The organism is Bradyrhizobium sp. CCBAU 53415 (assembly GCF_028128735.1).
Lineage (GTDB): Bacteria > Pseudomonadota > Alphaproteobacteria > Rhizobiales > Xanthobacteraceae > Bradyrhizobium.
Window position 1 is genome coordinate 112,105 of sequence record NZ_LBJF01000002.1, and the last position, 56,451, is coordinate 168,555.

52 protein-coding genes (2 of these 52 cut by a window edge) are annotated in these 56,451 nt (G+C 64.1%); 26 read left to right on the forward strand and 26 right to left on the reverse strand.

The annotated features are described in order from the left end of the window. The 3 genes in view from XH87_RS06885 to XH87_RS06895 are tightly spaced (at most 39 nt apart) and all read right to left on the reverse strand, a layout consistent with a single transcriptional unit that may run on beyond the window. A protein-coding gene (locus XH87_RS06885; protein WP_158672080.1) for an MDR family MFS transporter crosses the window boundary here: on the reverse strand, positions 1 to 100 show its beginning. The gene continues 1,457 nt to the left of window position 1, outside the view; the window shows 100 of its 1,557 coding nt (coding positions 1-100); the start codon lies at positions 98 to 100; the stop codon falls past the left edge of the window. A gap of 39 nt (positions 101 to 139) precedes the next feature. Further along, complete coding sequence (locus tag XH87_RS06890) at positions 140 to 1,309, reverse strand: HlyD family secretion protein (RefSeq protein WP_271586652.1); 1,170 nt, start codon at positions 1,307 to 1,309, stop codon at positions 140 to 142. Further along, positions 1,302 to 1,784: a MarR family winged helix-turn-helix transcriptional regulator gene (locus tag XH87_RS06895; protein WP_271586653.1), complete on the reverse strand. Its 483-nt coding sequence runs from the start codon at positions 1,782 to 1,784 to the stop codon at positions 1,302 to 1,304. Before XH87_RS06895 ends, XH87_RS06890 begins: the two co-directional genes overlap by 8 nt. Positions 1,785 to 1,941: 157 nt before the next feature. Between XH87_RS06895 and XH87_RS06900 the strand changes: the two genes are divergently transcribed. The 3 genes from XH87_RS06900 (at position 1,942) to ispG (ending at position 4,881) form a co-directional block, all read left to right on the forward strand. Beyond that, positions 1,942 to 2,436: a Fur family transcriptional regulator gene (locus tag XH87_RS06900; protein ID WP_271586654.1), complete on the forward strand. Its 495-nt coding sequence runs from the start codon at positions 1,942 to 1,944 to the stop codon at positions 2,434 to 2,436. 35 nt (positions 2,437 to 2,471) lie between these two features. Beyond that, complete coding sequence (locus tag XH87_RS06905; RefSeq protein WP_271586655.1) at positions 2,472 to 3,455, forward strand: DMT family transporter; 984 nt, start codon at positions 2,472 to 2,474, stop codon at positions 3,453 to 3,455. Between the two features lie 142 nt (positions 3,456 to 3,597). Beyond that, the gene (ispG, locus tag XH87_RS06910) at positions 3,598 to 4,881 is read left to right on the forward strand and encodes a flavodoxin-dependent (E)-4-hydroxy-3-methylbut-2-enyl-diphosphate synthase (RefSeq protein ID WP_271586656.1); all 1,284 of its coding nucleotides are present in this window, start codon (positions 3,598 to 3,600) and stop codon (positions 4,879 to 4,881) included. A gap of 6 nt (positions 4,882 to 4,887) precedes the next feature. On the opposite strand, the gene XH87_RS06915 is transcribed toward ispG, so the two are convergent. After that, positions 4,888 to 5,310 carry a type II toxin-antitoxin system VapC family toxin gene (locus XH87_RS06915; protein ID WP_035702825.1) on the reverse strand — a complete coding sequence of 141 codons (423 nt, stop codon included), beginning with the start codon at positions 5,308 to 5,310 and terminating at the stop codon, positions 4,888 to 4,890. Then, positions 5,303 to 5,692: a DUF7662 domain-containing protein gene (locus XH87_RS06920; protein WP_271586657.1), complete on the reverse strand. Its 390-nt coding sequence runs from the start codon at positions 5,690 to 5,692 to the stop codon at positions 5,303 to 5,305. Before XH87_RS06920 ends, XH87_RS06915 begins: the two co-directional genes overlap by 8 nt. Positions 5,693 to 5,825: 133 nt before the next feature. Here XH87_RS06920 and XH87_RS06925 point away from each other — a divergent pair, with 133 nt between their 5' ends. Beyond that, the gene (locus tag XH87_RS06925) at positions 5,826 to 6,722 is read left to right on the forward strand and encodes a TauD/TfdA dioxygenase family protein (RefSeq protein ID WP_271586658.1); all 897 of its coding nucleotides are present in this window, start codon (positions 5,826 to 5,828) and stop codon (positions 6,720 to 6,722) included. Positions 6,723 to 6,860: 138 nt separating this feature from the next. After that, entirely contained in the window at positions 6,861 to 7,673 is an 813-nt protein-coding gene (locus XH87_RS06930; protein WP_271586659.1) for an N-acetylmuramoyl-L-alanine amidase, read from the forward strand. Between the two features lie 23 nt (positions 7,674 to 7,696). Here the strand turns inward: XH87_RS06930 and XH87_RS06935 are convergent, their stop codons facing one another. From XH87_RS06935 to XH87_RS06945, 3 genes are all read right to left on the reverse strand, one after another. After that, positions 7,697 to 9,304, reverse strand: coding sequence for a Na+/H+ antiporter (locus XH87_RS06935; protein ID WP_271586660.1), 1,608 nt, complete (start codon positions 9,302 to 9,304; stop codon positions 7,697 to 7,699). Positions 9,305 to 9,353: 49 nt separating this feature from the next. Beyond that, a complete protein-coding gene (bla, locus tag XH87_RS06940) occupies positions 9,354 to 10,211 on the reverse strand; it encodes a class A beta-lactamase (RefSeq protein ID WP_271586661.1) in 858 nt (285 codons plus the stop codon). 187 nt (positions 10,212 to 10,398) lie between these two features. Beyond that, the gene (locus XH87_RS06945) at positions 10,399 to 10,773 is read right to left on the reverse strand and encodes a nuclear transport factor 2 family protein (RefSeq protein ID WP_035702816.1); all 375 of its coding nucleotides are present in this window, start codon (positions 10,771 to 10,773) and stop codon (positions 10,399 to 10,401) included. A 112-nt stretch (positions 10,774 to 10,885) separates the two neighbouring features. Here XH87_RS06945 and XH87_RS06950 point away from each other — a divergent pair, with 112 nt between their 5' ends. Together XH87_RS06950 and XH87_RS06955 are read left to right on the forward strand one after the other, a co-directional pair. Then, positions 10,886 to 11,314, forward strand: coding sequence for a GFA family protein (locus XH87_RS06950; RefSeq protein ID WP_271586662.1), 429 nt, complete (start codon positions 10,886 to 10,888; stop codon positions 11,312 to 11,314). 172 nt (positions 11,315 to 11,486) lie between these two features. Further along, positions 11,487 to 13,286 (forward strand): caspase family protein, encoded by a 1,800-nt coding sequence (locus XH87_RS06955; RefSeq protein WP_271586663.1) that lies wholly within the window; start codon positions 11,487 to 11,489, stop codon positions 13,284 to 13,286. 43 nt (positions 13,287 to 13,329) lie between these two features. Here the strand turns inward: XH87_RS06955 and XH87_RS06960 are convergent, their stop codons facing one another. Both XH87_RS06960 and XH87_RS06965 read right to left on the reverse strand, forming a co-directional pair. Continuing rightward, entirely contained in the window at positions 13,330 to 14,022 is a 693-nt protein-coding gene (locus tag XH87_RS06960) for a DUF1345 domain-containing protein (RefSeq protein WP_271586664.1), read from the reverse strand. 9 nt (positions 14,023 to 14,031) lie between these two features. Beyond that, entirely contained in the window at positions 14,032 to 14,955 is a 924-nt protein-coding gene (locus XH87_RS06965) for a polyprenyl synthetase family protein (protein WP_158667820.1), read from the reverse strand. A gap of 169 nt (positions 14,956 to 15,124) precedes the next feature. On the opposite strand from XH87_RS06965, the gene mtgA reads away from it, so the two are divergent. The 3 genes from mtgA (at position 15,125) to XH87_RS06980 (ending at position 16,949) form a co-directional block, all read left to right on the forward strand. Further along, a complete protein-coding gene (mtgA, locus tag XH87_RS06970; protein ID WP_035702805.1) occupies positions 15,125 to 15,799 on the forward strand; it encodes a monofunctional biosynthetic peptidoglycan transglycosylase in 675 nt (224 codons plus the stop codon). 170 nt (positions 15,800 to 15,969) lie between these two features. Then, positions 15,970 to 16,152: a 50S ribosomal protein L32 gene (rpmF, locus tag XH87_RS06975; RefSeq protein WP_007598106.1), complete on the forward strand. Its 183-nt coding sequence runs from the start codon at positions 15,970 to 15,972 to the stop codon at positions 16,150 to 16,152. 143 nt (positions 16,153 to 16,295) lie between these two features. After that, on the forward strand, positions 16,296 to 16,949 hold the full coding sequence (locus tag XH87_RS06980) for a hypothetical protein (RefSeq protein WP_271586665.1): 654 nt from the start codon (positions 16,296 to 16,298) through the stop codon (positions 16,947 to 16,949). 6 nt (positions 16,950 to 16,955) lie between these two features. Here XH87_RS06980 and XH87_RS06985 read toward each other — a convergent pair whose 3' ends face one another. Then, positions 16,956 to 17,216, reverse strand: a complete 261-nt coding sequence (locus tag XH87_RS06985; RefSeq protein ID WP_271586666.1) for a hypothetical protein — start codon at positions 17,214 to 17,216, stop codon at positions 16,956 to 16,958. A gap of 221 nt (positions 17,217 to 17,437) precedes the next feature. Here XH87_RS06985 and XH87_RS06990 point away from each other — a divergent pair, with 221 nt between their 5' ends. Continuing rightward, positions 17,438 to 19,132, forward strand: a complete 1,695-nt coding sequence (locus XH87_RS06990; protein ID WP_271586667.1) for a bifunctional diguanylate cyclase/phosphodiesterase — start codon at positions 17,438 to 17,440, stop codon at positions 19,130 to 19,132. A gap of 1 nt (position 19,133) precedes the next feature. After that, positions 19,134 to 19,343, forward strand: coding sequence for a hypothetical protein (locus tag XH87_RS06995; RefSeq protein ID WP_271586668.1), 210 nt, complete (start codon positions 19,134 to 19,136; stop codon positions 19,341 to 19,343). Positions 19,344 to 19,458: 115 nt separating this feature from the next. Here XH87_RS06995 and XH87_RS07000 read toward each other — a convergent pair whose 3' ends face one another. The 7 genes from XH87_RS07000 to XH87_RS07030 all read right to left on the reverse strand — a co-directional run bounded on the left by XH87_RS07000 (position 19,459) and on the right by XH87_RS07030 (position 29,169). Next, complete coding sequence (locus XH87_RS07000) at positions 19,459 to 20,967, reverse strand: tripartite tricarboxylate transporter permease (RefSeq protein ID WP_271586669.1); 1,509 nt, start codon at positions 20,965 to 20,967, stop codon at positions 19,459 to 19,461. Positions 20,968 to 20,971: 4 nt separating this feature from the next. Beyond that, positions 20,972 to 21,457 (reverse strand): tripartite tricarboxylate transporter TctB family protein, encoded by a 486-nt coding sequence (locus tag XH87_RS07005; RefSeq protein ID WP_271586670.1) that lies wholly within the window; start codon positions 21,455 to 21,457, stop codon positions 20,972 to 20,974. A gap of 153 nt (positions 21,458 to 21,610) precedes the next feature. Next, positions 21,611 to 22,588, reverse strand: coding sequence for a tripartite tricarboxylate transporter substrate binding protein (locus XH87_RS07010; RefSeq protein WP_271586671.1), 978 nt, complete (start codon positions 22,586 to 22,588; stop codon positions 21,611 to 21,613). A 203-nt stretch (positions 22,589 to 22,791) separates the two neighbouring features. Continuing rightward, on the reverse strand, positions 22,792 to 25,656 hold the full coding sequence (locus tag XH87_RS07015) for a PAS-domain containing protein (protein WP_271586672.1): 2,865 nt from the start codon (positions 25,654 to 25,656) through the stop codon (positions 22,792 to 22,794). A 346-nt stretch (positions 25,657 to 26,002) separates the two neighbouring features. Further along, the gene (locus XH87_RS07020) at positions 26,003 to 26,878 is read right to left on the reverse strand and encodes an acyl-CoA acyltransferase (protein WP_271586673.1); all 876 of its coding nucleotides are present in this window, start codon (positions 26,876 to 26,878) and stop codon (positions 26,003 to 26,005) included. A gap of 36 nt (positions 26,879 to 26,914) precedes the next feature. Further along, positions 26,915 to 27,895, reverse strand: a complete 981-nt coding sequence (locus tag XH87_RS07025; protein ID WP_271586674.1) for an amino acid--[acyl-carrier-protein] ligase — start codon at positions 27,893 to 27,895, stop codon at positions 26,915 to 26,917. 56 nt (positions 27,896 to 27,951) lie between these two features. Continuing rightward, positions 27,952 to 29,169: an acyl-CoA dehydrogenase family protein gene (locus XH87_RS07030; protein ID WP_271586675.1), complete on the reverse strand. Its 1,218-nt coding sequence runs from the start codon at positions 29,167 to 29,169 to the stop codon at positions 27,952 to 27,954. A gap of 358 nt (positions 29,170 to 29,527) precedes the next feature. On the opposite strand from XH87_RS07030, the gene XH87_RS07035 reads away from it, so the two are divergent. From XH87_RS07035 to mtnA, 3 genes are all read left to right on the forward strand, one after another. Further along, on the forward strand, positions 29,528 to 29,800 hold the full coding sequence (locus XH87_RS07035) for a phosphopantetheine-binding protein (RefSeq protein ID WP_271586676.1): 273 nt from the start codon (positions 29,528 to 29,530) through the stop codon (positions 29,798 to 29,800). A gap of 267 nt (positions 29,801 to 30,067) precedes the next feature. Then, positions 30,068 to 30,943, forward strand: a complete 876-nt coding sequence (locus XH87_RS07040) for an S-methyl-5'-thioadenosine phosphorylase (protein ID WP_271586677.1) — start codon at positions 30,068 to 30,070, stop codon at positions 30,941 to 30,943. An 18-nt stretch (positions 30,944 to 30,961) separates the two neighbouring features. Next, positions 30,962 to 32,068 (forward strand): S-methyl-5-thioribose-1-phosphate isomerase, encoded by a 1,107-nt coding sequence (gene mtnA, locus XH87_RS07045; RefSeq protein WP_271586678.1) that lies wholly within the window; start codon positions 30,962 to 30,964, stop codon positions 32,066 to 32,068. A gap of 117 nt (positions 32,069 to 32,185) precedes the next feature. Here mtnA and XH87_RS07050 read toward each other — a convergent pair whose 3' ends face one another. Then, positions 32,186 to 32,821 carry an HAD-IA family hydrolase gene (locus XH87_RS07050; RefSeq protein WP_271586679.1) on the reverse strand — a complete coding sequence of 212 codons (636 nt, stop codon included), beginning with the start codon at positions 32,819 to 32,821 and terminating at the stop codon, positions 32,186 to 32,188. Positions 32,822 to 32,925: 104 nt separating this feature from the next. Between XH87_RS07050 and XH87_RS07055 the strand changes: the two genes are divergently transcribed. Both XH87_RS07055 and XH87_RS07060 read left to right on the forward strand, forming a co-directional pair. Continuing rightward, positions 32,926 to 33,684, forward strand: a complete 759-nt coding sequence (locus tag XH87_RS07055) for a S1 family peptidase (RefSeq protein WP_271586680.1) — start codon at positions 32,926 to 32,928, stop codon at positions 33,682 to 33,684. Positions 33,685 to 33,808: 124 nt separating this feature from the next. After that, positions 33,809 to 35,311: a flavin-containing monooxygenase gene (locus XH87_RS07060; protein WP_271586681.1), complete on the forward strand. Its 1,503-nt coding sequence runs from the start codon at positions 33,809 to 33,811 to the stop codon at positions 35,309 to 35,311. 129 nt (positions 35,312 to 35,440) lie between these two features. Here the strand turns inward: XH87_RS07060 and XH87_RS07065 are convergent, their stop codons facing one another. Continuing rightward, a complete protein-coding gene (locus XH87_RS07065; RefSeq protein ID WP_271586682.1) occupies positions 35,441 to 36,367 on the reverse strand; it encodes a response regulator in 927 nt (308 codons plus the stop codon). Next, positions 36,351 to 39,722 (reverse strand): hybrid sensor histidine kinase/response regulator, encoded by a 3,372-nt coding sequence (locus XH87_RS07070; protein WP_271586683.1) that lies wholly within the window; start codon positions 39,720 to 39,722, stop codon positions 36,351 to 36,353. The genes XH87_RS07065 and XH87_RS07070 overlap by 17 nt, the downstream gene beginning before the upstream one ends. Before the next feature lie 168 nt (positions 39,723 to 39,890). On the opposite strand from XH87_RS07070, the gene urtA reads away from it, so the two are divergent. The 8 genes from urtA to XH87_RS07110 all read left to right on the forward strand — a co-directional run bounded on the left by urtA (position 39,891) and on the right by XH87_RS07110 (position 47,790). After that, entirely contained in the window at positions 39,891 to 41,150 is a 1,260-nt protein-coding gene (gene urtA, locus XH87_RS07075) for an urea ABC transporter substrate-binding protein (protein ID WP_271586684.1), read from the forward strand. Between the two features lie 148 nt (positions 41,151 to 41,298). Continuing rightward, entirely contained in the window at positions 41,299 to 42,225 is a 927-nt protein-coding gene (urtB, locus tag XH87_RS07080) for an urea ABC transporter permease subunit UrtB (RefSeq protein WP_035716118.1), read from the forward strand. A gap of 17 nt (positions 42,226 to 42,242) precedes the next feature. Beyond that, a complete protein-coding gene (gene urtC, locus XH87_RS07085; RefSeq protein ID WP_035716122.1) occupies positions 42,243 to 43,385 on the forward strand; it encodes an urea ABC transporter permease subunit UrtC in 1,143 nt (380 codons plus the stop codon). Between the two features lie 118 nt (positions 43,386 to 43,503). After that, on the forward strand, positions 43,504 to 44,259 hold the full coding sequence (urtD, locus tag XH87_RS07090) for an urea ABC transporter ATP-binding protein UrtD (RefSeq protein ID WP_271586685.1): 756 nt from the start codon (positions 43,504 to 43,506) through the stop codon (positions 44,257 to 44,259). An 11-nt stretch (positions 44,260 to 44,270) separates the two neighbouring features. Next, a complete protein-coding gene (gene urtE, locus XH87_RS07095) occupies positions 44,271 to 44,960 on the forward strand; it encodes an urea ABC transporter ATP-binding subunit UrtE (RefSeq protein WP_271586686.1) in 690 nt (229 codons plus the stop codon). Between the two features lie 27 nt (positions 44,961 to 44,987). Continuing rightward, positions 44,988 to 46,217, forward strand: coding sequence for a formamidase (fmdA, locus tag XH87_RS07100; RefSeq protein WP_271586687.1), 1,230 nt, complete (start codon positions 44,988 to 44,990; stop codon positions 46,215 to 46,217). Positions 46,218 to 46,309: 92 nt separating this feature from the next. Next, entirely contained in the window at positions 46,310 to 46,687 is a 378-nt protein-coding gene (locus XH87_RS07105; RefSeq protein WP_271586688.1) for an FmdB family zinc ribbon protein, read from the forward strand. Positions 46,688 to 46,749: 62 nt separating this feature from the next. Further along, positions 46,750 to 47,790 carry an aliphatic amidase gene (locus tag XH87_RS07110; protein WP_271586689.1) on the forward strand — a complete coding sequence of 347 codons (1,041 nt, stop codon included), beginning with the start codon at positions 46,750 to 46,752 and terminating at the stop codon, positions 47,788 to 47,790. Between the two features lie 64 nt (positions 47,791 to 47,854). Here XH87_RS07110 and XH87_RS07115 read toward each other — a convergent pair whose 3' ends face one another. From XH87_RS07115 to XH87_RS07130, 4 genes are all read right to left on the reverse strand, one after another. Continuing rightward, entirely contained in the window at positions 47,855 to 48,679 is an 825-nt protein-coding gene (locus tag XH87_RS07115; protein ID WP_271586690.1) for an MlaD family protein, read from the reverse strand. A gap of 183 nt (positions 48,680 to 48,862) precedes the next feature. Beyond that, positions 48,863 to 51,079, reverse strand: coding sequence for an acetate--CoA ligase family protein (locus XH87_RS07120; RefSeq protein ID WP_271586691.1), 2,217 nt, complete (start codon positions 51,077 to 51,079; stop codon positions 48,863 to 48,865). A gap of 138 nt (positions 51,080 to 51,217) precedes the next feature. Then, positions 51,218 to 51,787 (reverse strand): class GN sortase, encoded by a 570-nt coding sequence (locus XH87_RS07125; RefSeq protein ID WP_271586692.1) that lies wholly within the window; start codon positions 51,785 to 51,787, stop codon positions 51,218 to 51,220. A 172-nt stretch (positions 51,788 to 51,959) separates the two neighbouring features. Then, the gene (locus XH87_RS07130; protein ID WP_271586693.1) at positions 51,960 to 54,209 is read right to left on the reverse strand and encodes a marine proteobacterial sortase target protein; all 2,250 of its coding nucleotides are present in this window, start codon (positions 54,207 to 54,209) and stop codon (positions 51,960 to 51,962) included. A gap of 186 nt (positions 54,210 to 54,395) precedes the next feature. Here XH87_RS07130 and XH87_RS07135 point away from each other — a divergent pair, with 186 nt between their 5' ends. Further along, positions 54,396 to 55,157, forward strand: coding sequence for a helix-turn-helix transcriptional regulator (locus tag XH87_RS07135; protein WP_271586694.1), 762 nt, complete (start codon positions 54,396 to 54,398; stop codon positions 55,155 to 55,157). 80 nt (positions 55,158 to 55,237) lie between these two features. On the opposite strand, the gene XH87_RS07140 is transcribed toward XH87_RS07135, so the two are convergent. Continuing rightward, positions 55,238 to 56,451 carry the 3' portion of an ABC transporter substrate-binding protein gene (locus XH87_RS07140; protein ID WP_271586695.1) on the reverse strand. It continues 10 nt past the right edge of the window, so 1,214 of the gene's 1,224 nt are visible here — the last part of the coding sequence; the start codon falls outside the window, past its right edge; its stop codon occupies positions 55,238 to 55,240.

Consider the following 56,451-nt stretch of genomic DNA (forward strand, 5'->3'; position numbering starts at 1 on the left):
TGGTGTCCAGCGCCTGCATGATGGTCGCGGTCATGGCGCAGATCGTCACCATGTTCCGGCGCAGGCCGGGAACCATCAGGCTGGCATTGGCGTCCGACATCGGATCAGTCCCTGTCGCAGTCTCTCGCTTGGTCTCTATTTAGTCCTGGTCTTTGTCCTGCCCCGCGGTCGCCGACAGGCCGAACAGGCCGGCGAGCGAGCGCTTGTGGCCGGTGTCGATCGTGGCATAGACGCTCATGCCGGCCTTCAGCTTCCGCACGTATTTGTCGGTCTCGTCGAAATAGATCCTGATCGGCACGCGCTGGACCACCTTGACGAAATTGCCGGTGGCGTTCTGCGGCGGCAGGATCGCGAACTGCGCGCCGGTGCCGGGCGAGAGCGAGCCGATCCTGCCCTTGAAGACATGGTTCGGGAACGCGTCGACCTCGAGCGTCACCGGCTGTCCTTCCGTCACATAGGTGAGGTCGCTCTCCTTCGGATTGGCGTCGACCCAGGGATGGGCAACGTCGATGATGGAGAATACCGGCGTGCCGGCGGCGACGTAGCGGCCGAGCTGGATCTGCTCGACCTGCGTCGCCACGCCGTCCATCGGCGCGCGCAAGACGGTGTGATCGAGGTTGCGCTGGGCGTCGTCCAGCTTGGCTTTCGCCTGCGCGTAGGGCGGGAACTGCTCCAGCGGCAGCGCGGGATCGCCCAGCAACTGCGTCTTGGCGTTGGAGAGCTGCTGCTTGATGAACTGCGTCTGCGCGCTTGCGGTGACCAGTGCATTCGCTGCGTTGTCGAGATCGAGCTGCGAGCCGAAATTGTTCTTCACCAGAGCCTGCTTGCGCTCCACGTCGCGTTGCTTCAGTTCGACGCCCTGCTGGGCGAGGTTGAGCATGTCGCCGTAGATCTTGATGTTGGCGACGAGATTGTCATACGTCGTACGGGCCTGCGCGAGCTGCGCCTTGGCTTCATCCACCGCATGGCGGAACGGAACCGGGTCGATATCGAACAGCTCGTCGCCCCGTTTGACCGACTGGCCCTCTTTCACCACCACCTTCAGGATCTTGCCGGAGATGTCGGGCGTCACCAGCACCTTCTGCGCGCCGACATAGGCGTCGTCGGTGCCGACATAGCGCCCGCCATTGAGATAGAAGGTGAGGCCGCCGATGGCGGCGAGGACAGGCAGCACGATCAGGAGCAGGAAACGGCGATAGCGGCGCAGGCCCGCCACCAGGCGGCGGCGCGGATCGGTGCCGGCCTTCTTGGTGGGCTTGCCGCCGTCGCTCTTCTGCTCGGGCTGAAACTTGAGGACCTGATCAGCCATAGCGCTGCTCCCTACGCGCCTGTTCCGCGCCGCTGGTCTGGATCGCGGCCCGCACGTTTTCCTTGATGGTTTCGAGTTGGGTGAGGAGACGGTGGGCGTCTGCCGGATTGATGCCGTCGAGCGCGTTGGCGGTGATTTCGGACCTCAGCCCACTCATCCGGCCAAGCAGCTGCCGGCCGGCCTTCCTCAGGTAGAGACGCTTGACACGGCGGTCCGAGGCGTCGTTGCGCCGTTCGAGCCAGTCGTTGTCGCAGAGCTTGTCGATCAGGCGTGTCAGCGTGATCGGCTGCACCTCCAGGAGCTCGGCGAGCTCCGACTGTTTCATGCCCTCGCTGCGCTCCACCTTGGCCAGCACCGCCCATTGCGCACGGGTGATGCCGAAGCGCGATGCCTCCTTGTCGGCATAGAGGCGCAGCAGGCGGTAGAGCTCGGCGAGTGTGAACAGGAAGTTCTGGTCGACAGACCCGCGGGTCATGAGCTTGGTCTCCAATAAGCACGAGATATAATAAGCAAGCTTATGATTATTTCATGGCGGATTCCCGGGTGGCTGTCCCGCGGCGCCGGCATGGCTGGCAGCCGTTTGCAGTGTCGTGCTTTGGGTTCCCGGGCCGAAATGCTAAAAGGTCGGCCGCATGACCTTCGCGAACCCGGCATTTCCCGCGCCTGATCACGATCACCGCCGCTGCACCGCGGATGCACTGGCGCATGCCGAGGCGGTCTGCGAGCAGCGCGCGCAGAGATTCACGCCAATTCGCCGCCAGGTGCTGGGAGCGCTGCTCTCCAGCCACCGCCCGCTCGGCGCCTATGAGGTGATCGACGAACTCGCCAAGTCGATGGCGCGGCCGGCACCGATCACGGTCTATCGTGCCCTCGATTTCCTGATGGCCAACGGCCTCGTGCATCGCATCGAGAGCCGCAACGCCTATCTCGCCTGCGCCGCCCACGATCATGACGCGACCTCCGCGGTGGCGTTTCTGATCTGCGAGCGTTGCGGCCTGGTCGGGGAGATCCCGTCGGCGCCCTTCGCAAAGGACCTCAACGCCGCCGCGCGCAGCTCAGGCTTCGCCCCCAAACTGTCCGTGGTGGAGATCACGGGCGTGTGCACCCATTGTCAGAAAGCTGCATAGAGCAACAACGGCGCAAAGCCGGTATCCGGGAAGAAATGTCCTCAGCCCAAATCGTACCCTCCGCCGCACGTCCCCTCAGTGCCGGCGCCATCGCGCTGATGCTCATGCTGTGCCTGACCTGGGGGTTCAACCAGATCGCGGTGAAGCTGGTCTTGCCGGACATTCCGCCGATGCTCCAGGCCACGATCCGCTCGATGGGCGCGCTGCCGGTGCTGTTCATCATCGGCACCCTGCGTGGCGTCAATTTCTTCGAACGCGACGGCACCTGGAAGCCCGGCCTGATCGCCGGGTTGATGTTCGGCATCGAATTCGTGCTGATCTTCCAGGGACTGCGCTTCACGTCGGCTTCGCGTGCCGTGGTCTTCCTCTACACGGCGCCGTTCTTCGTGGCGCTCGGCTCCTACCAGGTGCTTGGCGAGCGTCTTGGCGGCTCGCAATGGCTCGGCCTCGCCATCAGCTTTGCCGGCGTCGCCCTCGCGATCGGCGTGCCGCAGCCCAATGTCGATTCGCATGTTCTGCTCGGCGATCTCATGATCGTCGGCGGCGCCGGGCTCTGGGCGGCGACGACGCTGGTTGCCAAGGGCACAAGGTTGCGGTTCGCCGCGCCCGAGAAGGCGCTGGGCTACCAGGTCGCCACCTCGATCCCGATTCTAGGGACGGCGGCCTGGCTGTTCGGCGAGTCCATCACGCACATGCCGGCGCCGCTGTCGCTTGGCCTGATGGCGTTCCAGGCGATCTGGGTGGTGGGAACCACGTTCACGCTTTGGTTCGCGCTGGTGAAGGCCTATTCGGCCAGCAAATTGTCGGCTTTTACCTTCATCACCCCTTTGTTTGGCGTGGTGGGTAGCTATTTCATCATGCACGACACCCTAAGCCTGGCGTTCGGGGCCGCCGCCGTCCTTGTAATTGCTGGGCTTTTCCTGGTTAACCGTCCGAGTGCGGCCGTTCAGGAGCTCCCTCTCCCGGTGCCGCAAGCTCGTAAGGGAGCTCCTGAACCGGAGGCCGCACTCGATTCATAAGTTCTTGGTATTCCTTTGAATTCGAAGTTCGCTCGGGGGCGCCGCAAGGGAGGCGAACTTCGAACTCAGAGGAATACCCTCATCGGCTGCGGCGCCGCGCGATGCATTGCTGAACGTCACCAAAACCTGATATTTGGACCCCATGAACAAGCTCGAAAACCTTCTCGATTCAGACATCGCGGGCCCGGCGCCCCGGCATCGGACCACCCAGGTCAAGGTCGGCAACGTCGCCGTCGGCGGCGGCGCGCCGATCGTCGTGCAGTCGATGACCAACACCGACACTGCCGATGTCGACAGCACCATCGCCCAGGTCGCAGCGCTCGCGCGCGCCGGCTCCGAAATGGTCCGTATCACCGTAGACCGCGAGGAGGCCGCTGCCGCCGTTCCGCACATTCGCGACGGCCTCGCCAAGCGCGGTATCACGACGCCCCTGATCGGCGACTTCCACTATATCGGCCACAAGCTGCTCGCGGCCTATCCGGCTTGCGCCGAGGCGCTCGCCAAGTACCGCATCAATCCCGGCAATGTCGGCTTCAAGGACAAGCGCGACACCCAGTTCGCCGACATCATCGAGATCGCGAACAAGAACGACAAGCCGGTCCGCATCGGCGCCAATTGGGGCTCGCTCGACCAGGAGCTTTTGACCAAGCTGATGGACGAGAACGCAGCCTCGCCCAATCCGCGCGACGTGCGCGCGGTGACGCGCGAGGCCATGGTGCAGTCCGCGCTGCTCTCGGCCGCGCGTGCCGAAGAGCTCGGCATGCCCAAGGACCGCATCATCCTCTCCGCAAAGGTCTCGGCGGTGCAGGATCTCATCGCGGTCTATCAGGATCTCGCGTCGCGCTCCGACTACGCCATCCATCTCGGCCTGACCGAAGCCGGCATGGGCTCGAAGGGGATCGTGGCGTCGTCGGCCGCGCTCGGCATCCTGCTGCAGCAGGGCATCGGCGACACTATCCGCATCTCGCTGACGCCGGAGCCCGGCGGCGACCGCACCCGTGAGGTGCAGGTCGGCCAGGAACTGCTGCAGACCATGGGCTTCCGTACCTTCGTGCCGCTGGTTGCGGCCTGCCCCGGCTGCGGCCGCACCACCTCGACCACGTTCCAGGAGCTGGCGCGCTCGATCCAGGATTTCATCCGCGACGAGATGCCGGCCTGGAAGACGAAATATCCCGGCGTGGAAGAGCTCAACGTCGCGGTGATGGGCTGCATCGTCAACGGCCCCGGCGAATCCAAGCACGCCAATATCGGCATCTCGCTGCCCGGCACCGGCGAAGCGCCGGCCGCGCCTGTCTTCGTCGACGGCAAGAAGTTCCGCACGCTGCGCGGGCCGACCATCTCCGCCGACTTCAAGGCGCTGGTGATCGACTACATCGACCAGCGCTACGGCCAGGGCGCCAAGGTGCCGGTGACCGCGGCGGAGTGATCGAGGTCAGCACGCGATGGTGCTGACCTGGCCACCTTCTCCATATTTGAGCAGCAATCGGTCGCGCGTGATCAACGTACCGCCGATGTCGCGCGTCGTCGCGAGCATGATGCGATCTGCAGGGTCGCGCGGCGGCTCGCCTGGCAAGAAGGACGACGCAATCAAGATATCGGGGGTGAGCTTGGCTAGCTGGACTCCGTCGATTGCAAGCAGCCGCTGGAACCAGCGCTCGGGTGTGGTGGAGAGGCCTATGCGATTGCGCGAAACAAGTAGACCTATCTCCCAGGCCGTGATCGGAGATACGAAGATCGGGCTGCCCGCGCGGTAAGCATTTTCGATCGCTTCCTTGGCCTCCACCGCGATAGGCTCGTCCTCGACGACCCATATCGCGGCGTTGGTGTCGAGCAGCAATGGCGCGGCTTCACTCATAAACTTTGCCCCAGTCTGGATCGGCCGGCTCCGTCAAATCCACGCCCGGTGGAATCCGCACCATTCCCTTCAGGGCACCGAATAGCGGGTGCCGGCCACTTTTCCTGGTCCTCTGGGGGAGGGCCTCGGAAGGCTTTTGCTCCGTCCGTCGAAACACGACTTTGCGCGCCCTTGTGTCGACCTGTTCCGTTCGGAATCCGGCAGCCAGCCACACCCTGGTCATGACGTTGTTCGTCGGATTGTTGCTCCACCAGGCCGGATATTGAGGCGAGTTAGGAGGCAGCTTCCCACCAATTACTCTTTCGATCTCGGCGAAGGTCATCGGCACTTCGCGGGTCTTTTGCGACCTCAGGAACTCGCCCAGCCGGTCATATTTTCCCATGGCCAGTCTCCATCGCTCCGAAAACAATACTAAAGCTTTAGAAGTGTGTCAACATACTTGAAGTAAACCCATTGCGCCTCATCGTGTGGCGCCTACGATGATCGCAAACCAAAAATACCAAGGGAGAAGCATCATGAGCTCACTCGCCGGCAAGCAGGGTCCGCGCTATCGCCACACGGCTGAGGAGGGCGCACCTTACGAGACCATCGCGGTCGAGAAGCTCACCCCCATCATCGGTGCGGAAATCTCGGGCGTCGATCTCGGCTCGCTCGTCGATGGCGACGCCCGCTCCAACCGGCAGATGGACGAGATCCACCGCGCGCTCGCCGAAAACCTCGTCATCTTTTTCCGCGACCAGCAGATCACGCCGCAGCAGCACCTCGCCTTCGGCCGCAAGTTCGGCGAGCTGCACTTCCATCCGGCCGCGCCGCACGAGGATGAAGACCCGGCGCTGATGAAGATCTACGCCGACAAGAACTCGCCGCGCGCCAATGGCGAGGGCTGGCATTCCGACGTGTCCTGCGATCTCGAGCCGCCGATGGGCTCGATCCTCTACATCAAGCAATGCCCGCCGCGCGGCGGCGACACGCTGTTCGCCAACATGTATGCGGCCTATGAGGCGCTGTCGGACCGCATGAAGGCCTATCTCGACGGGCTCACCGCGCTGCACGACGGCGAACCGATCTATCGCGGGCTTTACGCCAATTACGGCGTCGCCGACCGTCCGAGCTACCCGCATGCGGAGCACCCCGTGGTGCGCACGCATCCGGTCACGGGCAGGAAGGCGCTCTACGTCAACCGCGGCTTCACCCGCCACATCAACGGCATCCCGCGCGACGAAAGCGACGCGATGCTGGCCTATCTCTACCAGCACGCCGAGAACCCGCTGTTCCAGTGCCGCTTCCGCTGGACCGAGAACGCCATCGCCTTCTGGGACAACCGCTGTACCCAGCACCGTGCGATGTGGGACTACTGGCCACACACGCGCTCGGGCACGCGCGTGACGGTGAAGGGGGAGCGGCCGGTTTAACCCCCCCCTCGCGCTCTGCGTCGCGTCCGGGACACGAGCGCTATCTTGCGTTGACGCACTCCAATTCCCGCGCCAATCTTCCCGAAAATAAATCGCGGGCTTCGTCGTCGCCCGTGGGTCGCGGCAGCGGAGTAGCGCTTGGGGCAATCGCGCAGGATCATCGCCGGGCTGGTCGCGTCGATCCTGCTGTCGTCGCTCGCCCTTGTCGATGCCGGCGAGGCCGCTGCCGCGCGAAAGATTGCAAGACCCAGGCCGAAGCCGTCGCCGCCGGCCAAATGTGAGATGCCGAAATTTCGGATCGTCGTGGATGTCGGGCACACCCCCGATTCCTACGGCGCGTTGAGCGCGCGCAATGATCCGGAGTTTGGCTTCAATCTCGTTCTCGCAAAACTCATCACAGCGAAGCTCAGGTCCGAAGGCTTTGCGGCAACGCGCCTGCTCGTCACGGATGGCAAGGCGCGGCCGAGCCTGTTCAAGCGGGTCAGTGCCGCGAATGACGGCCGGGCCGATCTCTTCCTGTCGGTCCATCATGATTCGGTGCCGGACAGACTGCTTGAGACCTGGGAGTTCGACGGCGCAAAGAGCTATTTCAGCGACCGCTTTTCGGGTCACTCGCTGTTCGTGTCGCGGCAAAATCCACACTTCGCCACCAGCCTGATGCTGGCGCGGATGATCGGCAGGCAGTTGAAGGAGCAGGGCCTGCACTATGCAAGCCAGTACACCCTGCCGGTGATGGGCCGCTACCGGCGCCAGCTCCTCGACAAGGAGGTCGGCGTCTACCGCTATGACGGGCTCGTCGTGCTGTCACGGACGAGGAGCGCCGCCGTGCTGCTCGAAGCCGGCTCGATCATCAATCGCGACGAGGAAATGGAGATGAACTCGCCGGAGCGGCACGAGGCGATTGCGGGAGCTGTCGCAGCGGGGATAGGGGAGTTTTGCGCGAGGCGGTAGTTTGCGCTCGCAATGACGAAAGCCTACAGCGGCCCACCCCGATATTCCCGGTTCGCCAGGCTTGCCTCCTCCAGGTCCAAATCGCGCTCGATCCGCCGCCTTGTCTCGTCGGTGATCTGGCCGTCGCGCAGGAGGTTGTGAATGAATCTCCTTTCGGCGGCGATCAGGTCGCGGGTCAGCGCGGTACCGGCGGCTGAGACGTCGTGGTGGTTGGGATCGAGCGAGTCCGGGAGCTGGTTGACTCGGATATCGTGTCGTGCGCGCAGCAGCCGCATCACTTCTTCGGACACGTCCTTCTGCGCGGTCAGCGCGTCGAGCGATTCCAGTGCGGCATCGAGCGCCTGGCGGCGGGCGGCGATCTCGGCTTCGTGCTCGGCGACATGCTCATGGCGGCCGGCCTCGGCGACGCCGAGCCAGCGCACGACCGGCGGAAGCGTCAGGCCGATGCCGATCAGCGTGACGAAGATGACGCCGAAGGCGACGAACAGGATCAGGTCGCGATATGGAAAGACCTCGCCATCAGGCAGCGTGAACGGCAGCGCCAGCGCGGCCGCGAGCGATACCGCGCCGCGCACGCCGGTGAAGGCGAGCACGAACGGCCATTGCCAGGGTGGCGACGGATCGCGCGCGCGCAGCGACTTGCTGAGCATTCGCGGCAGATAGGTTGCGGGATAGAGCCAGGCGAAACGCGCGACCACGACGATCACCAAGACCACGGCGGTTGCGATCAGGATGTCGTCGAGCGGGAACGCCTTCGATTTCTCGTAGAGCGCGCGCATCTGGAATCCGGTGAGCAGGAACAGCAAGCCCTCGATCAGGTAGATGATGAGGTCCCAGAAGAAGATGCCTTGCAGGCGTGTCGCCGAGGAGATCAGCAGGGGGCCGTTCCAGCTCACATAGAGGCCGCAGGCGACGGTCGCGATCACGCCGGAGCCGCCGACATGCTCGGGCAGCCAGTAGGAGACGTAGGGCGTGATCAGCGACAAGGTCAGCTCGACCTGCGGATCCCCCGACCATTTGCGGAAGCGAAGGGAGAGCCAGCCGACGCCGATGCCGAAGGCGATCTCACTGGCGACGATGAGGAGGAATTCGCCGGCCGCGAGCGGCAGCGAGAAATGCCCGACCATGATCGCGGCAAGCGCAAAGCGATAGAGGATCAGCGCCGTGGCATCATTGGCGAGCCCCTCGCCCTCGAGGATGACCAGGAGCCGGCGCGGCATGTTGAGCCGGCGCGCGATCGCGAGCGGCGCCACCACGTCGGGCGGCGCGACGATGGCTCCCAGCAGAAAGGCGATGGTCCAGGGCAGGCCGATCATGTAGTGCGTGGCGGCCGCCACCATCGCCGCGGTGAAGATCACCGCGCCAACCGCGAGCAGCACGATCGGGCGCAGATTGTTCCTGAACTCGCGCCAGCTCATGGCGACGCTCGCGGAGTAGATCAGCGGCGGCAGCACCATCAAGAGCACCAGTTCCGGCGGCAGCTCGACCGGCGGCATGCCCGGCACGAAGGCCAGGCCGACGCCGGCCAGCATCAGCAGGATGGCAGGGGCGACGTTGAACCGGCGCGCGGCCAGCGCCACGCCTGCCAGCACGGCGAGCAGGATGAGAAAGGTCTGAAACTTCGCTTCCATAGTGGTTTGTCTTGAACCGGAAGCGCCTGCACCGTCAATGCGGTGTCGCTCACGCCAGCCGGCCGGCTACCATCTGTCCAATCTTCGCAAACAAAGCCGCGATCTGCGCCGCATTCGGCGAGCCGCCCTGAGTGTAGGCCGCGATCAGGATCGGTACATCCGGCTTCGGCCAGGCGACAGCGATATCGCCCGACGCATCCTTGCCGTTGTAGCCGGTCTTGTCGCCGATCTTCCAGCTTGGCGGCAGCCCGCCACGCAGCCGGTTCGCGCCGGTCTTGCAGTTCAGCATCCAGTCGGTGAGCCGGAGGCGCGATTGCGCGGACAAGACTTCGCCCAGCACCAGCCGCCGCAGATTGCCCGCCATCGCCGCTGGCGTCGTGGTGTCGCGGGGATCGCCGGGCGGTGAGCGGTTGAGCTCTGGCTCGTTGTGGTCGAGCTGCGAGGTGGTATCTCCGAGCGACCGCCAGAATGCGGTCAGCGCGGCGGGCCCGCCGATCCGCGCCAGCAGCAGATTGGCGCAGGTATTGTCGCTGAGTTCGACGATCGCCTTGCACATCTCGCCGACCGACATCTTGCCGGCCGCGAGATTTTGCCGGGCGACCGGTGCGTATTCGAGCAGGTCGGCTTGGCCGTAAGGGATCATGGCCGCAAGCTGCTCCTCACCGCGATCGACCCGCGCCAGCACGCAGGCCGCAAGCGAGGCCTTGAATGTCGAGCACATGACGAACCGCTCGTCGGCGCGCCAGGCGAGCTTTGCGCCGGTCGCAAGGTTCTCCGCATGGACCCCGACCCGCCCGCCGCTGTCGCGCTCATAGGCTTCGAGCTCGGCCGGCGCCTCCGCGGCAAGCGCGGGAGAAGCGGCGATCCAGCACAGGGAGGCGAGCAGGGAGCGGCGATCGAGAAGCATGGGAGACCTTTGGTGTGGGTCAGACGGGGGAGGGATGTAGCGTACGCTTTATCCGCACGGTCATTGCGAGCGGAGCGAAGCAATCCAGTCTGCCTCCGCGGCGAGATTCTGGGTTGCCTCGATTCGCTCGCGATGACGAATGGAGAATGAGTGCGACAGATTTCAGGCAGCGGAAGATCGGGAAGACTCACTCCCGCAGGTCGTACCTGTACGATTTCGATACGATCTGCCAGCCATCGGCGAGCTTCATCGCGACCAGATAGTCGGTGAAATAGCGTGGCGGCAGCTGGCATTTGACCTTGATGAAGGCGGTCTTGTCGTCGGAACGATCGATGGTGACGATGAAATCCTCGCGGGGCTTGCCTTCGGCTTTGGCGGAGGCGCGCTTGCGGACGCGGTCGAGCCAGTCGGGCACGGTCAGAACCTGGAGCTCGCCCTTCTCGACCCAGCGCAGGTCGGCGGAGGGATGGAAGATGGCGCCGAGCTTTTCGGCGTCGCCCTCATAGAGCCCGTCAAAATAGGATTGCACGACGGCTTCGACGCTCGAACGGTTCTGGCTCATGGGTCATCCCTCTGCATGATGGCTTGCCCTTGCATGATTGCTTGGGCGGAACTTAGTCGTACGCATCAAAATGCGCTATGGGTCTGTCAGCCATTTGCGCGAAGGTATCGTCATGACCGGTTCAGACAATTCGAACGCACGTATTCTCGCCGGCGAATGCTATTGCCGCGCTGTCCGCTTTGAAGTGGCGGATGCGTTCTCCTATGCGATGAACTGCCACTGCTCGAACTGCCGCCGCACCACCGGCGCCGCCTTCAAACCGTTCGCCGGCATCCCGCAGGACAAGCTCCGCATCGTCCAGGGTGGGGACCTGCGGATGATCTTCGGCGACGATACCACCCATGATGCCCATTGTGCCCGCTGCGGCTCGCTGCTCTATTCCCGGGTGCGTGAAGGACAATGGGTCCATGTCGCCATGGGGACCTTGGTCGATGCCCCCTCGATCAGGCCGAGCGCCCATATTTTCGTCGGCTCGAAGGCGCCTTGGCATGAAATTACGGACAATCTGCCGCAATATCGGGAGCACATCGGGGTTGTCTGAGGGAACCCGATCCTCCCGGCGAACCGCGATCCCGCTGGTGCGACAAACAAAAAAGTGGCCTCTCGGCTTGTCGTTGGCACCCTTCGTGACCTCCATCACAAGCGCCCGCGGTGGATCTTGCTAAAGCGGTCCCAAAGGGCCCAAGCGGCCCCGAACCATCGGAAGTCGTGTCATGCGCAATTTGCTCAGACTTTGTCCGCTTTTCGTCGCGCTCGGCCTGCTGTTCGGTGCCGGGCCCGCTTTTGCCGGAAAGCGCGTCGCGCTGGTGCTCGCCAATTCGGCCTATCAGCATGCGCCCTCGCTCGCCAACCCCGTCAACGACGGTTCCGTGATGACGAACACGCTGAAGGAGGCGGGCTTCGATGTCGTCGAGTCCCGGCACGATTTGTCGGCGCTCGATACGCGGCGCGTGCTGCGCGACTTCGCCGACGCGACACGCGATGCCGATATCGCCGTGGTCTACTATGCCGGACACGGCATCGAGGTCGAGGGCTCGAACTATCTGATCCCGGTGGATGCCAAGCTCGAGCGCGACACCGATGTCTACGACGAGGCGCTCTCGCTCGATCGTGTCCTGGTCGCGGTCGAGCCTGCAAAGCAGCTTCGCCTGGTGATCCTCGATGCCTGCCGCGACAATCCGTTCGGCAAGAGGATGAAGCGCACGATCGCCTCGCGCGGCATCGGTCGTGGTCTCGCCCAGGTCGAGCCGACCAGCCCCAACACGCTGATTGCCTATTCGGCCAAGGCCGGTTTCACGGCGCAGGACGGCGACGGGGCCAATAGCCCGTTCACCGTTGCGCTGTCGAAGCATCTGACGACGCCGGGCCTCGACGTCCGCCGCGCCTTCGGCTTCGTGCGTGACGACGTGCTCAAATCGACGGGCAACAAGCAGGAGCCGTTCGTCTACGGCTCGCTCGGTGGCGAGGACGTGCCGCTGGTGCCGGTCAAGGTCGCGGCCGTAACGCCGGCGGCGAATCCCCAGGCTGATATCCGCCGTGACTACGAGCTCGCGCTCCAGGTCGGCAACAGGCCGGCGTGGGAAGCGTTCCTCGCTCAGCATCCCGACGGTTTCTATGCGAGCCTCGCCAAGCTTCAGCTCGAAAAGATCGGCGCCGAGCAGGCTCACGTCGCGGCCATCGAGAAGGCGAAGCGGGCCGACGCTGAGCGCGATCGTCTTGCTGCGGTCGGCGCGCAAAAGGATGCGCAGGCCAGGGCTGCGGCCGATGCGAAGGCCGCCGAGCAGGCGCAGCTTGCCGCGCAGAAGGCCAAGGAGCAGGCGCAGCAGCAGGCGGCTGCCGCCGAGCAGCAACGCGTCAACCTCGCCGCCACGGCGCCGAGCACCGCGCCGGCCAGCACGACGAGCGCCGCGGGCACGAGCGTCGCCTCGCTGACCCCGGCGACCGCGCCGGCCGATCTCAACCGCTCGGTGCAGAGCGAACTCGGTCGCGTCGGGTGTTTCGCCGGGCAGGCCGACGGCAACTGGAATACGTCCTCGCAGCGATCGCTGTCGCAGTTCAACCGCTATGCCGGCACCAAGCTCGACGTGAAGGTGGCGAGCACCGACGCGCTCGATGCGGTCAAGTCAAAACCATCGCGCGTCTGCCCGCTGGTCTGCGAGCACGGCTTCAAGGCCGATGGCGACAAGTGCACCAGGATCGTCTGCCGCGAGGGTTATGCGGTCAACGATGACAATGAATGCGAGAAGCAGCGTGCCGCCAAGCCGGCCAGGCCTGCGACCGCGAAGCGCGACGACGGCGACGAGCGTCCCGCACGGCAGCGTCGTCAGTCTGGCGGCGCGGCGGGCGGCTACGGTGCCGCCGGTATTGCTGCTGCTGGCGCCGGCCGCGCGACGAGTGGGGGGCAGATCTACTGCAACAACACCGGTTGTCGTCCGGTCCATCGCGGTTGCCGTCTCGAATATCGCGGCGGCGGCGGCCCGGGCAACGACGCCAATGCCGAGGTGTGTTACTGACCGCCACTTGATGGGTCGTCCCGGCGAGGGCCGGGACGACAGATTATTTTGAGATCGCGCTCGCCGCGATGTTCACCGTCAGCGCCAGCAGCGCCGTGTTGTAGATAAAGGACACGATGCCGTGCGCCGTCGCGGTGCGACGAATGGTCTTGTCGGTGATGCCGACGTCGGAGACCTGCGCCGTCATGCCGATCACGAAGGAGAAGTAGACGAAATCCCAATAATCGGCGTGGTCTTCCTTGTCGCCGCTCGGAAACTGAAGGCCACCTGCCGTACCGTCGCGATAATAATCATGCGCGTAATGCAGCGCGAAGGTCGTGTGCACCGCAGCCCATGACAGTACGATGGTGATGATCGCGATCGTCAGCTCCAGGCCGCCGCGATGCGGCGTGCCCAGTTCGGAGACGATCGCCGCGATGCTGGCGAAGGCACCGGTCGCGGTGACGAGCAGGATCACGAATCGGCCGTCGTCCTGCATCGCGGCGGCGCGACGGATATGCTGGTGGTCGTTGCAGAGCATCATCGCATAGACCAGCACGAGATAGACGGCGATCAGCGCGTCCCATCCGAACAGGAGTCGCGTCACCAGCCGGGGCGCGCCCGGCAGCAGCAGGCAGACGAGGATGCCGACAGCGAGCGCAACGAACGTCCGCGGCCGCGCATAAAGCAGCCGCATCGGCCGCGACATCTGGCGGAAGCGGACAAGAGCGGGATCCTCTTTGCCGCGGGCCGCCATCGGCGCGCGTCAGTTCTTCCGTTCGGCGACGAAGCGCGCGGCGGCCTGCAGGACGGCGGCGCGGTCGCCGAAGATCGACACTGCGTTGTCTGCGCGCGCGAGCAAATCGCGCACGCGCTGTTTGGCGCCTTCGATGCCGAGCTGGGTGACGAAAGTGGTTTTGCCGAGGGCCGCGTCCTGGCCCGAGGGCTTGCCGAGCGCGGCGGCATCGCCTTCGACGTCGAGCAGGTCGTCGGCGATCTGGAAGGCTTCGCCGAGCGCGCGGCCGTAATCGTCGAGCGCCTGGTATTCCGCACTCGAGGCCTGGCCGAGGATCGCGCCGGCGATGCAGCCATAGCGCAGCAGCGCGCCGGTCTTCATCTGCTGAATACGGGCGACATCAATCGGCTCGTTGCCACCGAAGCGGCCTTCGCCGGCGAGATCGAGGATCTGGCCGCCGACCATGCCGCCGATGCCGGCGCAGCGCGCCAAAGCGCGCGTCAGCATCAGCCGCACATTGGCGTCCCGATGGATCTCGTCGCGGGTGATGATGTCGAAGGCGAGCGTCAACAGGCCGTCGCCCGCGAGGATCGCGGTGGCGTCGTCGGTCTTCTTGTGCAGGGTGGGGCGGCCGCGGCGCAGGTCCGAATTGTCCATCGCCGGCAGGTCGTCATGGATCAGCGAATAGCAGTGGATGCACTCGAGCGCCGCGCCGGCGAGCAGAGCCGCCTCGCGCGGAACGCCGAACACGGCCGCGCTCTCGACCACCAGGAACGGCCGCAGGCGCTTGCCCCCGTTGAGGCTCGAATAGCGCATTGCGTCCATCAGTCGCTTGGGCCGGGCGATTTCGTCGTGCAGGATGTCGTCCGACAGCAGGCGCCCCAGCAGGGCCTCGGTGTCATCAGCGGTCTTGTCCAGACGTTTGGCGAAATCGGACGGGGACGTGCCGGTCATCAAGAAGGGCTCCAAGGCTCCAGAACTAAAATTCGGCGGGACAATCCTTTATGCGCCCGCCCCAGTCAATCGTTTGGAAGGGCTAAAAAGTGCTGGAAAAGGCCCGAATAATCACAGACTTAATGGTCCAGCCCGTGGCCGCGTTTCATTTTGCGCCGGAAAGATCGATTTGCGCATCGTCAAAATCCTGCTGGCAGTGTTCGTGGTCGTGGCTCTCGCGCCCTATGTGATCGCGCCGTTCTATCGCACTGGCCATCCCGTTTCGACGCTGATGGCCTGGCGCTCGCTTCGCGGTGCGCCGATGCAGCGGGAGTGGATCGATCTGGCGGAAATGTCGCCCTATTTGCCGCGCGCGGTGGTGGCGGCAGAGGATGCCCATTTCTGCAAGCATCATGGCATCGATTGGGGCGCGTTGCGCGAGGCGATCGACGACGCCCAGGAGGATGGTACGCCATTCCGGGGCGCCTCCACGATCACCCAGCAGGTGGCGAAAAACCTGTTCCTCTGGCAGGGGCGGGATTTCGTCCGCAAGGCGCTCGAATTCCCGCTGGCGCTCTGGATCGATTTCGTCCTGCCCAAGCCCCGGATCCTGGAGATTTACCTCAACGTCGCCGAGTTCGGCCCGCGGGGCCAGTTTGGCGTCGAGGCGGGCAGCGCCTTTGCCTTCGGCAAATCGGCCGCCAGCCTTTCCCCGCGAGAAGCGGCCCTTCTGGCCTCCATCCTGCCAAATCCGGTCAAACGCAGCGCCAAAACCCCCGGCCCGGGTGTCCGGCGGCTGGCGGCAACCTACATGGCGCGGGGGCAGGCGAACTCGCTTGCGATCTGTTGGCGCGAAAATCGCTGATTTTTTGGCCCGTTCCGGACGCATTTTCCGGCCCAAGAGCCTAGCTTTACGGCCGGCCTTCCTCTATAAGCGCGGCCTTGATCGGCATTCAGCTCGCCTCGTATTGCGGGTGCTGAGCCGTCCCTTCGCGGACGATGCCCTGATGACACCAATCCCTAGAGGATATTGAAATGGCCGTTCCGAGAAGAAAAACCTCGCCGTCGCGCCGTGGCATGCGCCGCTCGGCTGACGCCATCAAGAAGCCGACCTATGTGGAAGACAAGGACTCCGGCGAGCTCCGTCGTCCGCACCATCTCGACCTCAAGACCGGCATGTACAAGGGCCGTCAGGTCCTGAAGAAGAAAGAGTCCTGAAGACAGGACCTTTCCCTCAGGCGGGATGATTGAACCCGCGTGATTTCGGCCAACCCATGAGCTAGACGGTGACGGCGGCGGAGCAAATGCTTCGCCGCTGCATTGTTCTGTCCGGATATCTTGATCGAGAAGGCATTTCGCCGATGGTCGGTTTCCCGCTGCTTCTGATTCCGCTCGCGGTGTACAACATCATCGCCTTCCTGATGCCCAGCGTGTCCTTTTCGGACGTGCTGTTCCAGGTGCCGATGGTCACGGGCGAGACCTGGCCGGTCACGCTCGCCGATCTCCTGCTCGCGCTCGGCGTGGTTCTGCTGCTGCTCGAAGTGGTCAAGGGTGCGCGGCCGGGCTCGAAATTCCTGATGGATCATTTGTTGTCGCTGATCGTCTTCGGCGCCGCCGCCGCGGAATTCGTGATGTGGCCTAAATTCGGCAACTCTACCTACTTCCTGCTGGTTTTGCTGGCGATGGCCGACTTCCTCGGCGGCATTGCCCAGCGCACGCGCCGTCGCGTCACCTACATCGCCGAGACGACGGTGCCGGCGCCACGCAAGGCCAAGCGCACGGCCGAACCGCCGGCGGATGATGTGGAGGCTGCCTCCAGGTTCGAGCCGGTGATTGCGCCGCAGCCGGCGCCGGTGGTGCCGCCCGCATCCTCGGCGCAATCCGTCGCCGAATCCGTGCTGATGGATCATCCAGCGCCGAAGCCGGTGCAGGGCTCACCCTCGCCGGAAATTCCCTCGCCGCATCTGCAGCCGGGCAACGGTACGCCGCCCTCGCCCGATACGCCGCCGCGCTGATCAGCCTCAAGCCACCTGCCGTGTCCGCGCGCTGACGCTTCCCAGCGGACGCTTGCTGCCATAGGCCATTCGCGCATCTTCGGAAGAGGCGCGGCGGAGCCGGCCGGTCTGGCGCAAATATTCGGCATTGGCGATCAGCTGGGTGACGAAGCTGGGATCGGGGCGCGGCAGCGGTGCCTTCTGAACCCACTGCAATGTCGGCATGAGCGGCACCAGGGCCGTGCCCGGGCCGTTGTCCGCCGTGTCCGATCGTTCAGTACTCAACATCGCAATCACCGTTGATCCGGCGAGATTGTCGCGTTTCGGGACGCCAGCGCCGGTGCGAGTCCTGTACTCGCAAGGCCTATGCCGCCCGGGCCGGTTTGGTTCCGACGCCTTCGGAAACGTGGTTTCCAAATTGTTTATCAACTTTGCCTAGGGTCGGGGACGAATCCGGCTCTATCCTGTGCCGGCTCAGGACTTCTCCACTGTCCCAGAACGAGGCGATTTTGACCCCCGCATTGCCGCAAGCCTCCGACATCCTGGCCGCCCTCGGGCAGGCCGTGTTCGCCTGGGACATCGCCAGCGATGCCATCGTCTGGGGTGAACAGGTCGCCAGCATCTTTCCCGGTATTCCCGCCGAGCGGCTCGCGACCGGCGCCGAATTCGCCAAGCTGATCGAGCCCGCGCAAACGCTGCGGACCGCAGCCTTGGCGCAGACCTCCGCCGTCCACGGCGCCGACGGCACGCCCTACCGGGTCGAGTACGGCGTGCGCATGAGCGCCTCCGATCCAGTGATCTGGGTCGAGGAGACCGGCCGCTGGTTTGCCGGTCCCGACGGCCGCCCCACGCGCGCGATCGGCTCTGTCCGCATCAACAACGAGCGCCATGCCCGCGACGAGGAATTGGCCAAGCTGGCCCGGCTCGATCCCCTGACCGGCGAGCTCAACCGCTCGCATCTGGTCGCGGCACTGGCCGAGGCGATCGAGGAGACGAGCCGCTTCCGCTCGACCGCGGCCTTCATGCTGGTCGGTATCGATCATCTCGCCCGCGTCAACGACGCCTTCGGCTTCGACGTTGCCGACGCCGTGATCCTCGAAGTCGCCAAGCGCATTCGTTCGCGCCTGCGCGGTGGCGACGTGCTCGGACGCTTCTCCGGCAACAAGTTCGGCCTGATCCTGAAGAACTGTACCGTCGACGACATGAACGTCGCCGCAGAGCGCTTCCTCACCGGCATCCGCGACGAAGTGGTGCCGACGAAATCCGGACCGGTCTCTGTCACCGCGTCGATCGGAGCGGTCAGCCTGCCGCGCTATGCCCGCAACACCGATGAAGCCGTCAACCGCGCCCATGAAACGCTGGACGCCGCCAAGCGCCGCCGCGCCGGCTCGTTCGCCGCGTGGCGCCCGGATGCCGCGCGCGACGCGCAGCGCCGGGTCAACATTCGTGTCACCGACGAGATCGTCACTGCGCTGAACGAGCGCCGCATCAAGCTTGCCTATGAGCCGGTGGTCTCGGCCGCCTCGCGCGAGCGCGCATTCCACGAATGCCTGGTGAGGATGGACCAGGGCGATGGCCAGGTGCTGCTCGCGCCCGACATCGTGCCGGTCGCCGAGCGGCTCGGCTTGATCCGTCTGGTCGACCATCGCGTGCTCGAGCTCGTGGTCGCCGAGCTCGCTGCCGCGCCCGACATCTGTCTCAGCCTCAACATCTCGCCGGACACGACGATGGATCCGGATTGGTGGGCCGGGATCGAGTCGCTGATGCTGGCGCATCCCGGTGTTGCCGAGCGGCTGATCGTCGAGATCACCGAGACGGTCGCGATCCAGGACATCGACGACGTTCGCGCCTTCGTCAGCCGTCTCAAGCATTTCGGCAGCCGCATCGCCATCGACGATTTCGGCGCCGGCTACACCTCGTTCCGAAACCTGCGCAAGCTCGGCGTGGATATCGTGAAGATCGACGGTGCCTTCGTGCAGAACATCACCCATTCCGCCGACGACCGCGCCTTCGTGCAGACCCTGATCGACCTCGCCCGGCGCCTCGACATCAAGACCGTGGCCGAATGGGTGCAGGACGAGGAGGCCGCAAACATGCTGCACGACTGGGGCTGCGACTACATCCAGGGCCGCCTGATCGGGCTTGCGTCGGCCGAGCGGCCGTGGGGTGTCGCGTCGGAGAGTGCGCTGCCTGCGGCGGGGTAGAATGAATATTGCTCCCGTAATTTTTGTCGATCGAGACACCGGCGATGAAGCTGCGTTCTTGGTCCGCGTGATGGAGGATCATGTCGGCCTTGCACTCTCGCTGAAGCGAAATGGCGACATCGAAGTCATTCTTGATGCGAAGGAACTGGACCAGATCATCGACGCGCTGCAGTTAGCGCGTTCTGCTGTTCGACAATCTCTGAAATCGTAGGGTGGGTTAGCTCGCGGCGGCGCGAAGCGCAGTCCGCAAACGTAATCTACCACTTTGCTATCCACGTTGAGAGAGAAGCGGTCGATTACGCCTTCCGCAAATCCAGCTTACGAAACTACGCTCCCTCGTCCAGCGCCACTAGCTCGCGCTTCTTGCGCAGTGACGGCAGCAGCGGCGCGATCAGCAGCACCAGTGCGAAGGCGAGACACACGCCCGAGATCGGCCGCTGCACGAAGGTCCAGAGATCGCCCTGCGACAGGATCAGCGACTTGCGCAAATTGTTCTCCATCATCGGCCCCAGCACGAAGGCGAGCACCAGAGGCGCCGGCTCGTAGCCGAGCTTGCGCATGAAGTAGCCGATGATTCCGAATGCGATCATGACATAGACGTCGAACACGTTGTTGCTGGAGCAGTAGACGCCGAGGATCGTGAACAGGATGATCAGGGGGAACAGGATGTTGTAGGGCAGCTTGAGCAGCTGCACCCACATGCCGATCATCGGCAGGTTCAGGATCAGCAGCATGACGTTGCCGATATACATGCTGGCGACGATGCCCCAGAACAGACCGGGGTTTTGCGTGATCAGCAGCGGTCCCGGCTGCAGGCCGTGAATGACGAAGGCCCCGAGCAGCAGCGCCATCACCACATTCGGCGGTATGCCGAGCGTCATCAGCGGAATGAAGGCGCCGCCCGCCGCGGCGTTGTTCGCCGACTCCGGCCCCGCGACGCCTTCGATCGCGCCATGGCCGAAACGCTCCGGCGTCTTCGACAGCCGCTTCTCCAGCGCGTAGGAGGCGAATGACGCCACCACCGCGCCGCCGCCCGGCAGGATGCCGAGGAAGAAGCCGAGGATGGTGCCGCGGCCGACCGGACCTGCGCTCGCCTTCCAGTCCTCCTTGTTGGGCAGGAGATGGGTGATCCTGGTGTTGATGATGTCGCGTTTGATGGCCTGCTCGGTGTTGAGCAGAACCTCGGCGACGCCGAACAGGCCCATCACGACGGGCACGAGGCCGATGCCGTCGATCAGCTCCATGCGGCCGAAGGTCAGCCGCGGCTGCGCGTTGATGCTGTCGAGCCCGACCAGACCGAGCACGACACCGATGCACGCCATCAGCAGTGCCTTCGGCATCGATCCCTGGGTGAGGAAGGTGAGCACGACGAGGCCGAGCACCATCAGGCTGAAATACTCGGCGGGGCCGAAGGCGATGGCGAGGCTGGCAAGCTTCGGGGCCACCAGCATCAAGGCGATCAGCGCAAAGGTGCCCGCGGCGAAGGAGCCGAAAGCGGAGATGCCGAGCGCGGGGCCCGCGCGCCCCTGTTTCGCCATCTGGTGGCCGTCGATGCAGGTGACGACGGAGGCTGCCTCGCCGGGAATGTTGACCAGGATCGATGTGGTCGAGCCGCCGTACATCGAGCCGTAATAGATGCCGGCCATCATGATGATGCCGGATTCCGGCGTCCCCGACAGCGTCACGGGCAGCAGCAGCGACATCGCCGAGATCGGCCCGATGCCCGGCAGTACGCCGACCAGCGTGCCGATGAAGACGCCGATGAAGCAGTAGAGCAGGTTGATCGGCAGCAGCGCGACACCGAATCCATGTGCGACATTGACAAGCGTATCCATGCGCTCAACCGATCCCGAACAGGCCTGAGGGCAGCTGGATCAACAGCAGCCGCTTGAGCACCCACCACATGCCTGATGGCACCAGCACGGCGATCGGGACCGCCAGGGTCCAGCGCACCGGATCGATCAGCCGCAACAGCAGCAGCATCAGCGGGATCGACGACAATAGGAATCCGAGCGGCTCCAGCGCGAAGGAGAATGCGGTGAGGCAGGCGATGAGGAGAAGCGGCCTGCTCCAGCGCACATTCTCCCAGCGCGAGGCCAGCGTCGGACCGCCCTCGGTGACCGCCGAGACGACGATGGCGCCTGCGAACACGCACATCAGGATGCCCGTGTAGAACAGCACATAACCGGAGCCGGGATCGTTGATGGTGCCGAGCCTGAGCTTCAGCCCCGACCAGATCACGAAGCCGCCGAGCGCGAGCCCGATCAGCCCGCCCCAGAGTTCGGAGTTGGAGAGGCGGAGTTTGACGTTGGTTTGGTTGGTCATCTGGAATGCTCTCGGATCACCGTCGTCCTGAGGTGGCGAAGCGCAGCGTAGCCTCGAAGGGCGGCGCTGCCCCAATCCATCCGTCGAGGCGAGCCGCAAGTGCGGCTCGCACCTCAGGATGACGCCAGCATCTGTGTGGCAGGCAGCAGAACGCTACTTCTTCGCAAGCCCGAGCGTCTCGATCACCTTGCGCTCGGACTCCGTGACCTCGGCAACGAACTTCTTGTAGTCCTCGGTGTTCTTGTAGTTCGGAACCATGTCGTACTTGGCGAGCGTGGCGACGACCGCAGGATCCTCGATCGCCTTCTTGAAGGCGTCGTGCAGCTTGGCCACGATCTTCGGATCCATGCCCTTCGGGCCGGCGATGCCAAACGGGGAATCATAGACCATGGGATAGCCGAGCTCCTTCAGCGTCGGCACATCGGGATAGTTCGGCGAGCGCGCGCTCGTCCACACCATCAGCAGCTTCAGCTTGCCGGCGTCGACCAGGGGTCGCCATCCAGTGGAGTCCGCCTGAAGCATCGTGTGCTGTCCCAGCACTGCGGCATTGGTCTCGGCGCCGCCCTTGAAAGGCACCTGCGTCAGCTTGATGCCGGACATCGCGGCGATCTGCTCCATGCCGATATGCAGCGAAGTGCCGGCGCCCGGCGTGGCGTAGGTCACCTTGCCCGGGTTCGCCTTGGCGAACGCCACCACGTCCTTCCAGCTCTTGAACTGCGACTCCGCGCTGGTCGTCACACCGAAGGTGTAGCCGGTGAGATGGACGATATAGGTGAAATCCTTCGCCGGATCCCACGACACCTCCTGCATCAGCGGCAGGCGGAACACCGTGATCGGGATCTGGGAGATGGTATAGCCGTCCGGCTTCGCGGCCGCCGCCATCGTCGCAGGTCCGACGGTACCGCCGCCGCCGGCCTTGTTGTCGATCACGATTGGCTGACCCAGGATCTTCGAGGCGCTGTCAGCGATCGCGCGCATCGAGATATCGGTCGAGCCGCCGGCCGGCCATGGCACGATCAGTGTGATGGGCTTGGTGGGGTAGTCCTGCGCACTGGCGGCAGTAGAGAGCAATGCGCCGATGACAGCGTGCACAGCGGCAAATGCGATCGTCTTCAGCCTGTATCCTGACATCGAAACGCCTCCCTCGCAGCGGCCTCTTTGTGCCCGCCGTCTCTGTTCTTGTGAGGCGATTGTTCCTGAAATTGAGAAAGAAGAAAAGCGCATTGCGCGGACCGTGCGGGACGGCCGGACACGCAATGCCGGCAGAGCCGGCACATGCGACAATTCGTCGTTTGGCTGCGTGCCGAGAGACGGAATTTGAGGCGCCGACGCCGCTAGGCCACGCGCCGGACCAGGTTCAGCCTCTCGATGGCGCGGCCGACCTCCGATGCGAGACACGGCCTGCCGAAATAGTAGCCTTGCACGGCGGTGCAGCCGCATTCGCGGACGAAATCGAGTTGCGCCTCGGTCTCCACCCCCTCCGCCGTGGTCTCGACGCCAAGCACGGAGCCGAGGCTTGCGATCGTTCGGACGATGGCCACGCTCTCCGGGCTTTCGCCGAGCGTGCCGACGAAGGAGCGGTCGATCTTGATGCGGTCGAACGGAAACTTGCGCAAATAGCTCAGCGAGGAATAGCCAACGCCGAAATCGTCGAGGCTGACGCGCACCCCTAACGCGCGGAGCTGGTGCAGGATGTCGACCGTCGCCTCGCCGTCATCGAGCAGCGCCGTCTCCGTGACCTCGAGCTCGAGCCGCTGCGGCGGCAGGCCGGCTTCCGCAAGTGCGCTCGTGACCATCGCCACCAGCCCGCGCGAGCGGAACTGCACCGGAGACAGGTTCACCGCGACGGTGACATCGGGCCAGGACGCAGCAGCCGCACAGGCGGTGCGCAGCACCCATTCGCCGATCGGAACGATCAGCCCGTTCTCCTCCGCAATCGGGATGAATTCGGCTGGAGAGACGAAGCCGCGCGAAGGATGTTTCCAGCGCAGCAGTGCCTCGAACCCGGTGAGTTCGGAGGAATCGAGCCGCATCTGCGGTTGGTACACCAGGTGGAATTCACATCCTTCCAGCGCGCCGCCCAGATCCTGCTCCAGCGCGTGCCGGCTGCGCGCCTCTTCCTCCATCTCGGGCTCGAACAGCTGATAGGCTCCGCGTCCCCTGGCCTTGGCCTGGTACAGCGCGAGGTCGGCGCATTTCATCAGCTCGTCGGCATCGAGCCCGTGGTCGGGTGCGATCGCGATGCCGACAGAGACGCCGACATGGATCGACTGGCTTTCCAATGGAGGGGGATGACCGATGATGTCGACCAGGCGGTGCGCGAGCGCCTCGGCCGATTGCGGCTGCGGCCCGCGCTGGAGGACGGCGAACTCGTCGCCGCCGAGGCGCGCGACGGTATCGTGCTCGCCGACATTCTCCTTCAGGCGCGCTGCGACCCAGCGCAGCAGGCGGTCGCCTGCGGCGTGGCCGAGGCGGTCGTTGACGGTCTTGAAGTTGTCGAGGTCGAAGCACAGCACGGCCATGGCGCCGCCGGCGATCGCGACCTGGTTCAGCCCCTCGCCCATCTTCTCGCGGAACAGCGTGCGGTTGGGCAGGTCGGTGAGCGAATCGTGCTGCGCCATATGCGCCACTCGGGCCTGGGCCTTGTGACGCTCTGTGACGTCCTCGTAGGTGACGACCCAGCCGCCGTGTTCCATCCGTTTGTGATTGAGCTTGATGATGCGGCCATCGCTCAAATGCCGGTGCAACGTGTGCTCGCCCTCGCGCAGCCGCTCGACATAGTCTGCATAGAGCTTTGCACCGGTCGTGTCCGGGTGGATGCCGAGCTCGCAGCTGTGGTCCATGATCTCTCGCATCGAGACGCCGGGCTTTACGATCTCGGGCGGCAGTCCGTACATCTCGATATAACGGCGATTGCAGACGATCACGCGCAGGCTCGAATCGAGCATGCACAGGCCCTGGCTCATGTTGTTAAGTGCCGCGTCGAAGCGCCGATATTGCTCGCTCAGCTCCTCGACCGCGTGCTCGCGCTCGGTGATATCCTCATAGGTGGCAACGAAGCCGCCTTCGGCAAGCGCGCAGTAGCGTACCGAGACCACGGCGTCGTTCGACAAGCGCCGACGCATCGGCGAGGAGTCGCGATTCGCGATCCTCGTGCTCGCGGCTTCGAGCAGCTGTTGCGGACTGTATTCGGAGGAGAACGCGCCGTTCGCCATCGATCGCTCGATCAGCTCGGCGAGATGCGTCCCGGGCCTGGTCTCCTCCGGCGACAGCCGGTAGATCCTGCGGTAGGTGGTGTTGCAGACCCGAAGGCGCATGTCGCTGTCGTAGAAGGCAAGCCCGTGCGCCATGTTCTCCAGCGCCGCATCGAGGATGAAGTTCTGCTGCCTCAAGGTTTCCTCGTATTGCAGCCGCTCCGTCACGTCCTCATGCACCGTCACCCAGCCGCCGTCGGGCAGGAAGCGGGAGACCGCCTGCACCATCCGTCCGTCGTAACGCATCACCAGCAGGGTCTTCGCCTTCCTGCGACGCACATCTTCCAGCCGGCTTTCGTAAAATTCGTCGCTCGACATGCCGGGCAGGTTGCCGCGCGACATCCAGTGCTCGATCACCGTGCAATGTGGAGCACCCGGCTTCACGATCTCGGGGTCAAGGTCGTAGAGCTTCAGGAACCTTTCATTGCAGACGACCACGCGGCTATCGACGTCGTACATGACGAGGCCGTGCGACATGTTTGCGAGCGCGTGCTGGCTGCGCTCGGTCTGCACGCGCAATTCCGCTTCGAGCCGGGCGAGACGGCTGACATCGTCGCAGATCGTCATCCAGCCGCCGCCGGGGAGCGGCTTCAGATCGAGCGACATGACGAGGCCGCTCGCCAGCCGCTGTTCCGTTCTGAACGGCCGTCCCCCTGCGATCTGCTTGATGCGCGCCGAATACAGCGCGTCGAGCTCGTCTTGCGGAAAGTTACCGCGCTGCGCGCTGTGCGCGAGCACCTCACGGTAGCTCGTGCCGACCCGCACGATGTCGGCCGACAGGTCGAACAGAGTGAGGTAGCGCTGGTTCACCAGCACGATCCGGTTGTCGGCGTCGTAGACGCAGACGCCCTGCTCCATGTGGTCGAGCGCAAGCTGGCTCAGGACAACCAGGGCGTCCGCACCCTGCTCGTGTCGTGCACCAGGCTCGTTGTCGCGGGTCGACATCATGGGGTCGGCGGGACCTCGGCAGGCAGTAGACTCAATGCAACCTAGTTCAGCCGCAGAGGGTAGCGAAGAGGCCGGAAAATTCCCTTAAGCGCAGTAGTTTACGGAGAGTGACCGGCGATGGAGAGAGTATCGGAAATGTCGAGGTGCCTGCGAGCGTTGGCCGAGCGGGCGCAACAGACTCCGCCGTCGCCCGGACAAGCGCAGCGCAATCCGGGGCCCACAGCCACAGGGAGAGGTTCGGCGGAGACTGGAAGTGAGCGGGTCTTTCCGCGATACCAAAACCTTCGCTTGACGACGGATCACCCGGTTTGGATCCCTGCGTTCGCAGGGACGGCAGGACAACCTACGGCCCGTACAGCACGAGCTCCGTGTCGGTGAGGTCGCCGAGCTGCGGCCGGTGCGGGCCCTTGAAGTATTTGCGGCCGCGCCGATCGGTGTAGATGCCGACGAGGCCGGGAACCGGACCGTTGGCGTCGACGGCCACCGAGATCTTGCCGAGCCGCAGCAGCAACCGGCCGATGCGGCCGGCGCACTCGGCATATTCCGTGGCGCTGCGGCAATAGATCAGTTTCATGGCGGGCGGCGCAATGAAGCCGCGGCGGATGCGGACCGGTTGCAGGATGAAGGGGAACGTTCCCTTCGGCGTGCGGCAGACGAGGCTGAGGCAATTGTAGCGCGCATGCCGCGTCAGGAGCTCGGTCTCGGTGTCGGAAAGCCCCTTGATCTCTTTGGCGTGTGGCGGGATGACCTCGATCTCGCTCCAGCGCGGCGCGCGCGACAGCGCAGGGACCGAGAAGAATATGCCGCGGCAATAGGCGCGAAAGCCCTGTGTCTCGATGATCGGCCAGGTCCACGGCGCCGGGCTGATGTTGAAATAAGTGACGTCCTTGTGTCGCTGGGCGATCTTGGTCAGCAGCGGGGCGTAGTTGCGGTAGGCCGGATCGACATACCAGCTCGACAAATTGCACCGGATCGCGGCCTCTTCGCCGTCCTTGCGTGCCGTGTAGATCAAGAGCAGCACGCCGACCGGCGTGCCGTCATTGTCGAGCATGTAGCCGAAGCGCGGATAGCCCTCCGGCACCGATCGAAAGGCCTGCCGGCGCAGGCCCTGTATCCAGTATTCGCGTGAACGCCCGACGAAGCCGCGCGTCAGCAAGTCCGCGATCTTTTCGACGTCGGACTCGGTGATTTCGCGGCATCGAACCTTGGTGTGGATCACGCTCGTCTTGCCCGTGGAAATGGTCGGCCTCTTACCTTAGCGCCAGCCTTCGCCATGAGCCTCGGCCGCGACATGCGGCTGCAAGCCCAGGACGTCCCGTACCTTCGCCGGCCAGGCGGAAAGATCGGTGCCGTGCGTGTGGAACATGGCGACGGCCAGGCGGTCCATGCCGAAGGCAACGCAGCCGGTATGGGCCGCCTCGCCATTGGCGTCCTGGATTCCCCAGGTCGTGCCGAAATGCTCGCGGTGATAGTTGAAGCTCATGCAGGCGGTCGGCTGCTCTTCCGAGCGCAGCGGGATAAGGAGCTCGAACTTGAGCTGCTGCTGCTTCTGGCTCACCGCCTTCATCTGGCCGACCCGGCCGAAGAATGGATCACTGGCATAGTCGACACGGAAGGTGAGGCCGAGATCGGTCGCGATATTCTGCGCACGCACCATCCAGCGCTCACGGAAATCGGCGACGTCGTCGGGCGTACCGATGCAGACATATTCGCGCATCCGGAACGATTGCAGCCGGTCGAGATGTCTCGACGGCTCGCGGCGGAAGCAGTCGGCGGCAACGTCGAAGCGCAGGCCGCCCTTCGGCAACTGGCCACGGCTCGCCGCGATCGGGTAGACTGGATAGCATGCGGCCGGTGACAGCACGAGATCGGCCGGCGACAGCGACGTGGTCCAGTCGCCGCCGGCATCGAAGCGGCTCACCGCCGCGTTGATCTCCCGCTCGGTGCCGTGCAGGCCGCAAACGCAGCCGAGCAGGTTCGGAAAGCTCTTGAGATAGCCGGATTTTTCGAGCTGGGCGCGGCTCATCACCGGCGGGAAGCGCATCACCTCGGTGCCGGTCTCGCGATGATTCGTGATCAGTGCGGCAAGCCGCTCGACGACGCCTTCATAGAGCGCAGTGCGGGCGTAGACGCCGTCGGCGCCCATGCGGTGGAACAGCTTGTCGGCGAGATGATCGAGCGGATCGATCATCTGCGGCGCGGTGGCGGGCGAGTCGGGGAGGACGGCAATATTCATGGTTCGATGTCCTGCTATCTCAAATTTGTTCTTGTTGATTCGGTCGCCAAGGCATTTCAGTCGCGAAGGCTTGTCGGCACTCCGCTCATCAGCGTCGATGTCGCGGCGTTGGCCAGGATGCGGTCGTTGTTGATCATGATCGGCGACGACAGCACGTCGCGGAGGTGGCGGCCCATGGTGAACTCGCCGTCGTTGCGGTAGCCGGAAAGACCCGCGGTGCGCATCGCATGCATCACGGTCTCGACCGCAAGCTCGGAGGCCTGCACCTTCAGCAGCGTGATCGAGGACTGGAAGTCGAGCGAGCTCAGGGCACGCTCGTCATGCTCGGCGCTCGCGAAAGCGTCGATGTTGGCGGCGATCAGCGCGCGCAGCTTGGACAGCGACATCTTGGCGGCGGTGAAGTGCGCCGTGGCCGGGGGCATCTGGCCGCCGGAAGAGCGTGCCGCCTTGCGGATGAAGGCCTGCGCGCGCGTCACGGCTGCGGCGGCGATGCCTGCCCAGGCCGACGACCAGCACAGATGCGCGAACGGCGTCATGGTCTGGGCGTGGATCTTGTCGTAGGATTCCGGGAAGACGCGGTCGGCGGGGCAGTCGACCTTCAGCTCGAACCCTGTCGAGCAGGTGCCGCGCATCCCGAGCGTTTCCCAGCCCAGCGTCCGCTTCAGCGAATAATCGTCCTTGGCGAGCGCCAGCAGCACCTGGTCGGAGGCGGCTGCGTCGGTGGCGCGACGGGCGATGGTGACGAGACCGTCGGCCTCGGCGCCGTAGGAGATCACGGTGGCGTCGCGCACCAGCGAGACGGTGTCGCCCGCGTGGTCGACCGCGGCCGCGCTGGCGCGGATGTTCCCGCCATTCTGGCCCTCGGTGGTGGACGAGGCGAGCAGCCACTGGTCACGGGCGACCCGGCGCATCATGGTCTCCATCCAGGGAATGCCGTGGCCGTGCCTGACGACGCAGGCAACCTTGGTCTGGTGCATCGCGTAGATCATTGCCGTGGAAGCGCAGGCGCGTCCGAGCGTGTAGCAGATGTCGGTGACGTCATAGATGGAGGCGCCGAAGCCGCCGAACTCGACCGGGATCATGACGCCGAGCAGCTTCTGCTCGCGAGCGACCTCGAAAGCCTTGTGCGGGAAGCGGGCGTCGCGATCGACCCCGTCTGCGTCGGCCGCGGCCGCGGCCGCGGCTCGGGCAGCGCGCTCGACCAGGGAAGGGCCCTGCTCGAGGAAGCTCGTCTGTGTTTCGTCGACAGTAAGGACCGCTTCACGCACGTTCATGCTCGTCCGCCTCCGGTTTGCCGTTCGAGATCGCCGGCATCATTCGCGATGCCGCTTGAAGCGATCCTCCGACCATCTTTGCTTGTGAGCGAGGCTACGGATTTAATTCAAATTCGTCGATGAAATAGAGGGTAAACAAAACCCAATTCCGAACGAACAGTTAAGGTCGGGTTGTCTGCATCCCCCGATTTTCCAGCATCGCGTTAGGACTCCGGAAGATGCCTGAAGTTCAGACAATCCGAGTCATCGTTTACTAAGAAACGCGAACTATTGATGCCGCCCATTGCAGGATCGGCAGGCCGTGCCCATCGTAGACGGCAGTCCGGTCCGCCCCCGATGGACAGATGGGAATTTGCCGATGCAGGCCTTTGATACCGACGTGCGCAATCGCATCATCAAGCTGGTGAAGGGCATCCTCGAACAGAACTCGCTCACCGCAGACGTCACGCCACAAGCGAAGCTCGTCGATATCGGCCTGACTTCGATGGACATGGTCAATCTGATGCTCGGCGTCGAAGCCGAATTCGACTTCACCATCCCGCAGTCCGAGATCACGCCGGAGAATTTCCAGTCGGTCGAGACGCTGGAGCGGATGATCGCGGCCCAGCTGCAGCCGGCGACCGCGGCCTAAGCCCAAACCGCAACTGTCGTCCCTGCGAACGCAGGGATCCATACCGCGGAATTTCTTGACCGCTGACGGTTGAAGTACCAAACGACCAGTCTTCGCCAAACCACAGCCTGTGGTTATGGGTTCCTGCGTTCGCAGGGACGACCTCGAGTATGAGGCGCGCGCCATCGCCCTCACGCTAACGGCATCACCCTCCAGCCCCGTTCCAAATCCGCCGTAAAACTGGCATAGCTTAACCATGTCACGTGTGACCGACAGGGTGGAGCAGGCATGACGCAGGCGGTATTGGGTATCATCGGCGGCTCGGGCATCTATGATCTCCCGGGCCTCGAGGGTGCGCGCGAAGAGGTGATCAAGAGCCCCTGGGGCGAGCCGTCTGCACCCTTGCGGCGCGGCTCCATCGCCGGCCTGCCGATCGTGTTCCTGCCGCGGCATGACAAGGGCCACCGGCTGTCCCCCTCCGACATCAATTATCGCGCCAATATCGACGTGCTGAAGCGCGCCGGCGTAACAGACCTGATCTCGCTCTCGGCCTGCGGTTCCTTCAAGGAGGAACTGCCGCCCGGCACGTTCGTTCTCGTCGACCAGTTCGTCGACCGCACCCACAAGCGCGAGAGCTCGTTCTTCGGTCGCGGCTGCGTCGCGCATGTGTCTATGGCGCACCCGGTCTCGCCGCGGCTGCGCATCCATCTCGCCGCAGCGGCTGAGGCCGAGGGCATCGCGATCGCGCGCGGCGGCACCTATGTCTGCATGGAAGGGCCGCAATTCTCCACTTACGCGGAAAGCATGACCTACAAGACATCAGGCTATTCCGTGATCGGCATGACCAACATGCCCGAGGCGAAGCTCGCGCGTGAGGCGGAGATCTGTTACGCCACCGTCGCGATGGTGACGGATTTCGACTGCTGGCATCCCGATCATGACGCCGTCACCGTTCAGGACATCATCCGCGTGCTGAATTCGAATGCCGACAAGGCGAAGGCGCTGGTGGCGCGGCTGGCGAAGGATTTCCCGCACGAGCACGAGCCGTGCCCGATCGGTTCGGACCGCGCGCTCGACACCGCTCTGATCACGGCGCCCGAGGCGCGCGATCCGGAGCTTCTGAAGAAGCTCGATGCGGTGGCAGGACGCATCCTGCGGGCGTGATAAGAAAGGCAGAATGCCATGAAGGTCGACGGCAAGCATTTCCGCAGCATCTGGCGCCAGCGTGACGGCTGGTCGGTGGGTGCGATCGACCAGCGGCGGCTGCCGCATGAATTCGTCATCGCGCGCCTGACCTCGTGCGAAGACGCCGCCGCCGCCATCCGCGACATGCTGGTGCGCGGCGCGCCGCTGATCGGTGCGACCGCCGCCTATGGCATGGCCCTCGCGATGCGCGAGGACGCTTCCGAAGCTGGGCTGAAACGGGCCTATGACACGCTCGTGGTCGCACGGCCAACCGCGATCAATCTGAAATGGGCGCTCGACCAGATGCGCGCGGCACTCGCGCCGATCGATCCCGTTGAAAGGGCGGAGGCGGCCTACGCGCGCGCCGATGAGATCGTCGAGCAGGACGTCGAGATCAACCGCGGCATAGCCGGCAACGGTCTGAAGCTGATCGAGGCGATCGCGGCGAAGAAGCCGGGCGAGGCGGTCAACGTACTGACCCATTGCAATGCCGGCTGGCTCGCCACCGTCGATTGGGGTACGGCGACCGCGCCGATCTATCTTGCGCATGAGCGCGGCATCAAGGTCCATGTCTGGGTCGACGAAACCCGCCCGCGCAACCAAGGCGCCTCGCTCACGGCGTGGGAACTCGGCCATCACGGCGTGCCGCACACGGTGATCCCGGACAATACCGGCGGACACCTGATGCAGCACGGCATGGTCGATCTCGCCATCGTCGGCACCGACCGCGTCGCCGCCAATGGCGACGTCTGCAACAAGATCGGCACGTACCTCAAGGCGCTCGCTGCGCATGACAACGGCGTGCCGTTCTACGTTGCGCTGCCGTCGCCGACGATCGATTTCGCCGTTCATGACGGCATCAGGGATATCCCGATCGAGCAGCGCAGCGGCGCGGAGGTCACCGATATGACCGGCCGCACCGCCGACGGAAGGCTGGAAACGGTCCGGATCGTCCCCGAGAGTTCTCCGGTCGCGAACTACGCCTTCGACGTCACCCCGGCGCGTCTCGTCACCGGCCTGATCACGGAGCGCGGCGTGCTGAAGCCGGATCGAGACTCGCTGGCGGCTGCATTCCCTGAGCGCGTCGCCGCCGCGGTGGAATAGGCTCTCGTAGGGTGGGCAAAGGCGCATCGCGCCGTGCCCACCATCTTCATTCCGCACCGAGAGAGTTTTGGTGGGCACGCTTCGCTTTGCCCACCCTACGGCTGGAAGCACTACGCGCTATCCCAGCTTCAGCCCCGTCGCCTTCTCGAGTTCGGCGATCGCCTGTGCGCCGCTCGTCACCTTGATCGTGGTCATGCCCATCTCGCGCGCGGGCTTCAGGTTGACGCCGAGATCGTCGAGATAGACGCAATTGTCCGGATCGACCTTCAGCGTCTCGACCATCATCCGGTAGATGCGCGGGTCGGGCTTGCGCAGGCCGATCTTGGCGGATTCGATGACGTGATCGAACAGCACCATCACTTCGGCGACGTAGAGAGAGCGTCCCGTCATGCTGCCGATGGCATTCGCCGGCAGATTGTTGGTGATGCAGCCTGTCTTGAACTGCACCTTGATCCGCTTCAAGGCCTCGACCATCTCGGGCCGCAGATCGCCCTGGAGCAATGGCAGCACGTCACGTCCGCGCACTTCGGCGCCAAGCGCGAGTGATTCAGCGGCGAACAATTCGTCGAAGGTGTCGATGTCCACCTCGGCCCGCTCGAACCTGGCCCAGGCGTTCTCCAGGTGGTTGGCGGCGTTGGTGCGCCGGATGATGTCGACGGGCAGGCCGCGCTCGGTCTCGAACCGTGTGAACGCCTCGAATGGTGAGCTCGTCAGCACGCCGCCAAAATCAAAGACCACAGCCTCGATCGTCAATGTCCTGCCCTCGTCAATTCCTTTCCAAGAGGGCTAGCATGCGCTATCGGCAAGAGCCAGTCCGAAGCAACCCGCAGACGTCACCAATGCCGAAGCGTGTTCCCATGAAGAAGCTTGCAACTCTCATCATGGCGGCGTTGCCGCTCGCCCCGCCCGCGCACGCCATCGTCGGCGGCGGGACGCCGCAGGCCGATGGTGTGGCGCGCGCCGTCGTCACCATCGTCGGCTCGCGCGGCAATTTCTGCACCGGCAGCTTGATTGCACCACGCGTGGTCCTGACGGTCGCGCACTGCGTGCAGCCCGGCGCGGAGTACAAGATCGTCGATCGCGGTGCCGATGGCCAGCCCCAACTGCTGAACGTGCGTACCATCGCGCTCCATCCGAACTTCAACATGCAGGCGATGCAGGCGCATCGCGCCACCGCCGACGTGGCGCTGCTGCAACTGGAAATTCCACTGAAGGGAAAATCCACGGTGACGGTCGGCATGCCGCAAATTCCAATCCGGGTCGGCAGCCGCTTCGTCATCGCCGGCATCGGCGTCACCGTTCGCGGTGAAGGCAAGAGCGGCGGCACGACGCGCGTTGCCGGCCTCGTTGCCACCGGGCAGCCCGGCGCGCTCCAGATCCGCCTGGTCGATCCTGTAACCAACGGTGTTCGCGATGGAATTGGCGCCTGCACGGGTGATTCCGGAGGCCCCGTGCTGGAGGACAAGCCGAATGGTCCCATCCTTGTTGGCCTCATCAGCTGGTCCACCGGGCCGAACGGCGCAGCTGGCTGCGGTGGATTGACCGGCGTCACGCCGCTCACGCTTTATCGCGACTGGATCTTGCAGACTGCGCGGAGCTGGGGTGCGGGCCTGTGATTTGATCTCGATTTGATCTATGTCATTTTGAAGCGGAAGCGCGATGGGCGACTATGCCCGTCGCGGAGGAAACGCGTCGTCCGGACAAGGGCGGCCGCAAAACAAGCAAGGCATAGAAGCAACAATGAATGTCGCTGTTCGCAGTCAAGCCATGGCCAAACAGGCTTCGGAACATTTCGACGTGCTGATCGTCGGCGCCGGCATCTCCGGCATCGGCAGCGCCTATCACATCCAGAAGCAGCTTCCGGGCACGAGCTACGTCATCCTGGAGACGCAGGAAACATTCGGCGGCACCTGGAGCACACACCGCTATCCCGGCATCCGCTCCGACAGCGATCTCCATACCTTTGGCTACAGCTTCAAGCCGTGGGTCGGCCCGCCGATTGCGACCGCCGAGGAGATCCTCGCCTACATGAACGAGGTGATCGACGACAACGATATCGCGCGCCATATCCGCTACAAGCACAAGATCAATTCCGCGAGCTGGTCGAGCGAGCAGAATCTCTGGACCATCGAGGCGGTGACGACCGACACCGGCGAGCCCAGGACATTCACGGCAAACTTCCTCTGGATGTGCCAGGGCTACTATCGCCACTCTGAAGGCTACACGCCGGAATGGAAGGGCATGGACCGCTTCAAGGGCCGCATCGTCCATCCGCAGACATGGCCCGACGACATTGATCTCACGAACAAGAAGGTGGTGGTGATCGGCTCGGGCGCGACGGCGGCAACGCTGGTGCCGAACATCGCGGACAAATGCGCGCATGTCACCATGCTCCAACGCTCACCGACCTATTTCCGCCTCGGTCGCAACGCCATCGAGATCGCTGAAGAACTGCGCCGGCTTCAGGTTGACGAGACCTGGATCCACGAGATCGTGCGGCGGAAAATCCTGTTCGAACAGGATGCGTTCACGAAACTCTGCGTGTCCAAGCCCGAGCAGGTCAGGAAGGAGCTGATCGGCCAGATCAGCGCAGTCCTGGGTCCGGACTACGATGTCGAGACGCATTTCACGCCAAAATACCGGCCGTGGCGGCAGCGCATTGCCTTCGTGCCGGATGCCGATCTGTTCAAGGGGATCGCCAGTGGCAAGGCCTCCGTCGTGACCGACGAGATCGAATGCTTCGTCGAGAATGGCATCCAGCTCAAATCCGGCAAGCTGTTGGAGGCGGATGTCATCGTCACCGCGACCGGGTTCAATCTTGCCGCGCTCGGCGACATCGCCTTCGAGATCGATGGCAAGCCGCTCGCCTTCGGCGACACCGTCACTTATCGTGGCATGATGTTCACCGGCGTTCCCAACATGGTCTGGGTGTTCGGCTATTTCCGCGCCAGCTGGACGCTGCGCGTCGACCTCGTCGCCGATTTCGTCTGCAGGCTGCTCGGGCACATGAAGGCGAAAGGTGCAAAGAAGGTCGAGGTCAGGCTGCGCCCCGAAGACCACAACATGCCGATCCTGCCCTGGATCGATCCGGAAAACTTCAACCCCGGCTACATGATGCGCAACATGGACCTCTTGCCCAAGCGCGGCGACAAGCCGGAGTGGCAACACAGCCAGGATTACTGGACCGAGAAGGACGAGATCCCGAAGACGGACCTGGACGACAAGGCGTTCGTCTACGGGTGAGGGAATGCTCGTCTGATCGACCGTGGCGACCGCCACATCCTCCGACGTCGTCCCGGGTTCGCGCTTTGCGCGCCCCGGGACGACAGCATTTGTGAGGTGAGCGGCGCTCCAACTCATTCACACCACGGCTCACGAATTCCGCCTCGTCGCACTCGTGGCGATCGCCGCCGCGGCCGTCCGATTCTCCACGCCAAGCTTGGCGTAGATCTGTTCGAGATGCTTGTCGACCGTGCGCGGACTGAGGCCGAGAATCTGCGCGATGTCGCGGTTGGTCTTGCCCTTGCTGAGCCAGGCCAGCACTTCGCCTTCGCGGGTGGTGAGGCCGAGCTCGCTGGTGAATTCGGGCGGCAGGGCGGTGCCGGACTCCCTGGAGAGTCGCAGCAGGAACTCGTTCGGCGCGGTCTCGCCCATGTAGAAGAGCCGAAGTTGCGGATTGTCGGGCAAGGAAGCGCCTTGAGACTTCGAGCTGCCCTTGGCCTTGACCTGTTCCAGCCATTGCAGCAGCGCTGGCGGCAGCACGAAGTCGTCGGCCTGCGCGCCGTGATGGTCGGACAGCAGTTTCTGCGCCTGCGGCGTCGCCCATAGCACGCTGCCCTGGCGATTGACCGCGAACAGGAAGCGGCCGGAGACGTCGAGTGCGGCGCGCGCGCTCTGAGTCAGCCGGGCATTGCCGAGATGGACGCGGATGCGCGCCAGCATCTCCTCGATCACGATCGGCTTGGTCACGTAGTCGACGCCGCCCGCTTCCAGGCCACGCACGATGTGCTCGGTCTCGGCAAGACCCGTCATGAAGATCACGGGGACATTGGCAAGACCCGCATCGCGCTTGAGTCGGCGGCAGGTCTCGAAGCCGTCGATGCCGGGCATCACGGCATCGAGCAGAATGATGTCGGGCGTGATCTGATCGATGATGCGCATCGCCGCGGCGCCGTCGAGCGCCACCATGACCGTCATGCCGGCGCCGTCGAGCGCGTCGGTGAGCAGCCGCAGCGTTTCCGGAGAGTCATCGACGACAAGCGCGACGTCGCGCTTCTTTGGTTCAATGCTCATGAGCATGCAACGTCTTCAATGTGGCCATGTACCGGTCGAGATCGAAGCGATCGACCAGCGACCGCATCTGTGCGACGAAGTCGGCATGTTCGGGGTGCTCGCTGCCGATCTCGTCCAGCTTCAACTGGATGCCCTTGACGTATCCGATCTGGCCGAGCCCGATCAGCGCCTCTATGTGCCGCAGCGGCGGCTTTGATCCGGTCTCGGGACGCCAGAACGGCACCGCGACCTCGTCCGAACCGTATTGCCATTCGATCTTGAGGAGCTGGCGGATCGTTTCCAGGAGCCGCGGGATGTCGATCGGCTTCATCAGGTAGCCGTCGTGGAAGGGCTGGGCCAGCGGCGCTCCGTGGGCCTCCAACGCGCTTGCCGACACCATCAGGATGCGCGCCTGGTGATGGCCGCACGCGCGCAAGGCCTCGGCGACGGTCCAGCCGTCCATGGCAGGCATCGAGATATCGAGCAGGAACAGATCGGGCCGGCAATGCTGTGCCAGCGCGAGGCAGCCCGCGCCGTCGGGCGCGCTGAGCAGGATGAAACCGAGCGGCGTCAGCACCTCGCGCAGGAGGTCGCGATGCACGGGATCATCGTCGGTGACGAGAATGGTCTTGCGAGCGCCGTGATAGCCGGAAACCGGCGCCTCCACCGGCGCGATGCGCTGGGGATTGGTGACCTCCGAGAGCAGGATCTTGACCTTGAACGTTGAGCCGGTGCCGACAGCGCTCGTGACCTTGATATCGCCGCCCATCACGCCGGCGAGCAGGCGGCTGATGGTGAGGCCGAGGCCGGTCCCGGTCTGCGGCTGCGAGACGCCGAGCGCACCGCGCTCGAAAGGCGCGAAGATGCGTTCGAGATCGTCGCCACGGATGCCGGGGCCGGTGTCGATCACCTCGAATTCGGCAACGGGGCTGCGATAGTGCACGACGAACTGCACGCTGCCGGACTGGGTGAACTTGATGGCGTTGGAGAGCAGATTGATCAGCACCTGACGCAGCCGCTTCTCGTCGGCATAGACCACGAGCGGCAGCGACGCCGGTCGCCTGAACACGAAGTCGATGCCCTTGGCTGCGGCCTGGAGGCGGAACATGCCGACGAGCTGGTCGAGGAATTCGCTGAGGCGCACCTCGTCGCGCGACAGATACAGCCTGCCTGCCTCGATCTTGGAGATGTCCAGGATGCCGTCGATCAGGCCGGACAGGTGATCGGCGCTGCGGCGGACGACACGAACCTGGTCGCGGGGCTTCGCGCCCAGCGTCGCATCCTGCTCGAGGAGCTGGGCATAACCGCTGATCGCATTCAGCGGCGAGCGCAGCTCGTGGCTCAGGCCCACCACGTAACGGCTCTTGGCCAGGTTGGCGGATTCGGCGACCTCCTTGGCGCGCTGGAGCTCGGCGTCGGTGCGCTTGTGCGCATCGATTTCCTGGATCAGCAGCGCGGTCTGACGCCGCGTCTCGGCCTCGGCGGCGCGGCGGCTCTGCTGCGCCAGCACGAACAGCCAGGCGACCACGCCGATGATGATGCTGAGCGAGAAGAATACCTTCCAGAGCACGTCGGAAACGAGCGCGTTTTCGCCATGCACGCTCGCCGACGTCTGCAGATAGATCAGTCCCAGCACCAGCGCGACCAGGCCGGCGGAGACCACGAACACGCCGATATAGTGGCCCAGTTGCGAGTTGATCCGGGCGTAGATCGATTGCGGCATCAACTTGCCCAGCGTCTCCGCCACTTGCGCCTGGATTCTTGCATGCGGCTTGCAGAGATCGTGGCAGCGCGCGTCCAGCGAACAGCACAGGGAGCAAATCGGCCCGGCGTAAGCGGGACAGGAGGCCATGTCCTCCGGCTCGAACGAGTGCTCGCAGATGCAGCACTGGATCGCCTCGAGGTTCTGCCAGCTCCGCTTCGGCTTGCGTGCGATGTAGTACTTGCCGTCTGTGGCCCAGGCAATCAACGGTGCGGCGAGGAAGGCCACCGCGAGCGCTATGAATGCCGACAGTGCCCTCGCGACGGGCCCGAACAGGCCGTAGAAGGCGCTGATGGAGACGATGGTCGCGATCGTCATGGCGCCCACGCCGACCGGATTGACGTCGTAGAGATGCGCGCGCTTGAATTCGATCTGCGGCGGCCGCAATCCAAGCGGCTTGTTGACGACGAGATCGGCGACGAGCGCGCCGACCCAGGCGATCGCGACGTTCGAATAGAGTGCCAGCGTCTGCTCCAGGGCCTTGTAGACGCCGATCTCCATCAGCAGCAGCGCCACGATGACGTTGAAGACCAGCCAGACCACGCGCCCGGGATGGCTGTGGGTCAAACGCGAGAAGAAGTTCGACCAGGCGATCGAGCCGGCATAGGCATTGGTGACGTTGATCTTGACCTGCGAGAGGATCACGAACGTGCCGGTCAATGCCAGCGCGAGGTCAGGCTGCGACAGCACATAGCGGAACGCTTCGAGATACATGTGTGCCGGCTCCGCAGCCTCCTCGGGCGGCACCCCGTGGCTGAGCGCGAAGAAGGCGAGGAACGAGCCCGCGAGGAGCTTCAGCGCGCCGAGCACGATCCAGCCCGGTCCCGCGCTCATCAGCGCCATCCACCAGGAGGCCCTCGAGGCGCGTCGGTCGCGCGGCAGAAATCGCAGGAAGTCGACCTGCTCGCCGATCTGCGCCACCAGCGAAAACACGACCGAGGCCGCAACGCCGAACAGCAGCAGATCGAAATGTCCATTGAGATCGCCGTGCTCGCCCGAGAACTTGCGCCACTCCGTAAAGGAGTGCGGGTTGTGCCAGGCGATCGCCGCGAACGGAATGATATGAAGGATCACCCACAGGGGTTGGGTCCACAATTGAAAGCGGCTGATCAGCGTGATGCCGTAAGCCACCAGCGGGATGATGACGACGGCGCTGATGAGATAGCCGACCGGCCGTGGAATCCCGAAGCACATCTCGAGCGCGGACGCGAGGATCACGGCTTCGATTGCAAAGAAGATGAAGGTGAAGGATGCGTAGATCAGCGAGGTGACGGTCGAGCCGATGTAACCGAAGCCGGCGCCCCGCGTCAGCAGGTCGATGTCTATGCCGCATTTGGCGGCATAATATGCAATAGGCACGCCGCAGCAGAAGATGATGATCGAGACCACAAGGATGGCGGCAGTCGCGTTGGTGACGCCATAGTTCAGGGTGATGGTGCCGCCGATCGCCTCCATCGCCAGGAACGAGATTGCGCCCAGCGCAGTGTTGGCGACGCGGGCGGCAGACCAGCGGCGCCCGCTCTTGGCGGTGAAGCGCAGTGCATAGTCTTCCAGCGTCTGGTTGGCGACCCATTGGTTGTACTGGCGCCTGACGCGGTCTATTCGCTGCCGCCCTGCCACTCGACCCCACTCCCGATACGGACCCTGAGCCCTCGCAAATTCCGTACCAAAAGCCTACGTCGGCATTTTGCGGTGCAGTATACGCGATCTTGCGTATGCTTGCGCTGCGTAAATTCGAGCCATCCTCACGGCGCCAATCGCGTGTTCTCGAACAAAAGTGGGGTGCTCATGTCAGACGAAGCAAACAAGGGCCTGTTGTCGCCGCTGCGGCGCAAATTGTTGATGGGGATGGCTGCCGTGCCGGCCATCACGATGCTGCCGCGGGCGTCCTTTGCGCAGGCCCCGGCGACCTCGGCGGTCAACACCACAGGTCTTGCGGTCACCGACACCGAGGTGACGGTAGGTATCCTGCATTCGGCGACCGGCACCATGGCGATCTCCGAGACCGGCTCGATCGAGGCCGAAAAGCTCGCCATCGAGCAGATCAACGCGGCCGGCGGCGTCCTCGGGCGCAAGATCAAGTTCATCCAGGAGGACGGCGCCTCCGATTGGCCGACCTTCGCAGAAAAGGCCAAGAAGCTGCTGGTCAACGACAAGGTCGCGGCCATCATGGGCTGCTGGACCTCGGCCTCGCGCAAGGCGGTGCTGCCGGTCGTCGAGCAGTATAACGGCATGCTCTATTACCCGACCTTCTATGAGGGCCTCGAGCAGTCCAAGAACGTGATCTATACCGGCCAGGAAGCGACCCAGCAGATTCTCGCCGGCCTGAACTGGATCGCCAAGGAGAAAGGCGCGAAGACCTTCTTCTTCATCGGTTCCGACTACATCTGGCCGCGCACCTCGAACAAGATCGCGCGCAAGCACGTCGAGAACGTGCTGAAGGGCAAGGTGGTCGGCGAGGAGTATTATCCGCTCGGCAACACCCAGTTCAACTCGGTCATCAACAAGATCAAGCTGACCAAGCCCGACGTGATCTTCACCGACGTCGTCGGCGGCTCCAACGTCGCCTTCTACAAGCAGCTCAAGGCTGCCGGCATCGATCTCGCCAAGCAGCCGCTGCTGACGATCTCGGTGACCGAAGACGAAATCGACGGCATCGGCGGCGAGAACATTGCGGGTGCCTATGCCTGCATGAAATATTTCCAGTCGCTCGACAATCCCAACAACAAGGCCTTCGTGCCCGCGTTCAAGAAGATGTGGGGCGAGAAGACCGTGATTGGAGACGTCACCCAGGCTGCGTATCTCGGCCCGTGGCTGTGGAAGCTGACGGTCGAGAAGGCCGGCTCCTTCGACGTCGACAAGATCGCTGCGGCCTCGCCGGGCGTCGAGTTCAAGGGCGCTCCGGAAGGTTACGTGCGTATCCATGAGAACCATCACCTCTGGTCGAAGACCCGGGTGGGGCGCGCCAAGCTCGATGGTCAGTTCGAGCTGATCTACGAGACCGCCGACCTCGTCGAGCCGGATCCGTTCCCCAAGGGCTACCAGTAAGAAGCGCCATCGGTAAACGGCGACATCCGTCGCGCTTTCTCCCAGGCACCAAGCCGCTCCCTGGCGTGGATCGCAAGTCCATGCCCAAGCCCCCGCGTCGCGACTCTGCATCGCGACGCGGGACCCTTATCCCCGACGGAGGACATCGATGTTCGGCGACTATTCGCTTGGTGACCTTGGCTCCATCTTCGTCATGCAGGGCTTTGCAGGACTGATCCTGTTCTCGGTCTACGTCCTGATGGCGCTGGGGCTCGCGATCATCTTCGGCCAGATGGGCGTCATCAACATGGCCCATGGCGAGTTCATGATCCTCGGGGCCTACGTCACCTGGATGACTTCCAATCTGTTCCAGACCTACATGCCGAGCCTGTTCGGCGGCTACTTCTTCCTCGCAATGATCCTCGCCTTTGTCGCGTCCGGTGCGTTGGGCATGCTGGTGGAGTGGGTGCTGATACGGCATCTGTACAAGCGCCCGCTCGATACGCTGCTCGCCACCTGGGGCCTCAGCCTGATGCTGCAGCAGGCCTATCGCTCCGTGTTCGGTGCGCGCGAGGTCGGCGTCGAGCTGCCGCAGTGGATGCTGGGCTCGCTGCACGTCACCGACAGCATTGAAGTGCCGATCAACGGCGTCTTCGTGATGTGTCTCACCGTGCTGATCACCATCTCCGTCGCCTACGTTCTCTACATGTCGCGCTGGGGCCGCCAGGTGCGTGCGGTCGTGCAGAACCGCATCATGGCCGGGGCCGTCGGCATCAATACCGAAAAGGTCGACCGCTATACTTTCGGCCTCGGTTGCGGCATCGCCGGCGTTGCCGGCAGCGCCTTCACCATGATCGGCTCGACCGGCCCGACCTCCGGCCAGCTCTACATCGTCGACACGTTCCTGGTCGTCGTGTTCGGCGGCGCCGCCAGCCTGCTTGGCACCATCGCCTCGGCTTTCTCGATCTCGCAGACGCAATCGACGCTCGAATTCTTCATGTCGGGCTCGATGGCGAAGGTGCTCACGCTGCTCGCTGTCGTCGGCATCCTGATGCTGCGGCCGCAGGGTCTCTTCGCCCTCAAAGTCCGCAAATAACGAGAAGCAGGCAAGCCATGATCATCAACTCACGCTTCTTCAATCGCTCCGAACTCACGGGCTTTGTCGTCCTGGCCGCCGTGCTGTTCGTGATCCTGCCGCTGTCGCTGGACGTGTTCCGCCTCAATCTGGTCGCGAAATATTTGACCTACGCCTTCGTCGCGCTCGGCCTCGTGCTGTGCTGGGGGTATGGCGGCATTCTGAGCCTGGGGCAGGGCGTGTTCTTCGGCCTCGGCGGCTACTGCATGGCGATGTTCCTCAAGCTCGAGGCCTCGAGCGTCGAGAACACGAAGATCCAGTCGACGCCCGGCATTCCTGACTTCATGGACTGGAATCAGATCACGTCATTACCGTTGTTCTGGCAGCCATTTCACAGCCTCACCTTCACCATTCTCGCCATCATCCTGGTTCCCGGTCTCTTCGCCCTGATCATCGGCACTGCGATGTTCAAGCGGCGTGTCGGAGGCACCTATTTCGCGATCATCACCCAGGCCGTCGCCGCCATCCTGACCATCCTGATCGTCGGGCAGCAGGGCTATACCGGCGGTATCAACGGCATGACCGATTTGCGCACGCTCAAGGGCTGGGACATCCGGCCCGATCACGCCAAGGTCATCCTGTACTTCGTCGAGGTGGTGCTGTTGTTCGCCTGTATCGGCATCGCACAGTTCATCCGCCTGACCAAGCTCGGCCGCATCCTGGTGGCGATGCGCGAGCAGGAGGACCGCGTCCGCTTCTCCGGCTACAGCGTCGCCAACTTCAAGATCTTCGCCTTCTGCATGGCCGCGGTCTTCGCCGCGATCGGCGGCGCCATGTTCGCGCTCAATGTCGGTTTCATGTCGCCGTCCTTTGTCGGCATCGTGCCGTCGATCGAGATGGTGATCTACACCGCCGTCGGCGGGCGAATGTCGATCTTCGGCGCGATATGGGGGGCCATCCTGGTGAATTTCGCCAAGACCAGCCTGTCGGAATCCTTCCCGCAACTCTGGCTGTTCGGCCTCGGCGCGCTGTTCATCGCGGTCGTGCTCGCCTTCCCGAACGGCCTGTCCGGGCTCTGGGCCGATTACGTGCAACCTCGCATTGATCGGCTGTTCGCATCGCGCAAGGCGAAGGCGGACTGGAACGGCAATTCTGTCGCCGACGGCGCACCGGCAGAGTGAGGGGATCATCATGCTCGTCGGACATCACGATGCCGATGCCACGCTGGCAGTGGGGAGATAGATCATGCTCGTCGGTCATCACGATGCCGATGCCACGTTGGCAGTTAGGAGATAGATCATGCTCGTCGGTCATCAGCCGAAGGAATTCCTGCTCGCGGTCTCCGGACTGACCGTCTCGTTCGACGGGTTCAAGGCGGTCAACGATCTCTCCTTCTACGTCGAGGAGAACGAGATTCGCGTCATCATCGGTCCCAATGGTGCGGGCAAGACCACGGTGCTTGACCTGATCTGCGGCAAGACCAAGGCGACGTCGGGCTCGATCCAGTTTCGTGGCAAGGAGCTCACGAAGATGAAGGAGAACGAGATCGTGCAGACCGGCGTCGGGCGCAAGTTCCAGACGCCGTCGGTGTTCGAGGACCTCACGGTGTTCGAGAACCTCGAGATCTCGTTTCCGCGCGGCCGCACCGTGTTCGGCTCGTTGACCTTCCAGCGCGACCAGCCGGTGAAGGACCGGGTCGAGGAGGTCGCAGAGATGATCTTTCTCAAGGACAAGCTCAACACCTATGCCGACGAGCTCAGCCACGGCCAGAAGCAGTGGCTCGAGATCGGCATGCTGCTGATCCAGGACCCCGACCTGCTGATGCTGGATGAGCCGGTCGCCGGCATGAGCGTGTCCGAGCGGGCCAAGACCGCCGAATTGCTCAACCGCATCATCAAGAACCGCTCGGTGCTGGTGATCGAGCACGACATGAAATTCGTCGAGGACATCGCGCACAAGGTCACCGTGCTGCACCAGGGTCAGATCCTCTCGGAGGGGACCATGGAGAAGGTGAAGAACGATCCCAAGGTCATCGAAGTTTATCTGGGGCGCTGAGGAGAATCTCGATGCTGGCAATTTCTGACCTCCACGTCGCCTACGGCCAGAGCGAGGTGCTGCACGGCCTCAACGTCAAGGTCGCGCCCAACGAGATCGTCGCGATCATGGGCCGCAACGGCATGGGCAAGACCACCTTGATGAAGTCGCTGATGGGGATCCTGCCGGCAAAAAGCGGCTCGGTGACGATGGACGGCACCGAGCTCGGCGGCCTCAGGAGCTACGAGCGCGTGGCCAAGGGCCTCGCCTACGTGCCGCAGGGCCGCATGATCTTCTCCACCATGACGGTGAAGGAGAACATCGAGACCGGCCTCGTCGTCTCCGGCGGGTCGGAGGTGCCTGGCGACATTTACGAACTGTTCCCGGTGCTGCTGGAAATGAAAGGCCGCCGCGGCGGCAATCTCTCCGGCGGCCAGCAGCAGCAGCTTGCGATCGCGCGCGCGCTCGCGACCAAGCCGAAAGTTCTGCTGCTGGACGAACCGACTGAAGGCATCCAGCCGTCGATCATCAAGGAGATGGCGCGCACCTTGAAGCGTATCCGCGACGAGAAGGGCCTTTCGATCGTCGTCTCGGAACAGGTGCTGAGCTTTGCGCTCGACATCGCCGACCGCGTGCTGGTGATCGAGAACGGCGAGATCGTGCGCGACGATCCGCGCGACGCCGTCGATGCCGCGCAGGTCTCGAAATATCTGTCCGTCTAACCAACCGTAGTAAAGGGGAGCATCTCGATGCCAGAGACACTGATCAAGGTCGATCTCACCAAGTCGGCCTATGAAAATGACATGGTGCATAACCGCTGGCACCCCGACATCCCGATCGTGGCCTGGGTCAATCCCGGCGACGACTTCATCATCGAGACGTATGACTGGACCGGCGGCTTCATCAAGAACAACGATTCCGCCGACGACGTGCGCGACATCGACCTTTCGATCGTGCACTTCCTGTCCGGCCCGATCGGCGTCAAGGGCGCCGAGCCCGGCGATCTCCTCGTGGTCGACCTGCTCGACGTCGGGCCGCTCAAGGAGAGCCTGTGGGGCTTCAACGGCTTCTTCTCCAAGCAGAACGGCGGCGGCTTCCTCACGGACCATTTCCCGCTGGCGCAGAAGTCGATCTGGGACATCAAGGGCCTCTACACCTCGTCGCGCCATGTGCCCGGCGTGAATTTTGCGGGCCTGATTCATCCCGGCCTGATCGGCTGTCTGCCGGATCCCAAGATGCTGGACACGTGGAACAAGCGCGAGGCCGAGCTGATCTCGACCAACCCGACGCGCGTGCCCGGCCTTGCCAATCCGCCCTTCGCGCCGACCGCCCATGGTGGCCGCGCCAAGGGCGACGTGAAAGCCAAGATCGGCGCGGAGGGAGCGCGCACCGTGCCGCCGCGCGAGCACGGCGGCAATTGCGACATCAAGGATCTCTCGCGCGGCTCGAAGATCTACTTCCCGGTCTATGTGCCGGGCGCGGGCCTGTCGATGGGCGACCTGCACTTCAGCCAGGGCGACGGCGAGATCACCTTCTGCGGCGCCATCGAGATGGCCGGCTGGCTGCACCTGAAGGTGGAAGTGATCAAGGACGGCATGTCGAAATACGGCATCAAGAACCCCATCTTCAAGCCCTCGCCGATCACGCCGAACTACAAGGACTATCTGATCTTCGAGGGCATCTCGGTCGACGAGGCCGGCAAGCAGCACTATCTCGACGTTCACATCGCCTACCGCCAGGCCTGCCTCAACGCCATCGAGTATCTGAAGAAGTTCGGCTACTCCGGCGCGCAGGCCTATTCGATCCTCGGCACCGCGCCGTGCCAGGGCCACATCTCCGGCGTGGTCGACGTACCCAATGCCTGCGCCACGCTGTGGCTGCCGACCGAGATCTTCGACTTCGACGTGATGCCATCGGCGGCCGGTCCCATCAAGCACCTCACCGGCGATATCCAGATGCCGATCTCGCCGGACAAGTGATCCCTGCGCGACGAAATGCGGGACGGCGCGCACTTGCCGCCCCGCATCCGCCGCCAGGTGTGTTGAGCAGGCTCCAGCGTGGGGATGATGCGATGCCGGTCTACGAATATCTTTGTGACGACTGCGGTCCATTCAAGGACCTTCGCCCGATGGCGGAGTGCGACGATCCGCAAAGCTGTCCGCACTGCGAGACGTTGGCCCCCCGCGTCATCCTGACCGCACCGAACTTCTTCTGCATGCCGGCCGACAAGCGCAAGGCGCATGCGGTCAACGAGCGCAGCACGCATGCGCCGCAGACGCTCGCCCAGTACAAGGCCTCGCACGGCCCCGGCTGCGGCTGCTGCTCCTCAGGCAAGACCGTGAAGGACAAGGGCGCAACGGACGGGAAGAAACCGGCGCGTCCGATGACCAAGACCGGGGGCGGTGCCAAGGGTTTTCCGACGGCGCGGCCCTGGATGATCAGCCACTAATCTACGCGACCGCCTGATCGGCGGCGACCCAGAACAACGAGTCACGTAAAGGAGCGGTCAACATGCTTCACGGCGACATTTCCAGCAGCAACGACACCATCGGCGTTGCAGTGGTCAATTACAAGATGCCCCGCCTGCACACCAAGGCGGAGGTGCTCGATAACGCCCGCAAGATCGCCGACATGATCGTCGGCATGAAGCTCGGCCTGCCCGGCATGGACCTCGTGATCTTTCCGGAATATTCCACGCAAGGCATCATGTACGACTCCAAGGAGATGTACGAAACGGCATCCATGGTGCCGGGCGAGGAAACCGCGATCTTCGCCGAGGCCTGCCGCAAGGCGAAAGTGTGGGGCGTGTTCTCGCTCACCGGCGAACGCCACGAGGAGCATCCGCACAAGGCGCCCTACAACACCTTGATCCTGATGAACGACAAGGGCGAGATCGTGCAGAAGTACCGCAAGATCATGCCCTGGGTGCCGATCGAGGGCTGGTATCCCGGCAATTGCACCTATGTCTCCGAGGGCCCGAAAGGCCTCAAGGTTAGCCTGATCATCTGCGACGACGGCAACTATCCGGAGATCTGGCGCGACTGCGCCATGAAGGGCGCCGAGCTGATCGTGCGTTGCCAGGGCTACATGTATCCGGCCAAGGAGCAGCAGGTCATGATCTCCAAGGCCATGGCCTGGGCCAACAACGTCTATGTCGCGGTCGCCAATGCCGCCGGCTTCGACGGCGTCTATTCCTATTTCGGCCACTCCGCGATCATCGGCTTCGATGGCCGCACCCTCGGCGAATGCGGCGAGGAGGATTACGGCATCCAGTACGCCCAGCTCTCGAAACATTTGATCCGCGACGCGCGCCGCAACGGCCAGTCGCAGAACCATCTCTACAAGCTGGTCCACCGCGGCTACACCGGCATGATCAATTCCGGCGACAGCCCGCGCGGTATCGCGGCGTGCCCGTATGATTTCTACAAGAACTGGATCAAGGACCCCGAAGGCACGCGCGACATGGTGGAAGCGATGACCCGTTCGACCCCGGGCACGGACGAGTGCCCGATCGACGGCATCCCGAATGGAGCGTCTCCAAGCAATTACTGAGTCGTTGCCGGCGCACGTCACCTGCTCGCATGTCGGCAGGGACGTCGCGCGCCAGGTAGCGGTACTACCGCTTCTGCTCCGTGGGCTTGCGCGGTGGACGCGGCGGGGGCGCGGGCGTCCCACTCATCTTGTTGGCGGCCTCGCTGACGTCGAGCAGCGAGCGGCGGATGTCTTCGAGATAGGTCGCCGACTTCTTCTTCATGATGTCGGCAAGCTCGTGCAGTCCCTTGATCTTCTCCAACAGCTCGTCGGCCTTGCCGTCGACGAAGCCTGGCACCACGCCCTCGATCTTTGCGACCGCCTTGTCGAATCCCGCAAAGGCGCTGTCGACCTTGGCCATGACCGAATCGATTTCCGCGCCCTTGCTCCTGAGGTCGGCGGTGTGGCTCTCGAACGTGCCCAGGCCCTCCTTGATCGCCGGCGCGTTGTTCACGATCGTGCGGTCGACGCTGTGCAGGGTTTCAACGATGGATTCGGCGTCGCTGAGATCGGCCGTCAGCACGGGGATGCCGTCCGAGTCCAGCGGCACCGGCGGCGCAGAGGGAGCGCCGCCGATCAGCGAGATCGCGGCAACGCCGGTGAGGCCCTGGAACTCGATGCCTGCCGCGGTGTCCTTGCGGATCGGTGCGGTGTTGTCGAGCATCACCAGCGCCACGATCCTGCGGGGGCTGTCGAGCTTGATCGACAGGATCTGGCCGGCGGGCACGCCGTCGAAATTGACCGGCCCCCCGCGGCGCAGGCCGCTGGCGGAACCACCCTCGAACACCACGCGCAACTGGCTGCGGCTCTGGATGGTGCGCCACTTCTGCACGCCGAGCACGCCGCCGAACGCCACGGCGATCGCCGCCAGCGTTGCCGTTCCGATCACAAGATTGCTCGCGCGCGCCATGCAGGAAGGATTTTACGACCAAAGCGGGGAAGTTGGAAGGAGCCGGCAATGGTACATCGGGCGGGTTAACGACTTGCCCGCCGAAGCTCGGAGAGCGAAGGCGGAAGCGTAACCCGCCACCATCTCTCGCATGCGTAGAGGTGAGTCGGCGGAATACGCCTCGCCAATCCACCCTACAGGACTTCAATGTCCGGCCGCGCGTCTTGCCGCGGCATTGTTGAGCACGATCAGGGCATCGACGGCCACACCCGCCCGGGGGTTGATCAGGAACGGGTTGATGTCAACCGAGGCGATCCGGTCGCCGGCATCCGCGATCAAATTGGACAGGCCGACCAGCGCCTTCACCGCCGAGGCCTCGTGCAGGGCTGGCCTGCCGCGATAGCCCCGCATCTTGATGCCGGCCTTGGTGCGGCCGATCAGGAGCCGTGCCTCGGCCTCGTCCAGCGGCGCGCCGGCGAGGGCGACGTCCTTCATCAGCTCGATGTCGATGCCGCCAGTCCCGAACAGCACGACCGGACCCATCTCGGCATCGAGCGAGGCGCCGACGACCAGCTCGAGATCGGCCTTGATCTGCTGCGCGATCAGGATGCCGTCGAGCTTCGGCTTGCCCTTCAGCCTCGCCACTCGCGCCGTGATGTCGGAAAATGCCTTCTTCACTTCGGCCGCGCTGCTGAGGTTCAGCACCACGCCCCCGATGTCGGACTTGTGCAGGATCTCGGCGCTGACGACCTTTGCGACGACCGGGAATCCGATCTGCTTGGCGATCTTCACGGCTTCGGCGGCCGTCTGTGCGATCGCCTCCTTCGAGATCGGGATGCCGTAGGCCTTCAGGAGCTTCTTGGAGGCGACTTCGTCGAGCGCTGCGCCGCTGGCCGATCTCAACGTCTTCTCCAGCACGGCGCGCGCGGAAGGCTTCGAACTCGAGACGATGTCGGGCACCTCTTTGCACAGTTTCGCGTAGTCGAGCAGCGACTTGATCGCGGTCACTGCGCGGTCCATGCCCTGCATGACTGCAAGATGCGGCAGCGACTTGCGCAAGGTCTTGGTGAACTCGGTGAAGCCGATCGACATCGCGCTGATATAGATCACCGGCTTGCCGGCCTGCCCCGCCATGTCGTTGACGATGCGCAAGTTGCGCTCGCGCAGCTCGTGCGGCGCTTTCGGCAGTTCGGCATCGACGATGACGATGTCGATATCGGGGTCGTCGATCATCAGCTTGATCGACTTCATGTAGACGGAGGGATCGACGACGGCGGCGAAGCCGGCGTCGAGCGGGTTTCCGACGATCGAGCCCGGGCCGAGCATCTTCGCCAGCTCCGAGCTGACATGCGGGCTCAACGGCGCGAAGTTCAGCCCGGCGGCGTAGAAGGCATCGATCAGCATGCCGCGCTTGCCTCCGGACAGCGTGACGGCGGCGAGCCGGCTGCCTTTGGGCGCGGCGGCGTGAACGAAGCATTCGGTGGTCTCGATCAGTTCGTCGAGCCCGCCAACCCGGATCACGCCCTCGCGCGTCGCAATGGCGTCGAATGTCTCGATCGAGCCCGCCAGCGCGCCGGTATGGGCCATCGCCGCGGCGCGGCCACCCTCCGACGCCCCGAGCTTGAGCGCAATCACGGGCTTGCTTGCGGCGCGCGCCGCCTTGCAGGCTTCGCGGAAGGCCCTGGTGTTGCGCACGCCTTCGAGGTAGACGACGATCACCCTGATGCTCGGATCCTCGGCGAAATAGCGCATCAGGTCCGGCGTCTCGAGCCCGGCCTCGTTGCCGGTCGTGACCATGTAGCCGACACCGACGCCGCGATCCTCCAGCGCCTGGCGGATCGCCATGACGATGGCGCCGGATTGCCCGGCGATTGCCACCGCGCCCTGTTCCATGGTGACGACACGATCGTCGATGTTGGTGAACAGCTTTTCGCCGGCGCTTAGATTGCCGAGGCAGTTCGGGCCCGTGACGGCAAGGCCCGTCTCGCGCACGGCCGCCTGCAATTCGGCGGCGAGCTTCTGGCTTTCGTCATCCTGCAATTCGCTGAAGCCGGAGGTGACGATGGTGGCCGAACGCGCGCCGGCTGCTGCGGCGTCGCGGATCACCTGCACGGCCGAGCGCGCCGGCACCAGCACCAGGACGTGATCGGGCTTCTCGGGAAGGCTCGCAAAATCCTTGTAGCAGGGAACGCCCCAGATGGCGTCACGCTTGGCGTTGATCGGATAGAGGCCGCCCTCGTAACCGTACTTGACCAGATTGTTCCAGATACGCTCGGCATAATTGCCGGGCTTGTCGGTCGCACCCACCAACACGATGTTGCGCGGGTGCAGCATGGCGTGGATACCCTTGACGATGTCGCTGGCGTCGGGCGGCGGAAACCATGGACGGAACGCGGACGCAGCAGACACATGGGCTTCCATAGCGTGACCTCACCTGTTGTTCTTATTTGGTGGCGCGTCGCTCTGTTCTATGGCGAGTCCGTCGGAGTGGCAACCATGTGGGTGTCATGCCGTGTGGTGGAATGAAGTCCGCTTCGACGCGTGAACCCGCAGGGCGATCTAACTGCTGGCCCCAATCAATGTTGCATGCAGAACGTAGCGCTCGGGGCCGGAAGTGACGGCGTCGAATGGCCAGCAGGTCGCGAGAACGAGCTCGAAACCCTCGGTCGCAGGATCGATGCCCGATGCATCGAAACGGACCACGGCCGTGGAATCCGCGCGATAGCGAAAGTGTCGGCCGTCGCTGCGTGTGACATCGATGACGTCACCAATGGCGACATTCCGCAGGAAGCGGAAATGAGTGTCGCGATGGGCGGCATAGACGGCGATCCCGCGTTCACCCGCATCGGCCGATTGGTGGATATGGCCGGGTCCAAAGGCGAGCGCCTGTCCGCTCGCGCCTTCCAGCACGATCGCGCTGGCGCCGATCCGCTTGACCTCGATCCGCGCCACCGGCCAGGTGTCGGCCCACGGCCATGGCTTCACCGCCTGTCCCGTCGCAATGCTTCGGTCGAATGCCCGCTCGAGCAGCACCTGCGCCAGCCAGGCCTTGGCATGGATGTAGGCGCCGTCGCCGAACAGGATGAGTCCGACGAGCGCGAGAGCCAGAGGAGAGACGAGGCGGGGCATTGTGTATCTCTTGTTCGCCGTTCCGGGGCTCGCGCAGCGAGAACCCCGAACCTCGAGATTCCGGGTTGGGCTCTGCGAGCCGCCCCGGAATGACGTGGAGAAAAAGGCGCGCGCGGCCGTTATGGGACGGGCAGCCGCGCGCGCTAACAGAGGAGTTCGGGGGGCTCCTCTCTCAAGCGGCGTCAGTGAGCAAGGACCGACGCCGGTTGAACACGAGCAGGATCAGGGCGAGCGCGATCAGGATCAGGCCTGCGACCATCTTCAGCTCGGCCGAGGTTGCAGTCTTGGGCAGGCGGATCGTGTCGGGTGCCGCGGGTGTCGGCTGGTTGCGCCCGTCGGCATGGCGTTCGCGCAGCTGTGTCGGCGTCAGATGCGGCCGCTCGCCGAACACTTTCTCGAAATCCCAGCCGGCCGGAAGATTGATCGGCAGGTAGCTGAGCCTCAGCGGCTCGCCTTCGGGCCGGCTCGGCGTCCTGTCGACCGCGACGAGGCTGGTGAGCCGTGTGACGATCTGATGATCGAGCGCCAGCGCCAGGATCGCCTTGTCGGATTCTTCGGGCGTCGTCTCGCGCATGGCGCGCGCCACTTCGGCATCGCCGATCTTGCGCTTGGCCCAGAGCTTTGACAGGCCCTTGCCTTCGGCGGCGCTTTGCAGCGGCAGCGTCACCGACCACGGACGATCGCCGACGCGTCCCTTGATCTCGAGCGAGCCCGCGAGCTTGTCGAGCCTGGCCGCCAGCACCAGCGGCTCGTCGCGATAGATGTCGGGGATGATCGCCGGAGTGACATCGGCCTTGGCGTCGGAGAATTTTGCGGTGAGGCCGGTCACCGCCGGATTTTCCAGCCTGGCGAACAGGCCGCGCATGCGCTCCTCGACCTGCTCGACCGAGCCGATATGGGTGAAGGCGCCGCGGCCGAGCTCGGCGGCGCGCGTCATCAGAAAGGTGTTGGGCGCCGAGCCGATGCCGACCATGAACACGCGCGAACGGCCGCGCATCGCCGTGATCGTCTCGAACAATTGCTGCTCGTTGCCGATCGCGCCGTCGGTCAGGAACACGATCTGGCGAACCATGCTGCCGTGAACGAGCTTGTCGGTCAGCGCGGCACGCATCGCCGGCACCATCTCGGTGCCGCCGCGCGCCTGCAACGCACCGACGAAGGAGCTCGCCTCATTGACATGCGCGGCATCCGCCGGCACCGAGGCCGGAAACAGCACGTCCATGGTGTCATCGAAACGGATCACGTTGAAGCGGTCATTCGGCTGGAGGCGGCCGAGGGCATAGAGCAGGCTCGCCTTGGCCTGAACGATGGAGGTGCCGCCCATCGATCCCGAATTGTCGATCACGAACACGACCTCGCGGGGCAGCGGCTTCTGCGTTGCCTGCTCGACGGCGGGCGGAGTGACGAAGGCGAGCAGGTAATCGGAATCGCCGACATGCTCGCGGAACAGGCCGACCGATGGCGCCGTGCCCGCGGCCGGCTTCCAGGTCAGCTCGAAGTCACGATCGGCGGGGACAGCGCCATCAGCGAGCGTGATGACACGCGTCGTGTTGTCCGGGTTGTCGACCTTGACGTTATGGTGGTGGCTCCTGACCTCGCCGAGCGCGAAGCCGGCCTTCAGGCGCACCGTGATGCTGGTCGGGTTGACCGGCGCATTCCTGGCGGGGTCCAGGACTGTCGGGGAGATGCGATCGCGGTCGGGCACGGGATCCGACGACGTGGCGCCCCAGCCGGAGCCGTCCTTGCGGAAGTCGACGCTTTGCACGATCGGTGCCGGATTGTAGCGCGGGGCGACCACCAGCGGCACGCGGAGCGAATATTCGTTGCCGGATTGATGCACCGGCTCCTGATATTCGATCTGCACCAGCACGGTCTCGCCGGGACCGATATTGGCGACCGAATTGCTAAAGATGTTGGGCCGCTCCTGCTCGGTCAGCGCGGCCTTCTGGCCGGCGCTTCGCGCCTGCTCGTAGATCATGCGAGCCTGCTGCCGCTCCTTGATGTCGCCGACGATGACGCGGTCGCCGACCACCATCTTCAGCGTGTCGACGGCACCATTGGTGGCGAGCGGATAGACATAGGTGGCCGCGACCCAGTCCCTGGTCGGATTGCGGAACACTTGCGTGAGTCGGGCGCGCAGCGTCGGACCCGACACGGTGATGTCGATGTCGGTGCCGAGACGAATCGCCTCGGTGGTGGCGCCGTCCTCCTTCAACAGCAGGCTGCCCGACCGCGCCTCGCCAGGTTGGAGCAGGCCGGCCTGTTCGGTCGTCGCCGACCAACCGGTTCCGAGGCTCACCAGCAGGGCCACGAAGGCGACCAGCATCACCGCGATGCCCTGCGCGAGGAGGAACAATCCGAGCTTGATCAGTCGCCTCAGGATAGGGTGTTCGTCGCCGTCGGCTGTGTCGTAGGTATCCATTTGGCCTGCTCCAAGGGGCTGTTTGCTGGCTCTCAGGATCGGCCTGGAGAGGCTGATTTCGCGAGCAGAATGATCGGCAATGTTCCGCCGCGGCCGGCCCGAGCAGGCTGCCGCCGGGTGGCCACGTGCGGTTTTGTGCTGGTTTGTCCGCCCTGCTAGAATGGCGCTCAAAGGGCAGGGTTGACGATGCATATGCAGGCCGACAAGCAGCTTTCGGACGAGCAGAGTCGCGAAATCGCGGAGACCATTCGCGAGGAGCTGGCCAGACGCCGGATCTCCCGGCAAGCCCTGGCCGAGCAGGCCAAGCTCAGCCTGTCGACCTTGGAGAAGGTGCTCGGCGGCCGCCGGCCGTTCACGCTGGCGACGACGGTCCGGCTGGAGCAGGCGCTGGGCGTGTCCTTGCGCAAAAGCGCCATCGTGATGGCGCCTCCGGCCGCAAACGACGTCGCGCCCGACAGCCTCGGCTCCTATGCGCATCGCGCGGTGACCTGGCTCGAGGACGTCTACATCACCCTGCGCCCGTCCTTCGGCGACAAGGACGCGATCTTTGCCTATCGCACCGAGATCGTCTGGGAGCCGAAATTCTCAGCGCTGGTCTTTCGCGAGGGCGAGCGGACCGACGCCGCTTATGAGCACACCGGCGAGGTCGCCGTGCCCCATCAGTCCGGCTTCGTCTACCTCGTCATCATCAAGCACGGCCAGCATCGCGTGATCACAGTGTCGCGGCCGACGGTTGCCGGCGAGATGTACGGCATCATCTCGACGCTCCGCGCCGGCCCCGGCTCGCAGCTGACGCCGATCGCTGCGCCCATCGCCTATGTGCCGCTCAGGAATATTCCGAAGCCGTCCTTGGGGCGGGTTGCGCCGGACGACGCCAACTACGTCCTGTATCGAAAGCATCTGCGCCGCACGGTGGAAGAGCCCTTTGCGCTCTTCCTCCCGGCATAGCCTCGCTTCGACCTCGTTCATACAAAAAGATAGCGGCCTTTTCGGCCGCTATCTGGGTTGGCATGTTCAGCTGATGCGATCTAGCCTCCGGTCTCGGCGCTGATGATGTCGCCGAACAGCTCCCACTGACCAGCCTTGAAGCGGATCATCTTGAGTTGCTCGATCGGCGCGAAGTCGTTGGGACCGGTGTTGACCTTGATGCCGGGGATCAGCGTATCGGGCGTAAAATCCTTCAGGCTCGCGGCCTGCTTCATCACGTTCGCCCGCGTCAGGTTGTCGCCACACTGCTTCAAGGTCTGTACCAGGGTCTGCGCTGCGGCATAGCCGTAGACGATGTTGGTGTCGGAGACGTTGGCGCCCGGCATGTACTTGTCGATGAAGGCGAGAAACTTCTTCATGCCTTCGTCGTCCTTCCATTGCGGGTCCGATGCGTCCTTCAGATAGCTCGCCGACAGCACGCCTTCCGACGCATCGAGCCCGGCCGGCTTCATCACCGCGCCGATCGAGATCGACACGTCGGTCATCACATGCATCGGCCTCCATTCGAGCTCGGCGATCTTCTTGATCGCCTGCGCCGCGAATTTCGGCGTCGAGATGTTGACGAAGACGTTGGCGCCGGAGCCCTTCAGCTTGACGATGTGGGAATCGATCGACGGCTCGGTCGTCTCGTAGCTCTCTTCCGCGACGATCAGCGAGGAGGCTTTATCGCCGAAGATCTCCTTGATGCCAGCGACGTAGTCCTTGCCGAAATCGTCATTGGCATAGAAGATCGCGACCTTCGAGTCGGGCTTCGTCTGCAGGATATATTTCGCGAAGATCCGCGCCTCGACCCGGTAGCTCGGCTGGAAGCCCATGGTCCAGGGAAAGCCCTTGGGGTCGTTCCACTTGCTGGCGCCGGTGGCGAGGAAGAGCTGCGGGACCTTCTTGGCGTTGTGATACTTCTGCACGGCGGTCTGGGTCGGCGTGCCCAGTGCGTTGAAGACGAGGAACACCTCGTCGCTTTCGATCAGCTTGCGGACCTGCTCCACGGTCTTGGGCGGCGAATAGCCGTCGTCATAGGAGATCCAGTTGATCTTCCGGCCGTTGATGCCGCCCTGGTCGTTGATCATCTTGAAATAGGCTTCCTCGGTCTTGCCGATGATGCCGTAGGCGGAGGCAGGACCGGAATAGGCCTCGACGTTGCCGATCTTGATTTCCGTGTCGCTGGCGCCGGTATCGTATTTCTTTTGCGCATAAGCGCCTTGAATCGAAAGCAAGGTCAGGGCCGTTGCCGCGGCGAGGAGGGTGATTTTCT

What these genes read in the sequence shown, in the direction of transcription:
- XH87_RS06950 (WP_271586662.1), top strand. Translation starts at nt 10,886, where the DNA reads ATGACCGGTTCAGACAATTCGAACGCACGTATTCTCGCCGGCGAATGC.
- XH87_RS07135 (WP_271586694.1), top strand. Translation starts at nt 54,396, where the DNA reads ATGCATATGCAGGCCGACAAGCAGCTTTCGGACGAGCAGAGTCGCGAA.
- urtA (WP_271586684.1), top strand. Translation starts at nt 39,891, where the DNA reads ATGTCAGACGAAGCAAACAAGGGCCTGTTGTCGCCGCTGCGGCGCAAA.
- XH87_RS06890 (WP_271586652.1), bottom strand. Translation starts at nt 1,309, where the DNA reads ATGGCTGATCAGGTCCTCAAGTTTCAGCCCGAGCAGAAGAGCGACGGC.
- XH87_RS06915 (WP_035702825.1), bottom strand. Translation starts at nt 5,310, where the DNA reads ATGAGTGAAGCCGCGCCATTGCTGCTCGACACCAACGCCGCGATATGG.
- XH87_RS06895 (WP_271586653.1), bottom strand. Translation starts at nt 1,784, where the DNA reads ATGACCCGCGGGTCTGTCGACCAGAACTTCCTGTTCACACTCGCCGAG.
- urtD (WP_271586685.1), top strand. Translation starts at nt 43,504, where the DNA reads ATGCTCGTCGGTCATCAGCCGAAGGAATTCCTGCTCGCGGTCTCCGGA.
- XH87_RS07120 (WP_271586691.1), bottom strand. Translation starts at nt 51,079, where the DNA reads ATGGAAGCCCATGTGTCTGCTGCGTCCGCGTTCCGTCCATGGTTTCCG.
- XH87_RS06965 (WP_158667820.1), bottom strand. Translation starts at nt 14,955, where the DNA reads ATGACCGGCACGTCCCCGTCCGATTTCGCCAAACGTCTGGACAAGACC.
- XH87_RS06920 (WP_271586657.1), bottom strand. Translation starts at nt 5,692, where the DNA reads ATGGGAAAATATGACCGGCTGGGCGAGTTCCTGAGGTCGCAAAAGACC.
- fmdA (WP_271586687.1), top strand. Translation starts at nt 44,988, where the DNA reads ATGCCAGAGACACTGATCAAGGTCGATCTCACCAAGTCGGCCTATGAA.
- XH87_RS06935 (WP_271586660.1), bottom strand. Translation starts at nt 9,304, where the DNA reads ATGGAAGCGAAGTTTCAGACCTTTCTCATCCTGCTCGCCGTGCTGGCA.
- mtnA (WP_271586678.1), top strand. Translation starts at nt 30,962, where the DNA reads ATGAAGGTCGACGGCAAGCATTTCCGCAGCATCTGGCGCCAGCGTGAC.
- XH87_RS07015 (WP_271586672.1), bottom strand. Translation starts at nt 25,656, where the DNA reads ATGTCGACCCGCGACAACGAGCCTGGTGCACGACACGAGCAGGGTGCG.
- urtB (WP_035716118.1), top strand. Translation starts at nt 41,299, where the DNA reads ATGTTCGGCGACTATTCGCTTGGTGACCTTGGCTCCATCTTCGTCATG.
- XH87_RS07110 (WP_271586689.1), top strand. Translation starts at nt 46,750, where the DNA reads ATGCTTCACGGCGACATTTCCAGCAGCAACGACACCATCGGCGTTGCA.
- urtE (WP_271586686.1), top strand. Translation starts at nt 44,271, where the DNA reads ATGCTGGCAATTTCTGACCTCCACGTCGCCTACGGCCAGAGCGAGGTG.
- XH87_RS07040 (WP_271586677.1), top strand. Translation starts at nt 30,068, where the DNA reads ATGACGCAGGCGGTATTGGGTATCATCGGCGGCTCGGGCATCTATGAT.
- XH87_RS06955 (WP_271586663.1), top strand. Translation starts at nt 11,487, where the DNA reads ATGCGCAATTTGCTCAGACTTTGTCCGCTTTTCGTCGCGCTCGGCCTG.
- XH87_RS07055 (WP_271586680.1), top strand. Translation starts at nt 32,926, where the DNA reads ATGAAGAAGCTTGCAACTCTCATCATGGCGGCGTTGCCGCTCGCCCCG.
- rpmF (WP_007598106.1), top strand. Translation starts at nt 15,970, where the DNA reads ATGGCCGTTCCGAGAAGAAAAACCTCGCCGTCGCGCCGTGGCATGCGC.
- XH87_RS07000 (WP_271586669.1), bottom strand. Translation starts at nt 20,967, where the DNA reads ATGGATACGCTTGTCAATGTCGCACATGGATTCGGTGTCGCGCTGCTG.
- XH87_RS07010 (WP_271586671.1), bottom strand. Translation starts at nt 22,588, where the DNA reads ATGTCAGGATACAGGCTGAAGACGATCGCATTTGCCGCTGTGCACGCT.
- XH87_RS06905 (WP_271586655.1), top strand. Translation starts at nt 2,472, where the DNA reads ATGTCCTCAGCCCAAATCGTACCCTCCGCCGCACGTCCCCTCAGTGCC.
- XH87_RS07130 (WP_271586693.1), bottom strand. Translation starts at nt 54,209, where the DNA reads ATGGATACCTACGACACAGCCGACGGCGACGAACACCCTATCCTGAGG.
- XH87_RS07065 (WP_271586682.1), bottom strand. Translation starts at nt 36,367, where the DNA reads ATGCTCATGAGCATTGAACCAAAGAAGCGCGACGTCGCGCTTGTCGTC.
- XH87_RS07030 (WP_271586675.1), bottom strand. Translation starts at nt 29,169, where the DNA reads ATGAACGTGCGTGAAGCGGTCCTTACTGTCGACGAAACACAGACGAGC.
- ispG (WP_271586656.1), top strand. Translation starts at nt 3,598, where the DNA reads ATGAACAAGCTCGAAAACCTTCTCGATTCAGACATCGCGGGCCCGGCG.
- XH87_RS06985 (WP_271586666.1), bottom strand. Translation starts at nt 17,216, where the DNA reads ATGTTGAGTACTGAACGATCGGACACGGCGGACAACGGCCCGGGCACG.
- XH87_RS06925 (WP_271586658.1), top strand. Translation starts at nt 5,826, where the DNA reads ATGAGCTCACTCGCCGGCAAGCAGGGTCCGCGCTATCGCCACACGGCT.
- XH87_RS07005 (WP_271586670.1), bottom strand. Translation starts at nt 21,457, where the DNA reads ATGACCAACCAAACCAACGTCAAACTCCGCCTCTCCAACTCCGAACTC.
- urtC (WP_035716122.1), top strand. Translation starts at nt 42,243, where the DNA reads ATGATCATCAACTCACGCTTCTTCAATCGCTCCGAACTCACGGGCTTT.
- XH87_RS06960 (WP_271586664.1), bottom strand. Translation starts at nt 14,022, where the DNA reads ATGGCGGCCCGCGGCAAAGAGGATCCCGCTCTTGTCCGCTTCCGCCAG.
- XH87_RS07025 (WP_271586674.1), bottom strand. Translation starts at nt 27,895, where the DNA reads ATGAATATTGCCGTCCTCCCCGACTCGCCCGCCACCGCGCCGCAGATG.
- XH87_RS06945 (WP_035702816.1), bottom strand. Translation starts at nt 10,773, where the DNA reads ATGAGCCAGAACCGTTCGAGCGTCGAAGCCGTCGTGCAATCCTATTTT.
- XH87_RS07105 (WP_271586688.1), top strand. Translation starts at nt 46,310, where the DNA reads ATGCCGGTCTACGAATATCTTTGTGACGACTGCGGTCCATTCAAGGAC.
- XH87_RS07035 (WP_271586676.1), top strand. Translation starts at nt 29,528, where the DNA reads ATGCAGGCCTTTGATACCGACGTGCGCAATCGCATCATCAAGCTGGTG.
- XH87_RS07115 (WP_271586690.1), bottom strand. Translation starts at nt 48,679, where the DNA reads ATGGCGCGCGCGAGCAATCTTGTGATCGGAACGGCAACGCTGGCGGCG.
- XH87_RS06900 (WP_271586654.1), top strand. Translation starts at nt 1,942, where the DNA reads ATGACCTTCGCGAACCCGGCATTTCCCGCGCCTGATCACGATCACCGC.
- XH87_RS07060 (WP_271586681.1), top strand. Translation starts at nt 33,809, where the DNA reads ATGAATGTCGCTGTTCGCAGTCAAGCCATGGCCAAACAGGCTTCGGAA.
- XH87_RS07125 (WP_271586692.1), bottom strand. Translation starts at nt 51,787, where the DNA reads ATGCCCCGCCTCGTCTCTCCTCTGGCTCTCGCGCTCGTCGGACTCATC.
- XH87_RS06980 (WP_271586665.1), top strand. Translation starts at nt 16,296, where the DNA reads ATGGTCGGTTTCCCGCTGCTTCTGATTCCGCTCGCGGTGTACAACATC.
- bla (WP_271586661.1), bottom strand. Translation starts at nt 10,211, where the DNA reads ATGCTTCTCGATCGCCGCTCCCTGCTCGCCTCCCTGTGCTGGATCGCC.
- XH87_RS06995 (WP_271586668.1), top strand. Translation starts at nt 19,134, where the DNA reads ATGAATATTGCTCCCGTAATTTTTGTCGATCGAGACACCGGCGATGAA.